Here is a 47096-nt window from a genome sequence, read left to right as displayed (position 1 = left end):
GGGGACCTTATCGCGCTGGCGGGCGCCCGCCGGCGCACCCTGCGCCGCGCGGCCGCCGCCCTGGACGCCGCGTTCGCGGCCCTGCCCGGTGATCTCGCCTCCGACGATCTCACCGCCCTGGCCCAGCTGATGGCACACCGCGATCACTAGGCCGCCGGGAGCGTCAACCCGAAGTCACCGGGGGCGCCGGCGGTGCTGTCGGAGGTCCCCAACCATTGGAGCGGCGGCCGGGTTCCGGCCCCGCCCGTTCGGCCTGTCGCGAACGGATGCGCCGATGCCAGGACTGATCCGTACCCTCTGACGGATGAGCACACCCTCGGCGACCTCACCGTGGACACCCCTGCGCATCAATACTTTTCGCGCCCTGTGGATCGCCTCGATCGCCTCCAATGTCGGATCCTGGATGCACCTGGTGAGCGCCTCCTGGCTGATGACCACGCTGACCGGATCGGCCGCGCTGGTGGCATTGCTGTCCACCGCCAATGCCCTGCCCAGTTTCGTGCTGGCCCTGCCCGCGGGCGCGCTGGCCGACATCCTCGACCGCCGCCGCCTGATCCTGTTCACCCAGGCATGGCAGCTGGTGGTGGCGGCGCTGCTCGGCGCACTCACGCTGTCGCACAGCGTGAATCCGGCCCTGCTGCTGACTGCGACGCTGCTGCTGGGCACCGGCGCGACCCTCGGCATGCCGGCCTTCAGCTCGATCACCCCCGAGCTGGTGCCCGCCGCACAGTTGCCCGCCGCGATCAGCCTCAACTCGGTGGCGATGACGGCGTCCCAGGCGATCGGACCGGCCATCGGCGGCGTGCTGGTGGCCGCGGTCGGCTCCGGCGGCGTCTTCCTGCTCAATGCCGCGTCGTTCCTGGGAGTGCTTGCGGTGGTGTATGTCTGGCGCCGCCGGCCCACCGCGACGGCACTGCCGCCCGAGCATCTCACCACCGCCATCCGCACCGGCCTGCGCTACGTGGCCAATGCGCCCGAACTGCGCGCGGTGCTGGTTCGCGCCGCCGCCTTCGTGCTCTGCTACGGCGCCCTGCCGTCCCTGCTGGCCGTGGTGACCCGCGTGCGTCTGCATCAGACGGCGACCACCTACGGTCTGCTGCTCGGTGTACTCGGGGTCGGTGGCGTGTGCGGCGCACTGGTGCTGCCGCGCATCCGGCACCGCTATTCCCCCGATCGGATCGCACTGGCCTGCAGTCTGCTCTACGCCGCCTGCCTGCTGACGGTCGCGCAGCTCACCGCCTTTCCGCCCGCGCTGCCGGTGCTGTTCCTCGCCGGCATGGCGGGCATGGGTGTGATGTCGACGCTCAATATCGCGGCACAATCGGTGCTGCCCAGCTGGATTCGCGGTCGCGGACTGGCGGTGTTCCAGCTGGTGTTCCAGCTCGGCTTCGCGGTGAGCGCGGCCGGCTGGGGTGCGGTGGCCGGCACCGCGGGACTGCCCACGGCACTCACCGCGGCCGGGGTGGCGCTGGCGGCGCAGACGGTGCTGGGCCTGTGGTTCCGGCTCGCGGCCGCCGAGCAGATCGATGTCCAGGCCGCGCACGTGCTGGAACCCTACGTGCCGCTGTCGCTGGCCCCCGATGACGGCCCGATCATGCTCACCGTCGAGTACCGCATCCCCGCCGAGCACCTGGCCGACTTCCACGCCGCCATTCCGGACCTGCGGCGTTCCCGCCGCCGTGACGGGGCCATGCATTGGGCGATGTACTCCGATCCGGTCGACCCGGACCGTCACGTCGAGACCTTCATGAGCCCGTCGTGGGTGGAGCACGAGCGCCTGAGCCAGCGTGTCACCGGGACGGATGCGCTTGCGGTGCAACGGATTCGGTCATTGCATGTGGGCGAGGAGGATCCGGCGCTGCGGGCGCTGGTGAGCGACCGGGTACATCGGGGCTGAAGGCAACGGCTGGACTGAAAAGCAAAGTACGTGTAACCCCGGGTTGCACGTACTTTGTTTTTTCGGAAGAATTATTGATGAGGTAGGCGGACTGTATCAGAGCCTCCGGATGCGTGCCATCCAAGCCGCAACATCCACCAGGCCCGCAGGGGACACCTCGAGGCACACCGCCTGATCGGCGACGGTGGCGGTGACCCGGCCGCGGTAGCGGGTCGGTTCCAGGCTCTCCAGTTCCCAGCCCGCGCCGAAGGATTCCCGGATCACGGCGTCGCTGATGCGGGGACCGAAGCCGGGTTCGGCGTCGGAGAGCGCCAGGAGGTGGACCACGCCGCCGGGCTTGCAGACGGCGTGCAGGCTGCGGACGTAGGCGGCGCGGGCTTCGGGTTCGGTGCCGAAGACGTGGAACAGGGCGCTGTCGACCACAGTGTCGAAGGCGGGCGCCGAACCCGGAGGATCACCCGCGAAGTCGGCCTTGCCGCCGAGGGCCAGGGCATCGGCGACCTCGAAGCGGACGGCCGGGACGCCCTGGGCGGCGGCATTCGCGCGGGCGTATTCGATTGCGCTGGGGGAGAAGTCGACGCCCAGGACGTCGTAGCCGAGGCGAGTGAGCAGGATGGTGTGCTCGCCCGCACCGCAGCCCGGCTCGAGGACGCGGCCGCGGATCTCACCGGCGCGTTCCAGTGCCACGATGGCGGGTTGCGGTTCGCCGATCACCCAGGGCGCGGTGTCCTCGTCGTAGACGGTGTTCCAGATTTCTACCGGTCGAGTCATGGTTCCACCCTGCAACCTCGAGCGCACTCGAGGTCAATCCCCGCATAGCTCCCAACTAGAGCGGACCGACCGCCCACAATGTGGACATGCCCAAGTCTTGCCTGCTGCTGCAGCTGCGACCCGAGCAAGCGGCCTCAGACCAGGAGTACGAAGCGATCCTCGACGCGGGCGGGCTCGCCGCCGCGGACGTGGTGCGGGTCGAGATGAATCGCGGGATGCCCGATCTCGAGCTCGAGGACCACTGGGCGGTGATCGTCGGCGGCGGGCCGAGCAACCTGAGCTACCCCGAGGCCAAGAAGTACGACTATCAGCGGGTCTTCGAACCGGAGCTGAAGAAGCTGCTCATCGAGATCGTGCGCCGCGACATCCCGTACCTGGGTGCGTGCTACGGGTTGAGCATCCTCGCCGACGTGCTCGGCGGGCCCGTCGGCACCGAGCGCTACGGCGAGACCCCCGGCGCGACCACCATCGAACTCACCGAGAACGCGGCGAAAGACCCGCTGCTGCACGAACTTCCGGATACGTTCCGGGCCTTCGTCGGACACAAGGAGTCCTGCCAGGATGTTCCGCCGGGTGCGGTGCTACTCGCGAGTTCGGCCGTCTGCCCGGTACAGGCGGTGCGAGTCGGCGAGAACGTCTACGCCACCCAGTTCCACCCCGAACTCGACGGCCGGGGCCTGGCGCTGCGCATCGAAATCTATCGGCACGAAGGCTATTTCGACCCGAGCGAGGCCGACTCCCTGACCGAACTCGGGCACCGCGAGCACATCACGGTGCCACAGGAGATTCTGCGGCGCTTCGTCGCCCGGTACCGGGTGTGAGGACAGGGCGAACCGGCGCGGAACCACGCCGTGTCAGCACGGCGGTGGCGGCGAAGAGGGCGAGCGTGAGCCAGAGGTAGGCGTTGTGGTCCAGGACGGCGAAGGGGCCGCGGCTCGGGAGGTCGAAAACGCTGCCGTAGTGCAGGTCCAGCAGCTCGAAAACGCCGCCCGAGCAGACGAGGAAGACGGCGAGCAGGCCCGCCACGGTCGGCAGGGAGCGGTGGCGCAGGGCGAGGTCGGCCAGGTAGATGAGCAGAGGAGCCAGCCAGACCCAGTGGTGGATCCAGCTGTACGGCGAGACGACCGTGCTGGTCAGGCCACACAGGACCACGGCGGGAAGTTCACGGCCGGTGACCGAGAGCCGGCGGGCCAGGATCAGGCAGACCACCGCGATGGCGAGAGCGACTGCGGCCCACAGCAATTGGATGCTGCCGGCCGCGCCCAGGGTACGCGCGAGCATGCCCCGCAGGGATTCGTTCTGAGGGTTCTCGGGGACACCGACCCGGGCCGGGTCGGCGAAGGCGCCGCTCCAGAACGTCAGCGAATCCTTCGGCAGCACGGCCAGGCCGATCACCATGGTGGCGACCAGCGCGCCGGTGGCGGTCGCGGCCGCCCGGAATCGACGAGTCACCAGTAGGTAGACGATGAAGAACGCCGGGGTCAGCTTGATACCGGCCGCGATACCGGTCAGCACGCCTTTGCAGCGGGAGGAATCGGGCAGCGCCATATCGGCCAGCACCAGGAGCAGCAGCAGGATATTGACCTGCCCGAACGCCTCGGTCTCCCGGATCGGCTCACACCACAGCAGCAGCGAGGCAGCGGCAGGGCCCACGATCAGCATGCGGCGGTCGCGCCGATAACCGAGCACCGACAGTGCCGCCCAAACGGATCCGGTGAGCATCGCGAAATTCGCGAGTCCCCCGGTCCAGGTGAAGACCGACCCGTGCAACCACGCCAGCGGCACGAACATCAGCGCCGCGAACGGGGTGTACACGAACTCCCACACCCCGCGCGTGTGCCCCCGCAACGGGGTGTCGTACACCGAAACATCGTGCACCACACGGTCTGCCGCGATCTGATACACGCCGAGATCGACCAGGTGCAGCATCGCTCGCGGCGCGGCCAACACCTGACCGAGGTAGTACCACCCGGCCAGTCCACCCAGCACCGCTACCAGCCACACCACGACCAGCGGAATCGAGCGCCGCTGCGGCGCACCCTGATTCGTGGCCATCACCTGTTCGGCCGTCGACAACGGCATCCACACACCCCCGCTTCCGGGCTTCCGATTGCCCGCCCCACCGTAGTGACGGGCCCACCCGATCGCCAGCCGGCCCCCGCGCGTGTTGACCGTCCGGGAGTGTCGAAATTGCCGGTTACAACCGGTCGGTGCACGGCTATGGGCCGTGCCGATCGGCGGCTGACCTTGGCCGAGGCGCACCGATCACACCCTGGCCAACCGCTCGATGGCGTCGCGGGCCATCGTCTCCGACGCGCCATTGTCTCCCGCCCGACGAGGCGTGACGAACATCGTCGTTGCGGCGGGCGGTGAAGCGCCCGGCCCGGGTGTTCAGCGCCGCCCGCAGCTTGTCCTCGAATGCGTGCAGTGGGGCCGTCGAAATCGGGCGGGCGGTTTGTGCGCCGGCGCGGGGTCAGCGCCCGCGACCGCTCCTGACGGAGTGGAGGGATCGGCTCAGGCGCGGAGGAGGACCTTCAGGGAGCGACGGTCGTCCATGGCACGGTAGGCGTCGGGGGCGTCATCGAGGGGGAGTTCGGTATCGAAGACCCTGCCGGGGTCGACGGTGCCGTCGAGGACCGCCGGGAGCAGGGTTTCGATGTAGGCGCGGGCGGGTGCGGGGCCGCCGGTGAGAGTGATGTTGGGGCCGAAGAGGTCCCAGCCGACCGGGGCGTTGTTGTATTGCGGAAGGCCCACGCGGCTGATCACGCCGCCCGGGCGGACCACGCCCAGGGCCTGTTCGTAGGCGGGCATGTGGCCGACCGCTTCGATGACGACGTGGGTGCCGTCGCCCCGGGTCAATTCGCGCACCGCGGCGACGCCCTCGGCGCCCCGCTCGGCGACCACGTCGGTGGCGCCGAATTCGCGCCCCAGATCGGTGCGCTCCTTGTGGCGGCCCATGAGGATGATCCGGGGCGCACCCAGCTGCCGCGCGGAAAGGACGCCCAAGAGGCCGACCGCGCCGTCACCGATCACGGTGACCGTGGTGTCCGCAGTGACCCGGGCCTTCACGGCCGCGTGGTAGCCGGTGCCGTACACGTCCGACAGTGTCAGCAGCGACGGGACCAGCGGCGACTTCTCTTCGACCGGTACCGGAACGAGGGTGCCGTCGGCGAGCGGCACGCGCACGGCCTCGGCCTGGCCACCGCGCACATCGCCTGCGTTCCAGAAACCGCCATGGCGGCACGAGGTTTGCAGTCCCTCACGGCAGAAGTCGCACGTGCCGTCCGACCAGGCGAAGGGGGCGATCACGAAATCACCCTTCCCGACCGTGCGGACCTCGCTTCCGACGTCCTCGACGACGCCGACGAACTCGTGCCCCATCGATTCGCCCTGCTCCGACACGGGCATGTTGTGGTACGGGTGCAGATCGGAACCGCATACGCAGCTGCGGACGACGCGGACCAGGGCGTCGGTGGGGTGTTGAACCACGGGATCGGGAACGTCGATGACGCGGACGTCACCGGCACCGTACATGTAGGTCGCTCGCATGAGACTCCTTCGCTCGGTACCGCTGCTGGTCAGGGTGGCGGGAAGTGCGCGGCAGCAGTCCGGCCCTTCCCTGTGGGCTGGTTGTTCAGGCGTTCCATGCGCTCTCCTTCGGCCGAAGGGGACGTCATAGCCAATTATTTGCCACCTGCCGATTCCGCTGCCGGCCGACCCGGTCTATCACGATGGTCCGCGTGTCAGGGCCGTTCGTAGCGGCCGGTGAGTTTGCCGCGGGCGATCACATGCCCGGCGACGGCTGCCAGCATGGTGGGCAACGTTGCGCCATCGGCCAATCCGCTCGGCTGGTCCAGCGCCAGGAACTGGAAGACGTAGCGGTGGGGTCCGTGACCGGGGACGGGGCGTGGACCGGCGTAGCCCCGGCGGCCGAAGCTCCCGGTGCCCACCCTGATGCTGCTGCTCGTCTCATCGTGATTCGAGCCGAGCGCTCCCTCCTGAACGCCGGTGATGCGCGTATCGATTCCGGTGAACACGCCGTGCACAACCGGACGACGCAGAGGCGCGTCGGGGTCCTCGATGATCAGGACCAGCTCGACGGCCTCGGCCGGCACACCCGACCAGTGCAATGGTGGGGATACGTTGTATCCCACGCCTGTTCCCGCGTGCAGACGCGGAATGTCCCCGCCGTCAGCGAAGGCGGCACTGCCCACCGTCAGGGTTTCGGGTGCATGCCGGACGGCCGGATCGAACCACGCGGTGCGGCCGATTCCGGCTCGCACCGGACGCAGAAGTCTCCCGATCACACGAATTGCCATGGCTGGTCCGATGCTGTGGGGTCGGTTGCGGTCACGACAGGAAGCCCTGCTCGGCCAGGCGTGCGAGAATCCCTCCGCTACTGATGATTTCCAGCAGCAACGGCGGCAGGGGACGGCCCAGGCCACTGATACCGGTGGACTCGTTTCTGTACGTGCCCGTCGCGAGATCGAAAGTGCCGGTCTGACCGTCCTGGAAGTGCTCGGTGATTCCGGGCGCGGTGATCGCGGGCAGTCCCGCATTCACGGCGTTGCGGAAGAACAGCGAGTTGAAACTCTCCGCGACCACGGCGGCGACGCTCAGCTGTTGGAAGAGGGCGGCGACCGGGCGCGAGGAGCCGACGCCGAAATTCGTTCCGGCGATAACGATATCGCCGGGGGCGGCCAGATCGGTCCAGCCCGGGCGTACCTGGTAGAAGATGTGCCGGGCGGCCTCGGACAACTCGAGCTTCATGGCGAAGGCCGGATACATCGCGTCGGTGTCGAGGGAGTCGCCGAAGACCCAGACGCGGCCGGTGATGGTGGTGCTCATGCGGTGACACTCCGGGGGTCGGTGATGTAGCCGGTGATGGCGGAGGCCGCGACGGTGGCGGGTGCGGCCATGTAGATCTCGGCCTCGGTGCTGCCCATGCGGCCGGTGAAGTTGCGGGTGCTCGAGGTCAGGCAGACCTCGCCGGGTCCGACCACACCCATGTGGTAGCCGAAGCAGGCGCCGCAGGTCGAATTGGTCACCACCCCACCGGCATCGGCGATGTCCTGCAGGTATCCCAGTCGCATGGCGTCCCGGTAGACCTGCTGGGAGGCGGGCGTGACCAGCAGCCGGACGCCGGGGGCGACGGTGCGGCCGCGCAGGATCTGCGCCGCGATCCGGAGATCTTCGAGCTGGCCGTTGGCGCAGGACCCGATGAACGCCTGGTCGATGCGCCGGGGCTCGACCTGCGAGACCGGAACCCCGTTGCGGCTCAACGTGCCCGGGCGGGCGACGTATGGTTCGAGGCCCGACAGGTCGATGGTACGGATGGCGGCGTATTCGGCGTCCGAATCCGCGTCGGCGGCAACGAAATCCGTCACCCCGCACGCGGCGAGAAACTCGTGCAGCAGGTCGTCGACACCGAAAGTGGCGAAGTCGGCCGAGATTTCGGCGGCCTGGGTGGCGATCGTGCGCCGGTCGTTGAGCGGGACGGTCGGCAGGCCCGGCCCGCCGAATTCGAGATTCTGGTTGGTGGCGTCACCGTAGGTGTCGGCGAGATAGAGGAAGACGTCCTTGCCGCTGACCTCCGGCGGGAGCGCGCCGGTGAGTTCGTAACGCACCGTGGGGGCGAGTTCGAACCAGGTGGCGCCGGTGCACAGGATGGAGTACACCTCGGCCGGGCCGAGCCCGCGGGCAGCGGTGTTGTACGCGCCGCCCGCGCAGGTGTGCGAGTCGGTGCAGGCGAGTACCTCGCCGGGACGGGCCAGCCCGTTCTCGGCGATGACCTGGTGGCAGATGCCGTGCCGGCCGACATCGTAGAAGTGCTCGATCCCGAAGTCCGCCACGAACTTCCGCGCTTTCGGACCGCCCGCGGCATCCTTGAGCGACGGCGCCGGTACGGCGTGGTCCATCACGACCGCGACCTTGCGGGGGTCATGGATGCGGCGGGGCTGCTGCCACAGCGTGGCGAACTGCAGATCGATCAGGACGCACATGTCGACGTCGACGGTCACGATGTCCCCGGGCCGGACCCGCGGCACCCCGGCCTTGCGGGCCAGCAGATTCTCGATCATGGTCATGCCCATGGGTCAGGCTCCTTCACGGTAGCGTTCGCCCAGCTCCGACCATTCGGCCAGACCGACGAGGTTGAAGAACTCGGCAGGTTTCGCGGGCAGCAGCGGCCCGGGATCGCGGCCGGCGAGGTCGGCCAGGCCGGTGAGCATCGCGTACGCCGCGGCGCCCAGCGGGAGCGAGGGGTGGATGGCGATCGAATAGCCCAGTTCCCGCAGGCGCGTGGCGGATTCGATCGGGGTGAGGCCGCCCAGGACGAGATTGATGAGCAGGGGCGCGGACACCTCCCGCGCTATGCGCTCGATCTCGGCGGTGCCCTGCGGTGCCTCGACGAAGATCACGTCGGCGCCCGCCGCCGCGTAGGCGTTGGCCCGGTCGATGGCGGCGTCGATACCGAGCGGGCCGCGCGCGTCGGTGCGGGCGATGACGACCAGGTCCGGATCCGTGCGCGCCTCCAGTGCGGCGGCGAGTTTGGTGACGAACTGCCCGGCCTCGATCAGTTCCTTGTCGGGCAGGTGCCCGCACTTCTTGGGGAAGGCCTGGTCTTCGAGCTGGATCGCGGCGACGCCGGCGGCCTCGTATTCGCATACGGTGCGAACGACATTGAGCGCGGTGCCGTATCCGGTGTCGGCGTCGGCGAGCAGCGGGATGTCGCCGAGGACGCGCACCAGCATCCGGGCGCGCTCGACCATTTCGGTCTGGGTCACCAGCCCGATGTCGGGGAGTCCGAAACCGCTGGCGGCCACGCCCGCGCCGGTCAGGTAGGCGGCGGGGAAGTCCAGCCGGCGGACCAGGGAGGCGGACAGGCCGTCGAATACGCCGGGGGCGACGATGATTTCGGCACGGTCGGCGAGGGCGGCGCGTAGTCGCGCCCGCGATGGGGAGGTCATCGGTGGTGATCCTGTTCCAGGTTGTCGAGGGCGCCCGCGACGGGCGCGGCGAGCAGGTCGGCCAGCTCGCGCAGGTCGGCGAGTTCGTCGATGCCGAGCACTGCCCGCTGGATGGCGTCGAGCCGCTCTGGCGAGACCAAGGGACCGACGAGGGAGCGGTACTTGGCGACGAGTTCGTCGTCGGTGACCGGGTCGGCGGGGCCGCCGTGCGGTTGGACGATCCGCTGTGCGAGCACCGTGCCATCGGTGAGGGTGATCGCCAGTTCGGTGGCGAAACGTTCGTGGACAGGGCCGTTCTGGATGTTCTCGTCCAGTTTCACCTCGACCTTGCCGAGCAGCTCCCAGACATCGTCGGCGTCCAGCCGGGCCGGGGTGAACTGCGGCGGCAGCACCTGGCCGTCCAGCAGCGCGACCGCCGCGGCGTAGCCGAGATTCATCTGCGCGCCGATGGCCGTCAACGGCCGTTCCGGCTCCCACCAGCCGTGGTGGTAGACGGTGTGGCCGACGCGTATCTCGATGTGCGCGACCGACTTCGGGTCGATGTGGTGGCGAGCGCGCAGTTCCAGCGCCGCCTGGACGGTGCCGTGCAGCCCGCCCTGGGCCGCGTACGACTTCACCATGATGAGCTCGGTGTGCCAGCCCTCGCCCAGACCGGCGATCACCTGGGCGGGGTCCGGGTCGTGGCCCTCGCCGAAGACCGACAGGTAGCCGCCGTAGGGCCGATCGAAGACCTGCTTGATCCCGGTGTACCCGGCAGCGGCCAGACCGGCCGCGTAATAGCCGTTGCGCGCGGCGAATCCGTGCTGCATGCGCTTGGACATCGCCTCGTACTGGGCGGCCATCAGTCCGGCGGACTGGGTGCCCGCCATGCCGAGCGCGTCCTCGAGCCGGGCGGCATCGAGCGCCCGCAGCTTTCCGGCAACCATTGCGGCGGTGTGGGTTCCGAAGACCGGGCCGCTGTGCCAGCCGCGGGAGAGCATCTCCGAGCCGTGCAGCGCCAATCCGACGCGCGGACCGACCTCGAACCCGGCGATCGCGGCGGTCAGGGCCGCGACGCCGGAGACCCCGCCGAGCTGCTGGGCGGTTGCGAGCAGGACCGGCAGGATCAGGGAGGTGCTGTGCAGGGGCGCGAGCGGATGGAAATCGTCGAGCTCGAAGCCTTGGATGAAGGTGCTGTTCAGCAGAACCGCTGCGGGCCCGCTGGTGGTGGCCCCGGTTCCGATCACGGTCGCCGCGCCCGTGCCTTCCAGGTCCAGCACCGCCGAGGTGGCGACCCGGGACCAGGGCAGCTGCGCACCCACCAGACCGCAGGCCACACCGTCGAGCAGCAGGTGCCTGGCGCGGGTCCGCACCCGCTCGGGGATCTGCTCGGGCGTCAACTGCTCGACCCACCGGGCCAGCGGTACCGTGACACCCGTCGCCGTCGATTCGCTCATGTCCTCAGTGAACGGCAGGCCATCGGTCTGTCCCCGAAATTGCGGGGGAGTCGCACAATGGGTGCATCCAGTGCGGGAAATCGACGGAACGGATCTGAGTCGTGCGGGAGAGCAACCTCGACGAGGTCGACCTGATGCTGCTCGACGCGTTGCACGCCAACCCCCGGGTCAGCTTCGAACGGCTGGGCCCGGCGCTCGGGATTTCGGCGGCAACCGCCGCCCGCCGGTGGCAGCGACTGTCGGAGTCCGGGCGGGCGTGGGTGTCGTCGGTACCCGGGCCACAGGTGGCGCTGGTCGGCGCGGTGTGCGAGGTACGGGCGCGGCCGGGCCGGGCGGTGGCCGTTGCCGCCGGGCTCGCGTCGATCCCGCAGGTCATGAGTGTCTACGGCACCGACGGCGATTTCGACCTGCACACCCTGGTGTTGGCCGACAGCCCGGCGGCCTTGAGCACGCTGCTGCTCGACCGGCTGCCCGCGGTGCCGGGCATCGCGCGGGTGCGCTCCACCGTGGCGCTGCAATGGCACAGCGGCGTGCACTGGCGGCTCGGCGCGATCGACAGCGATCAGCAACGGTCGGTCGCCGAAGAGGGGAGTGGCGAGTCGCGAAAAGCGGTGCGCTACCGCACTTTCGAACCCGGCGACCGGGACCTGTTCCTCGCCCTCCAGCACGACGGCCGGGCCCGGTACCGGGATCTGGCCCGCGAGCTCAACACCTCCGAGCATCTCGTGCGCCGGCAGCTCGATGCGCTGGTCCGTCGCGGAATGCTGGCCTTCCGAACCGATTTCGCGCGCGGCGCGGGCGGCTGGCCGACCGAGTACGTGCTCTGGCTGTCGGTTCCGCACCGGGACCTGGACGCGGCCGGAACGGAGATCGCCTCCTGGCCGGAAACCCGGATCTGCCTGTCCACGGTCGGGCGGGCGAACATCATGGTGATGGCCCAGGTGCATCGCATCGCGGACCTGAGCGCCATCCTCGGCCGGATCGGCACCACGCTGACCGATGCGGTCGTCATCGACCAGCGTCTCGTGCTCCGGGCATTCAAGTCGTGGGGGCGGCTGCTCGATGGTTCGGGGCATGCGGTCGGCGTGGTGCCGGTCAACCCGTGGGCGGCGGTGGCGGACGCCTGAGGCGTGTGGATCGAGAGCCGTTGCCGTGCAGCGGCTCTCGATCGCTCAGCCGTCGTGGACTGCGATCAGGCCCGGGATCACACCGAGATAGGCGGTGCTGTCCGGTCCGATGGCGATTCCGGCGTAGTTGTTGTTGAACCCGGGGCCGGTGCCGGTGAGCTGCTTCCACACCGTCGCCCCGGTGCGGAAATCCAGGGCCGTGAAGTACCAGGGATCGCTGGCCTCGGTGCCCTTGGTGTAGGTGTAGATCAGGCCGGTGGCGAGCGACAGCTTGGGCACGACGGTCGGTGCGGCCTCGGTCGTGTTGGCCCACACCTGGTGGCAGCCATTGCCGTCGGGGTCGATGTCGATGCGGGCGAAGCCGGGGGTGGTGGTCTTGCCCAGCAAGGCGGCCTCGGGACCGGTATAGCCGTAATTGTTTTCGACGATCAGCGCGTTTCCCGCGCTGATCAACGAGTTCTCGGTATCACTGGCGCCCGCCTCGAACACCGGCACGGCACACACCTGCCGCTGCGCCGCCCCGGGCGCGGTGCGGTAGACCACGACGTTCATCGGGTCGGCGTTGTCGGTGATGGCAACGTAGCCGCCGGACAGGAGGGTGGGTGTGGTGCCGGTGCCGTCGTCGACCTGGCCGGGCTTGTGCTGTCCACTGTTGGCGTAGGTGACCCGCCAGGTGACGGCAGGTTCGCCGCCGGGCCCGGCATCGAAACGCAGCAGCTCGCGGTTGGTGGCGATGTACACGTCGCCGTCGTTGCCGACAGCGAAGGAGTTCTCGATCTCGCCCTCGGCTCCGTCGCCGAGCCGGATCACCTGTGCCGCACCGGTGTTCAGGTCGAGGGTGCCGACCACGCCGTCGGTCCGGGTGACGAACCACAGCAACCCGTTGCTGTCGGGCAGCGCCGAGTTGAAGGTCTCCCCGGGCCGCAGCACACCGGTCAGGTCGTAGTCGCGCGCGAGAGTGAAACCGTCGCCGCCGGCGTTCTCGGCGAACACCCGGATGTGGCCGTCGCGGGAGGCGATCACCGCGCGATCTTCGTTGTCCAGATAGAAGTAGGCGCCGCCGGTGAAATTGCCGAAGGCACCGGGCCGCAGGAACGCGCCCGGATCACCGGGTAACGCGCTGCGGCCCAGCACATTCAAGGTGACCGGGTCCAGCAGGTACAGCGCCGGGGACGGGCCGATGCAGGTGGTGACGATGCGCCCGGCACGGTCGAAGGTGATCGACCCGCACTCCCCGCCGATCACCGCCGACACCACGCTAGGGTCGTGCCCGAGCGGTCCCGGGCGGGTGCTGGTGTTGCTCATCCACCCGTCGTCGTGGATACCGGAGCTGCCGTTGGGCGCGAGATAGGGATGTTGCGGCACCGGCGGTACATCGGTGACCGGCTGTGCCACAGCCGGATTGCCGATGAATCCGGGCGGCGACCCCGGTACCGCGGGAATCGGGACGGCGGCCGCGGTACCGGCCACGGTGGCGAGCAACCCGGCGGCGGCGCCGGTGACGAGGTTGCCCCGCACGCTATTTCGCACCGATACCGTCCCGCAGGAAGTCGAAGAGCTGCTCCCCGAAGGGTTTCGCGGTCTGGGTGTTGTAATCGTTCCATCCGTCCTGCTGGGCCTGCTGCAGGTAGGAGGGTAGCGGCTGGTGCAGTTCGGTGCCGACGGCTTCGTCGTGCAACCGGCTCATGGTGTCGCGCAGGTCGCCGCCGACGGCCGCGACATTGTCCAGCTCGAGCTGCCCGTCGCGGGTCGAGTAGTCGTAGAGCTCGTATTCCTCCTGCTCGGCCGGGTCGATCTGCGCGGAGCCCGGCACCCAGTGCGAATAGCGGACGAACTTGGCGTCCGCAGTCCGCAGTGCGATCACGTGGCCGGGTGCGTCGTCGTTGAACCGGACGGCCGCCTCCTCGATGGAATGCTCGTCGGTGGTGTGCAGGATCCACGGCCGTCCGGGTGCGCCCGGATCGGCGGCCACGGCGGCGATATCGTGCCGCCCGGCCAGGTGCGCGTAGCGGTCGTCGGCCCGCCACCCGTTGCCGCCGGTGCCGATGGTCAGCAGCAGCGCGGCCAGGTCGACGCTGGAGGTCAGCTGATCGCGGGTGCCGGGTGCGGGGGTGAGCCGACCGCGTGGATCGTGGATGAACAGGGGTACGCGAATGGCCTCGTCGTAGGCGCCGCCGCCCTTGCCGTGCAGGCCGTGCGAACCGGCGTAGTCACCGTGGTCGGAGGTGAACACCACCACGGTGTTGGCGGCGACCTCCGGCTGGGTCGCCAATTCGGTGAGCACGCGCCCGATCTGGGTATCGACCTGCTGCTGGAACCAGAGATAGAGATTGCGCATGTCGATCCACTCCTGATCGGCCCCGGGCGTGCCGTAGGGCGCCAGCCCGAAGGTCACCGCCGAGACCTCCACCAGGGCCTTCTGCAGCCGTGGCTTGCGCGACAGCTGTTCGAGGCTCTCGAAATTGCCCGGCAGATCGTTGATCCAGCGCGGAATGTTGTTGAACGCCAGCGTGCGTCGCGTCCACCGCGGCCACCACTGGATGTCGTGCGGGTTGACCAGTGACACCGTCGTGCACCAGGGGCCCTGTCCCGCATCGGTATTGAACCAGTCGACGAACTGGTCGACTATGCGTCCGTCCATCTGCAGGCCCTGTTCGGGCGCGCCGTTGGGCGAGGGGTAGGTGCCGCCGTCGAATCCGTAGCGGTCCAGGCCGCCCGGGGTGGTGTCGGCGTAGTGGCCCAGATGCCATTTGCCCCACCAGGTGCTGCGGTAGCCCTGCTCGCGCAACATGGACCCCCAGGTCGGGAAGCCCGCCGCCAGCTCCGACTGCGAGGTGGACAGGCAGCCGGTCTGATGCGAGTACAGGCCTGTCACCAGCGCGCCGCGCGAGGGCGTGCAGTCGTTGGCGGCCGTGTAGTGCTGCTCGAAGGAGACCGACTTGTTCCGCAGCGCCGCGATATTCGGCAGGATGGTGTCGAGCACCGACTGCTCGGGGAACCACACGGGGGTGCGCATCTCGTCGACCAGGACCACCAGGATATTGGGCCGGTCCGGATGGTTGTCCATGCGTCGCGGGGTCGCGGCGGCCGGGCCGGTGGCCGCGACCGCCGCGGCGCTGGCACCGGCCATGGCGCCGGTGCCGAAAAATCCTCGCCTGCTGATCATTTCGTGGATCCTCCGGTGGTGTCGGGAGCCGGGTTGGCGGCGATGAACTCGGCCACCACCGTCGCGAGCTGCGGGCCGCGGTCCTCCTGCAGGAAGTGACCGGCGCCGGTGATCGTGATGTGCGGCTGACCGGCCGCGCCGGGCACCCGCTCCTGGAAGGCGCGATAGCCGCCCGCGGTGATCGGATCACCGTCGGAGAAGGCGGTGAGCATCGGTTTCCCGAAGTGCTCCAACTGTTCCCACGCGCGCTGGTTGGCGGGGCCGGCCGGGTCGTCGGGGCGGGTGGGGACCAGCATCGGGAAGGCGCGCGCGCCCGCCTTGTAGGTCTCGTCGGGGAACGGGGCGTCGTATCCGGCCACCACCGCGGGCGACAGCTCGGTGCGGCAGCCGCCCGCGATGATGCCGCCGACAGGGAATTGGGGCGTCTCCTGGGAGAACCGCTGCCAGGCGGCGAAGGCATCGGTCAGTTTCCCCTCACCCGTGGGCAGGCCGGTATTGGCGACCACCACCCGGGCGAAGCGGTCGGGATGCTCGGCGACCAGCCGCAGGCCGATCAGCCCGCCCCAGTCCTGGCAGACCAGGGTGATGCCCGAGAGATCCAGGTGATCGAACAGCGCCTCGCGCACCCATTCGACGTGGCGGGCATAGGTGTAGTCGGCACGGTCGGCGGGCTTGTCGCTGCGGCCGAAACCGATCAGATCCGGTGCGACACAACGCTTCCCGGCCGCAGCCAGCACCGGGATCATGTGGCGGTACAGGAAGCTCCAGGACGGTTCGCCGTGCAGCAGCAGCACGATCTCGCCGTCGCGCGGGCCCTCGTCGAGGTAGTGCAACCGCAGCCGGGAATCACTGCCGTCGCCCGCCTCGATCTCGAGGTAGCAGGGTTCGAAAGGATAGTCGGGCAGGGCGGCGAACCGCTCGTCCGGTGTCCGCAATGCGTGCATGAGGGCGACGATAATCTTGTTGCATGCGGCGTGCAACTACCCTTCCGCGTGTGTAGGGTTGCCAATGATGGACGGACGGACCGCACGTGGAGCCAAGAACCGTCAGGCGGTGCTCGACGCCGCGCTGGCGCTGATGGAGGAGGGCAATCTGCAGCCCACCGCGCAGGCGGTGGCCGAACGCGCGGGAGTCGCGACCCGCTCGGTATATCACCACTTCCGCGACCTGGAGACGCTGTATCTCGATGCCGCGCAGACACAGATCGCCCGGCACTGGGTACTGCTGATGGAACCTGTCACCGGCGACCTGGACGAGCGCATCGATCGCGTGGTCGCACTGCGGGCCGAACTGTTCGAGCGTGTCACGGGCACCCGCCGCGCCGCCCTGCTGCGTGAACACGAATCCGTCGTCCTGTCCGAGCGACTGGACGAGAGCCGCGCCGCGCTGCGCGCCCACCTGCGCACCCACCTGCCCGAGCTCGCCGATCTCGACCCCCCGGCCCGTGAGTCCGCCTACGCCCTCTGCGCCTGGGAAACCTGGGACGTCCTACGCCGCCATCAGTCCCTGTCCGTCACCGCCGCCCGCGCCGCGGTGACCACAGTCCTCACCCGCCTGCTCACCGGCTGAGCGGGCCGTCGAAAGAAGGGCCACCCTCATGTCGATCACGCCCGACCCCGATCAGTTCACTCGCTTCACCGCCGCCACGGACGAGGGCCCCGTCGTCATGCTGAACCTCATCACCTTCCAGGACCGCACCGAATACGCGGCCTACGGCGCCGCCGTCCTCGCCCTGGTCGCACAGCAGGGCGGCCGCCTGCTGTGGCACGGCGAACCGCAGCAGACCCTGATCGGCGACGCCGACTGGGACTACGTCGCCCTCGTCGAATACCCCAGCCGCCGGGCATTTCTCGACATGGTGACCGCCCCCGAATACCAGCGCATCCACCAGCACCGCGAGTCGGGCATCGCCCGCACCGAGCTCATCGCCTGCCACCCTCTCGCCACCCACTGACCGCCAACGGGCAAGATCCGTGGAATATTCTCGACCCTGTCCCTCGGCGGCCCCCGGAGGAAGGACATTCCTATGGAATCCGACGACTACACCCGCACTCGCCGCAGTCTCCACGGTGTGGCCGAACTGCTGATGGCCGGCCCGCAGTACCGCGCCCACGGCACGATCAAGCTGCGCCCAGCCCCGGGCGGATTCAGCACGATCCATCCCCCACTGGTCGCTGTGGACGGCGACCTGCTGCGGGTCGACGGTTCGGTGGCCGGAAAGCTCAGCGGCACAACCTTCGCCGAACTGGCCTCCCACGCCGGCATCGATGCCGGCGCCCCCGCCGACCTCTACTCCGACAGTTCCGGCTGCACCCTCACCGACACCATCCACGTCGACCTCGACCACGCCCAGACCATCGCCCGAGCCTTCGACTGGGGTGACCGGGCCCTCCGCCGCCTGAACCCCACCGAACCCCCCGTCCTCTGGCCCGAGCACTTCGACCTCGGCATCACCGCAGACCGCATCAACTTCGGCGTCTCCCCCGGCGACCCCCACATCCCCGAGCCCTACGCCTACGTCGGCCCCTGGGACCCCCACACCGGCCCCTTCTGGAACGAATCCTTCGGCGCAGCACACACCCTCACCGCCCTGGGCACCGCGGAAGCCCTGTTCACCTTCTTCAGCGAGGGCTACCACCTCGCCACCGATTCCTGACCACCCGCGAGCGGGCCGATGTGGTGCTGCGCCCGGCACCGGCGGTTCCGCGACGATCGGAACCGGGTTGCTCAGGGGCCGTCCTGCGCCAGGGCCGTGGCCGCATCGCCGCCACCACCCGAACGCATTCTGGCCGCCAGTTGCGCAGCCGCCGATTCAGCAATGGCCAGGTCATCGGTCTTCGATGGCGCGTACGGCGGTGTCGATGATCGAGTGGATCTGGTTGTGGTCGAGGGCGGAGTCGGGGAAGAAGACCTGCCGGTGGGTGAGGCCGTCGATGAGGACGATGAGTAGTTCGGCGTCGGCGGTGGATACCGGGTGGTCGGCAGCGGCGGCGCGGTCGCGAATGAAATGCACGAATGCGTTGCGGTGCTCGTCGAATTTCTCGCGCGGTGGCCGATTGGTACGTGCTTCGCCGAGCAGGTGATGGCGGGCTACGACGCGGTCGGCCGCCTCGGGCGTGGTCATGGCCGCGATGTGCACGAGTTCCGCCTCACCCCCGACGGGCACGCCCTGGTCACCTCCTACCCGGAGGTCGACGCCGATCTCACCGCCATCGGCGGGCCCGCGAACGCGAGAATGTGTGCCCCGGTAGCGCTGGTCGTCGACGTCGCAATCGGGAAGGAATTGTCCCGACGCATCTCCGAATTCACCCCGACCGGCGAGCTACTCTACGACGCGGTCCTGCCCTTCGGCACCTACCGCGCCTACCTCGACACCTGGCCACTCCAGTGAAAGATCAACGGGCCGAGGTCATCCCGGCCCTGAGTTTTCCGCCCGAGCAACCAGCCTCCAGCCTTGGACGATCCGGCGGACCCCAAACCGCCACTGACGGCGGACACCCGCGGGGGTCGATTCGGTCAGAAAACGACCCGCCAAATATGTTGCAGTACCGCGCATTTGGCGGGTCATTGTGTCCCGAGGTTCGATGCCTAGACAGCCGGGACCGGTTGGTTCGCAAACAAATCGATCAAGGCCCGGCAGGGAAGTCGGGACACTCGTTGCCCGACAGCTATTGCTGTGCAACGGATTCAAGATCGCCAGAAGAGTGGCCCATCTTTCAATGTCACGAATCTGATACTCGCACAGCACATCCGGCGGCCATGCTCATGCCAGGCAGAGACGCCCGCACTCAGTGAAGCACTGATTCTGTTGGGGCACAGTCGATTGCGGATATCTGACAGTTTCGGACGCGTGACCAGAAATTAACGATATTTCGGTCATGAATCCCGCAGGTTCGGCGTAGCGTGCCTTGAACATTCACCGAGGTTCCCGGTCTGAGAGTCTCGGGAGGCAAGCAGGCAAGTACCGCCGATTCCTGGTCGGTCGGTGCCATGAATATGATGGCGGACAATGTGATCGATGATTCGGCATCGGCCCCGACGGCACCGGACACGCAGCCGGCCCATGGTGCGCGGCTGGCCCTGAACGGCGGTGATCCGGTACGGCGCATACCCTGGCCGACCTATGACCGGGGCGCGGTGTGCGTCCATCCCGAGGACGAGGAAGCGGCGCTGCGCGCGATTCGCAGCCATCTCTATTTCCGATACGACCATCGCCCTCCGCATGAGACCGAGTGCGCACGATTCGAGGCGGAACTGTGCCGCTACTTCGGGACCGCACACGCGCTGGCCACCTCGAGCGGTACCACCGCGCTGGCGCTGGCGATCATGGCCTCCGGAGTCGAACCGGGAGACCTGATCGCCTGTCCCGGTTTCACTTTCGCCGCCACACCCAGCGCCATCCTGCTCGCCGGATGCACGCCGTTCCTGGTCGACGCCGACGAGAACCTCCACCTCGACGTGGACGATCTGCGCCGGCGGTGGACACCACGAATCCGGGCGATCGTGGTGGTGCACATGCGTGGCTTCGCCGGGGATATGAGTGCGTTGCTCCGATTCGCGGATGAGCAGGGCGTTCCGGTGTTCGAGGATGCTGTCCCGGCGCTCGGCGCGCAGTTGAACGGACGCAAACTCGGCACCTTCGGCCTGGCGGGCGCATTCAGCACCCAGTCGGACAAGTCGCTCAACAGCGGAGAGGGCGGCTTCCTCATTACCGATGACAGCACCCTGTTCGCCCGCGCCACCGTGCTTTCCGGCGCATACGAGGGCCGGCTGCGGCGGCATTTCGCCGAGGGTCGGTCGCCGCTGGCCACCGATCTGGAGCTGCCGCTGTACAGCTTCCGCATGGACGAGATCCGGGCCGCGCTGCTGCGATCCGAATTGGATCGGCTGCCGAACCGGCTGGCCGCCTTCCGCGAGAATTACGACTATGTCGCCGCGGAGCTGGCCGACCTCGACGGCATTCGAATCCGGCAGCCGGTGGCGCCGGGCGCGTATCTGGGCGAGGCCTTCATCTTCCAGGTCGCCGAGGGTCGCGCGCAGTGGTTCGCGCGTGCGCTGTGCCAGGAGGGTATCGAGGCGCGCAACCTCGGCTCGGACTCCGATCACAATATTCGCGCCTTCTGGAATTGGCGATTCCTGTTCCGCGGCAAGGACACCGCCGCCGTGCAGGCATCCCTGCCCAATGCGACCCGCTACCTGCAACGGGCCGTGGACATTCCGCTGTCCTCGACGCTGTCGCGGGCGGATTGCGATGATCTCGTCGCCGCGGTACGGAAGGTCGCGGCCGCGCTGACCACGACGGAGGTCGACGCGAATTCCTCGTGGGCAGGGCGGCCATGACGGCCTCACCCGACACCGGAACGCTGCCGCGGCTCGCGCTCGCCGAGGTGTTCGGCGGATTGTTCTGCGGCTATCTCGGCTTGTCCGCGGCCATTCCGGCGCTGCCCGACCATGTTCGTGACCGGTTCGGCGCGGGCGATCTGAGCGTGGGGCTCGTGGTGACGGCCACCGCCCTGACCGCGCTGCTCACCCGGCCCGTGTTCGGCGGGCTGGCCGACCGGCACGGCTATCGGCAGGTCATGCGGTTCGGCGCGCTCGCCATCGCGGTCGGCGGGCTGCTGTACTTTCTGCCGCTCGGCCTGTCCGGGCTGATCGGGGTGCGGCTGCTGGTAGGTGTCGGCGAGGCCGCGCTGTTCGTGGCGGGTGCGGCCTGGACCGTCACGCTCGCGCCACACAATCGGCGCGGCCAGCTCATCGGGCTCTACGGGGTAGCCATGTGGGGCGGCATCTCGGCGGGGACGGCGCTCGGTGCGACCCTGCGGCACTTCGGGATCGGGGCGGTGTGGGCGCTGTGCGCGGTCGCGCCGCTCGCCGGACTCGCCCTGATCAGCAGTGCCGGGCCCGAGCCGGAGGTCGCGCGGTCGAGCAGCGGTCGCGGGCTGATGCTGAAGCCCGCGGCGCTGCCCGGTCTGGCCCTGGCCCTCGCCGCGGCGGGCTACGTGGGGCTGGCCGCTTTCATCATCCGCGACCTGCAAGTGCGCGGAATCGGTTCCGGCGCCGTCGTTTTGGCTGTCTTCAGCGCGGTGTACGCGGGTACGCGGCTGGTCATCGGAAAGCTGCCGGACCAGCTCGGACCGCGGCGCGTGGGCACCTGGTCCGGTATCGGCGAGGCGGCCGGGCTGCTGATCGTCGCGTGGTCGCCGAACCTGCCGGTGGCGGTGCTGGGCGTCATCATCATGGGTGTCGGCTTCTCACTGCTGCACCCTTCGCTGGCGTTGATGGTCATGAACAAGGCCGAGAGCTCGAAACAGGGTGCGGCACTGGGGGCTTACACCTCGTTCTGGGATCTGGGGCTGTTCGTCTGGGGCCCGGCGACCGGTGCCATCGCAAGCGGGCTCGGCTATCCCGCCGTGTATCTGGTCGGCGCGGGCTGCGCGTTCACCGCCGCGGTCATGGCCTACACGATTCGGCAACCGGTCACCAACGAGTGAGAGAGGAGGCGGCAGATGAGCAGCGCGCCCCCGGTCAAGGTCCTGTGCGTCACCGGATGGTGCCGCAACGGCAGCACCATCCTCGGCAATATCCTCAATGAGATTCCGGGCGTATTCCACGTCGGGGAACTGCATTTCCTGTGGAAAAATGCCGCCGGGCGCGGCGTCAATGAGCTGTGCGGCTGCGGGCACAAGCTCGTCGACTGCCCGTTCTGGTCCGCCATCCTGCCGGTCGGCAGGCCCGACGGGGCCACTCTGGAAGGCCACGCGGACACGGTGATTCGGCACCAACTCGGCTACGTCCGCACCAGGCACACGTGGCAGGTGCTCGAGCGGGGCCTGCGCAATGAGCCGATTCGCGCGCATGCGGACCTGCTGACCCAGGTCTACCACGCCATTGCCGAACGCAGCCGGTCGCGGTTGATCGTCGACACCTCGAAGATGCCGGGGGAGGCGGCACTGCTGTCGTACCTCGACGGGATCACCCCGTACTACCTGCACCTGGTGCGCGATCCCCGGGCCGTCGCCCAATCATGGAGCAAGCCGAAGGAATACGTGTACGCCATGTCGGCGGGCAAGAGCACCGGTTACTGGAGCGGCTTCAACCTCGCGTCACACGCGATCGGCCGCCGGTATCCGCGGCGGTCACTGTTCCTCCGATATGAGGACTTCATCGCCGATCCGGCGGGGACGGTCGACACGGTGCTGCGACTGTGCGAGATCGATCCGGCGGCCAACCCGATGACCGACCGGACGATCGAGCTGCACGCCAATCACACGGTCACCGGGAACCCGGACCGGTTCAACACCGGCACCACCGTCATCCGACCGACCGACGACTCGTGGCGCCGCGCGCTGCCGAACTCGGGCAAGGCAACGGTGACGGCGCTGTCCTGGCCGCTGGCGATCCGGTACGGGTATCTGATCCCCGGTCGACATGGGAGAGGTTGAGCGACAGTGGATCTGGGGCTGACGGACAAGGTCGCACTCGTCGCGGGCGGATCGAGCGGCATCGGGCTGGCGATCGCCGAGGAGCTGGCCGCCGAGGGCGCGCATGTCGCCATCGGAGCCCGCGACCCGGGACGACTGGCCGCCGCCGAACGCGCGATCACAGCGATGGCACGTGGGCGAGTCCACGCAACACGCGTGGACGTCACCGACCCTGAAGCGGCTCTCCGCTGGGTCGACGAGGTCGCCGCGGAGTTCGGTGGACTCCACATCGTCGCCGTCAGCGGCGGCACACCGCCCACCGGGAACGCGACGGCCTTCGAGGCATCCGCATACCGGGAGGCGGTCGACACGGTCCTGATGCCCGCGGTCCAGCTGGCGTTGGCGGCCTTGCCGCACCTGCGGAATGCGCGGTGGGGCCGCGTACTTCTGGTGGCATCGGAGACCGCGGTGGTCCCCATCGGCGGACTGGCCCTGTCCGGAGTGAGCCGGGCGGCGATCGTGCGGTTCGCGCAGGCCCTCGCCGCGGACGTCGGGCGCGACGGCGTGACCGTCAATGTGCTCGCGCCGAGCGCGACCCGCACTCCGCTGCTGGAACGGGTCCTGGCGCAGGGCTCCGCGGACCGGCTGATCGAGGCGGAGTTGGCCGCCGTCGGCAGCAAGACCGCGGTGGGCCGCATCGCCCAGCCCGACGAAATCGCTGCCCTGGCAGCGTTTTTGGCCAGCGAACGGGCCGGCTACATCACCGGCACCGTCCAGTTGATCGACGGCGGCTCGAGCGTGCTCGGCGCGTCCTCATCGCATTACACCGTTTCCCAGGAGGGGACATGCTGAAGGCAGATTCGATCAAACAGACCCTGGCGCAGGTGGTCGCGGACCGCGAACACGAGCTGTCGCCGGGCCGGATGTTCGTCGAGGCATGCGGGCAGCACGGGCTGGACGCGGCGGTCGAATACGACGTGACAATCACCGATTCCCTGACCAGCTCGCGGCGCAAACCCCGCAATCCGGCCCGCAACATGCTCAAGACCATCGACCTGTCGCGCGATCCACGTCAGTTCTATTGGCACGAGAGCGCACCCGCTCCGGGCGACACCTCCATCGTGGGCGCGGACGTCCGGCGCGAGCTGGCCAGCAGATTCCACAAGTCGCCGATTCCGGAGCTGCTCACCACCACGGCGTGGGTACAGGTCCCGCCGGATTTGTGGAAGGACCCCGACACCTTCGAGAATTTCCTCAACTACCGCCTGATCGTGCGCTTGTGCACCGCCGAGAACCACACCATTATCAGCGGCGCGGGCGGGCTGCTGGGCATGCCCGAGATCGAGCGGATGACCGAGCGGGGACCCTTCACCTCGACAATCCTGCGCGCCTGCAACGAGATCGAGCAGATGGGCGGCACCGCCGACGGCATGATCATCAACCCGGTCGACTACTACCGTGCCATGGGCAGCGGTCGGCTGATGGACGACCTCGAACACAACGGTGTGTTCATCGTCCGCACCAGGCTGGTCGAACCGGGGACCGCCATCGTCGGCGACTTCGGCCACGGCGCACAGCTTTTCGACGCGGGACGTTCGGTGATCCGATTCGCCGAGCCACCCGCGGGCACCTTCACCGAGCCGGGGATCGCGCTGAAGGCCGAGATCTACGAGCGGGTCGTGGTCAATCTGCCGACGAACTTCTTCGTCGTCAGCGTCTAGGTCGCGCTCATGACGCTCGAGGAGGGAACCCCCGTGCGCGAGGACCCGGATGTGGTGGTCATCGGCGGGGGAGTCGTCGGCCTGTTCTGTGCGCAGCAGTTGCGTCGGCGCGGGGCGACTGTCACGGTGCTCGAGCGCGGTGCGCTGGGCGGACCGCAATCGTGCTCGGCCGGTAACACGGGATTCGTCGGCACCCACGGTGCCGCCCCCCTGGCCGAACCCGGCATGCTCGCTACCGCCGTTCCGGGTGCGACGGATCCGGACGCGCCCTGGTACATCGAGCCGCGCCCGGACGCCGAATTGTCGCACTGGCTGCGGCATTTCCGGCGCGCCTGCTCGGCCGAGGCCGCGGCGAACGGATTCCGGGTGCTGATCGGGATGAAGACGCGCAGTCTCGCGATCCTGCTCGAGCTGTGCGCTTCGGAGAACATGGCGGCTCTGTTCGAATCACCGGGCATCGTGTTGGCTTTCAAGACCCCGGCGGGCTTCGACGAGGCGAGCCGGACCGTGGCGCGCACTGTTGCCGGTGGTGTCCCGCTGCGGGTCCTCGGATCCGGTGAGCTCGACGAGCTCGCGCCGAAGACAGCGTTCGATATTCACGGCGCACTGTACAACCCCGAGGGTGCATATCTGCGCGTCCCGGAATTCCTCGTCGAATTCGGCCGGGTTCTGCGCGGTTCGGGCGTAGAGATCCGCGACCACACCGAGGTCACCGGTTTCGGCATCCGGGACCGGAATATCGTGCGGCTCCACACCACTCGCGGGGAGCTACGCCCCGGCAATGTGGTCATCGCGGCGGGCGCATGGAGCGCCGAGTGCGCCCGCATGGCGGGAATGGATCTGCTGCTGCAACCGATCCGAGGCCATAGCCTCACCGTGGCCATGCCGCCCAGCGCGCCCGGCCTGCCGGTGCTGCTGAGCGAGGCCAGAGTGGCGATGGTCCCGCTCGGCGACCGGCTGCGGATCGGCGGACAGCTCGAGCTGACCGGGATGAGCTGCGCGGTCTCCGAACACCGGCTACGGGCGCTGCGGCGCGCCGTGCGCGAATTCCTGCCCGACTTGGAGGAGACATCGATCCTGCAGAGCTGGAGTGGATTGCGGCCGTGCACCCCGGACAGCCTGCCCCTGATCGGTCCCGCCGGTGATCTCCGCAACCTGCTCGTCGCCGCCGGACACGGCCATATCGGCATGGGGCTCGCGCCCGCCGGCGGTGAACTCGTCGGTCAGCTCCTGGCGGGTGAGCAGCCGTTCACCGACCCGATCCCGTTGCGGCCGAATCGTTTCGGCGCACCCACCTGAAACGGCGACGGCATGGCAGACAGAATGGACGTGCGGATCGGTGTCCTGTGTCTCGACACAGCGTTCACCAAGCTCCCCGGCCACATCCGCAATCCGGCGACCTTCGACTTCCCGGTCGTCTACCAGGTCGTCGCCGGTGCGACCCCGCGCCGGGTGGTGAGCGAGGCGGATCCGACCCTGCTCGAGCCGTTCATCGACGCCGCCCGCAAGCTCGAATCCGAAGGCGTGGACGCGATCACCGCCGCCTGCGGATTCCTGGTCCTGTTCCAGCAGCGGCTGGCCGATTCCGTCCGAGTCCCGCTCTACAGCTCGAGCCTCATCCAATTGCCCATGGTCCACCGCATGTTCGCCACCGATCGGACCGTGGGCCTGCTCGTCGCCGACGAACAGGCCCTCACCCGCCGCCACCTGGAAGCCATCGGTGGCGAGTCCGTTCCGATCTGTGTCACCGGAATGGCCAGGCACCCGGAATTTCGCGAGGTCATCCTCGAAGGCCGCCGCGACAACCTCGACGCAGACCGCCTCGGTGCGGAAGTCCTCGAAGAAGTGTCCCAACTGGCCGCCAACAACCCCGACATGGGTGCGCTGGTCATCGAATGCACCGACCTCGTGCCGTACGGTCACGCCATCCAGCAGCTACTGCACATCCCGGTCTTCGACATCGTGACCCTCACCAACATGGTCCACCACACCCTGTCCCACATGCCCTTCCGCATCGGGGAGCGCGGCAACGGTTAGGACGGTGTCACGGCCGCAGCGGCGACGATACCGGCCGACACGAACGTCGTGTTCAGGCTCGCTCGACCAGAGTTCCGGCTGCCGTCGAAACTATCGGGAGGACATTGGATTTCGTCATCTACCCGTCCGGTCAGCGCCATCGTGAGTCGCGGCTCGCGGTTGGCGGTGAACAGACGGCACCAACAAATGGTCGACGAATGAGGAAGAGCGAGTTCCCTTGTCAAGTCTGGGAACTCGCTCTCTCGTTGTGTCCGGAGGGGGACTTGAACCCCCACGCCCTAATACGGGCACTAGCACCTCAAGCTAGCGCGTCTGCCATTCCGCCACCCGGACCGGTGATGCTGCACAAGATTAGCGGAGAGGCTGGCGGAAACGGAAATCGGGGCTGGGCCAGGCGAAATGAGGTGCGCGGGGGGAGGTTTGGGGACTAGCGGAGGATGCCTGCCAGGTTGGCGTTCTTGATGGGGGTGTCCTTGTTGGCCTGGACCTGGCAGAGGCCCTGGACGGCGGCCATGGACAGGTCGACCTGGGTGCCGGCGGGCTCGTGGTCGTTGCCGGTCTGCTGCTTGATGAACTTGGTGATGGTGACGCGCTGGGTGTCCGCGTTCTGGGCAAGGTAGTCGCTGCACTTGGTGTCGCCGCCCTTGTTGAGGGCCTTCTCGACATCCGAGCAGCCCGAGAGCAGGGCTACGGCCAGTGCGGCGGCCGCCACGGCCGTCCATCGCGCGGTGTTCATCATGCGTTCCTCGTCGGTCGTGCGCGGCGGTATCGGCCGCGCGATCGACCGCCACTGTAGATGGGTGCGACCGTTCGGCAATCGGGGTCGGACCCGGAGATTCGATCCGAATCGCTGTGATTTGCATCACATTTCCCCGCACATCGAGGGGGGGAGACCTGGCATGGTAGGGACATGTCCCTGGCCTCCACCGAAACAATTCGGATCCTCGGCGCCCGCGAGCACAATCTGCGCAACGTCTCCATCGACATTCCCAAGAACAAGATCACCGTGTTCACCGGAGTCTCCGGATCCGGCAAGTCCTCCATTGTTTTCGACACCATCGCCATCGAATCCCAGCGGCAGCTCTACGCCACCTTCCCGGCCTTCGTCCTGAACTTCCTGCCGCGCTACGAACGCCCGCACGCCGAGGCCATCGAGAACCTCACCGCGCCGGTCATCATCGATCAGAAGGCGGTCGGTGGCGGGCCGCGGTCCACGGTCGGCACCATGACCGACATCTACGCCCTGATCCGAGCCCTGTTCGCGCGCTTCGGTTCTCCGTCCACGGGATTGGTCTACGACTACTCCTTCAACACCCCGCAGGGCATGTGCACCGAGTGCGACGGACTCGGTGTGGCCATCACCGCCGACCCGGGCAAACTCGTGGACCGCGCCAAATCGCTCAACGAGGGCGCACTACTGGTGCCGGGCTACACCGTCGGCAGCGGCGATTGGCAGCTGTATGCCAACTCCGGCCGATTCGACCCGGACAAGAAACTCGCCGACTACGACGACGCGGAATGGCACGATCTGCTACACGGCGCCGGCGGCAGAGTGGAATTGTCTTTCGCGAAAGGCACGTGGAAAGCCAATTACGAAGGCCTGGTCGACAAATTCACCCGCACCCGGCTCAAGCGCGACACCTCGGGGCTGTCGGAGAAGACCCGCGAGCAGATCCAGCGCTTCCTCACCGAGGGCGTCTGCCCGGCCTGCGACGGGGCGCGACTGAATCCGAAGGCCTTGGCCACCGCCATCCATGGACGCAATATCGCCGACTGGGCGCGGCTGCAGATCACCGATCTCATCGAGGTCCTCGGTGAGATCGACGACCCGGCCGCCGTCCCGCTGGCCGCGGCCACCCGGGTCGCGCTCGAACGCGTCGCCGCCATCGGGCTGGGCTACCTGAGCCTGGACCGCGCCACCTCGACCCTGTCCGGCGGCGAGGGCCAGCGCCTGAAGATGATCAAGCACCTGGGCAGCACGCTCGTCGGGATGACCTACATCTTCGACGAACCCAGCGTCGGCCTGCACCCGCGCGATGTCGGCCGGCTCAACCACATGCTGGAGGCGCTGCGGGACAAGGGCAATACCGTGCTGGTCGTCGAGCACGATCCGGATGTCATCCAGATCGCCGACCACATCGTGGATGTCGGTCCGCGCGCGGGCGTCCACGGCGGCGAGGTCGTCTTCACCGGCAGTTTCGCCGAGTTGCGGCAGGCCGATACCCCCACCGGTTCGGGATTGCGCCGCGCCTTCCGGGTCAAGGAGAACTTCCGGTCCGCGACGGGCGTACTGACGGTGGCGAATGCCAACGCGCACAACCTGAAAGATGTCACCGTCGCCATTCCGACCGGCATCCTGACCGCCATCACCGGTGTCGCCGGCTCGGGCAAGAGCAGCCTCATACGCGACGAGTTCCTGGTCCGTTACCCGGAATCGGTCTTCGTGGACCAGTCCGCCATCGCCGCGTCCTCCCGGTCCACGCCCGCCACCTACCTCGGGCTCATGGATCCGATCCGCAAGCTGTTCGCCAAGGCGACCGGCGAACCGGCCGGTCTGTTCAGCTTCAACTCCGACGGCGCCTGCACCGAATGCGGCGGCCGCGGCGTCATCATCACCGAGATCGCCTACATGGACCCGGTCACCACCCACTGTGAATCCTGTGACGGGCGGCGGTTTTCCGATCGGGTCCTCGCACTCACCCTGCGCGGCAAGTCGATTGCCGACGTCCTCGAGCTCTCCGCCGAGGCGGCCGGGCAGTTCTTCCCCGAGAGGACACTGAATGCCAAGTTGCGCACCATGAACGAGGTCGGCCTGGACTACCTGAGCCTGGGCCAGGCCATGAGCACCCTCTCCGGCGGCGAACGCCAGCGCATCAAACTCGCGACGCAGCTGCAGAACACCGGCACGGTCTACGTCCTCGACGAGCCCACGACCGGCCTGCACATGTCCGATGTCGACACCCTGCTCACGCTCATGGACAACCTGGTCGAGCGCGGGAACACGGTCGTGGTCATCGAGCACAACCTGGACGTGGTCGCACACGCGGACTGGGTCATCGACCTCGGACCCGACGGCGGCAAGAACGGCGGCGAGGTCGTATTCACCGGTACTCCTGCCGAACTGCTCAGCGACCCGGTCTCGCTGACGGGGGAGTACCTGCGCCGCTACAAGTCCGCCTGACGAAGAGCGTCACGGGTACCGATCGTCCGCGGTACTGGCCGCCCGCCACGCCCTGGCTTCATAGGGATTGCCGCGGCGATTGAGGAGTTCGGCGAGACCGGCCATGGCCCGGGGGTCGCCCTGGGCCGCGGCGGCGCGCCACCAGTGCTCGGCCTCGGTGAAATCGCCCCGGCGATAACGGAAGACGCCGAGGTCGTAGGCGGCGCCCGGATGACCGAATTCGGCTGCCTGCGTCCATAGTTGGCAGGCCTGCTCCTCGTCGCCGCGACGCTGCATGGCCACGCCCAGCTCGTAGAGCGCGTTCTGGAAGCGGCTGGCATCGGTGGGCGGAGCCGGGAGCGGCGGGGTGGAACTGATGGTGAGCTCCACGACCAGTTCGCCGAAGTCGGGCGCGCCGACGCCGGTGCTGCAGTGCAGGACCGTCACGGCGGGCTCGCGGGCGATGAGGATGCCGTAGTTACCCGTCCAGGAGACGGTGGACTCGGTGTCGTCCACCCAGACGGGGGTGAGGGTGAGGGCGGCATCGGTCTCGGCAGGGCACACCTGTAGCTCGATGCCGCCCGACATGGCATCACTCCAGACGTCAACCCCCCTGAGCCGGCGGCCTTCCAGCAACACATGTCCGCCCTCCACGGCGAGTCCGATGCCCAGGCTGCGCACGCCGGGGCGTGGGGCGGCGCTGCGCAGGGTCAGCCGGACCGTGGTGGGGGAGCCGCCGAGACCCTCCGAGTGCAGGGGGTAGACCTGCGCGCCGTTCCAGGTCACGGGGTCTGCGCTGACGTATCGGTCCGCCAGTGTTGGTTCGGTCGTGCCCGGCTCGGCGTACGAATACGACCCCTTCATCTGCCCCGCCTTCCGCCGGTGCCCGGTGATATTCGGGGCTACGGTAGTACCGATGCCACCTTCTGCGTCCCGGATTTGCCAGCTCCACGATCCAGCAAACTCCTGGTCGCATGACCGGCATCTTTCCGGGCGTCGACCGGTGCCCGGTGTACTGATTTCGCCGGTCGATCGACGTGGCGGCCACGTCCACGCGGTGTGTCGTACTTGCGGAGGGCCCGGTGTCATGTTGAATCGTCGGCGACGTACCAGCGAACGAGTGAAAGGTAAGGACATATGGCTCTGCCCACCATGACCCCCGAACAACGCTCCGAGGCGCTGGCGAAGGCCGCGGCGGTTCGTAAGGCCCGCTCGGAACTCATCGCGCAGGTCAAGAAGGGGTCGGTCAGCCTCGCCGAGGTGCTCAAGCGCGCGGACAAGGAGGACCTGGTCAAGAAGACGAAGGTGGCGGCGGTCATCAAGGCGCTCCCGGGCATCGGCCCGGTCAAGGCGGCCAAGCTGATGGACGAGGCCGAGATCCCCGCGGACCGCCGAATCGGCGGCCTGGGTTCCCGGCAGCGTGCCGCGCTGCTGGAGGCGCTGAAGGCTTGAGATCGGGGGGTGGCCTGCCGGGTCGCGAACCGGCCCGGCGGCGACCACTCCCACCGCCTCCGAATCCTCGGTGAACTCGCAGGACATCGACCGATTTGGTCCAGGCGGTCCGATCCGATAACCTTGCTGAGCACCACCGGTCCGGGTGGCGGAATGGCAGACGCGCTAGCTTGAGGTGCTAGTGCCCGTATTAGGGCGTGGGGGTTCAAGTCCCCCTCCGGACACAGTCAGTAGGCCTACGGGCGGTTTTGGAGCAGTATCCACCAAAACCGCCCTTTTTCATGGCTACAGCCCGCCGAGGCATCGGCCATCTGCCGGATCTTCTCCCGGCTCATCCTGTGTTCCGCAACAGATCTCGCCTCGATCGCGGTGATTTGGGCTGGTACCCAGGTCCGGCCTCCGCACCGCGATCGAACCCCGAACTGAAACGCCTCTCACAAAGTGGCGAATTCCGTACTGCGCCTGCCGAGTTCGGTGATCACCGTATCGGACTCGGGTCATCCGGGCGTGCGTGGCGTCGGCGAGATGGAACACGTGTTGACAGCGCGATCGCGAGCCTCATAAACTCGATATAGATTCGAATTCGAGAAAGACTGGCCTGGTTAGGGCCCGGATTCATCGCCGAGGTCACCGGAACGAAGTTGGCGTCCACGGCGGCGGAGATATGTCGACCACCGGCCCGTTGAGGGCGTGGCGGGTAGTTGTGCGCCGCAGGCAGTTCACAAACACCACGACACCGGGGTGGTCAAACCAATCGAGACTCAGGAGTTGATATGACTGCGCACGAAGAGACCGCAGAGGTAGTTGTCGTCGGCGCCGGGATGGCGGGATTGATGGCAGCGACCACGCTGGCGCCGAGGACCGATGTGGTTGTCCTCGAGTCCACCGATCGCACGGGCGGACGAGTCGACACCGTCCGTAAGGGCGACTACTGGATCAATGTCGGCACTCAGTTCACCGAAGGCACCGGCACACTGATCGATGCCCTGAACAAGCACGGCATCGAGATGGGTTCGCTCGCAGGCAAAAGCGTCGCGCTGTACCTCAATGGCGGGCTGGTCGACACCGCGAATCCCCTCGCGCTCATGTTCCGCACGAAGATGACGATGATGGACCGTCTCGGCATGGCCATCGTCGGTGCGCGCATTCTCGCCGTCATGCCGTTCCTGGAGTCGCAGAGCCGAATCGCGCAACGGGTTCGCGCCAAGCTCGACACCAAGCTGGCCTCGTATCTACTCCAGGGCGTCCGCTCCGAGCTGGCCGGCGAGGTCGTCCGGTCGTGGTCGGCGCAATGGATGGGATGCGAGGCGGAGGAAACGGCCGCGACCCAGTTCGTCACGTCCGTCGCTATCGCGTTGGCCGACCCGGAGAAAATTCCGAACTTCTCGCTGCCGGTCGGTGGCAACCAGACCTTGACCGACGTACTGACCGAAGACCTCGGCAGTCGGATCCGGTTGAACTCGGTCGTGCGATCGGTACGCCAGGACGGCGACGGTGTCGTCGTCGACTACCTCGATGGTGACCGGCCGGCGAGGATTCGGGCCGAGCGGGCGATCGTGACCGCGCCCGGCGACATTGCCGAGCGGATCATTCCAGACCTCCCGCAGCGGTACCGCGTCGCTTTCAACGACATCACCTACGGCCGTTACGTAGTGGTCGGCTTCTTCACCGAGGAAATGGGGCCGCAGCGCTGGGACGATTTCTTCGGTGTCTCGACGCCGCAGTTGTCGTTCCAAGCGATGTTCAACCACGCCGCGGCGATGCGCAAAGGTGGCGATCGAAAGCCAGGCGGAGCACTGGCCTGTTTCGCCGGCGGGGCTCAGGCCGACGCACTGCTGGACCTGCCCGACGAGGAAATCCTGTCGCGATTCACGAAGGACCTGCTCACCGTATTCCCCGAGCTGGACGGGAAGCTGGGCGACGGCGTTGTGCGGAAGCACCATCGGGTCGTCCCGTTCTGGGCGCCCGGCCGGAGGAACTCGCTTCCGACGTTGCGGGATCCGTTCGGATCGATCTACCTCGCGGGCGATTATCAGCTCGATCTGCCGTCGCTCGCCGACGCGGCCGCGTCGGGTGAGCGAGCGGGGAAGGCCGTACTGGCGAGCCTGAGCCGGCGACGATAGCCGAGGCCGCGATCGAGAGAACACTGGGACATTCCGGACGCTACCGCGGCCATACCGCACTCGTCGGTCACCCGCCGGCCGGCCGGGTTCCCAACCTCTCGGGTCGGTACACCTAGGTCGTCACGGCTGTCACCGCCGCCAGCGCGGCGGCGGTGAACACCCGGTACCCGCGGCCGGGGTCGAGGCCGTGGATCTCCTTGGTGTCCAGGGCGTCCATGAAGTCGAGGATGTCCGTGCTGAATTCCTGACCGGGGACCAGCACCGGGAATCCCGGCGGATACGGGGTGACGAAGGTGGCCGATACCACCGGCTGCCCGGCGCCGAGCCGTTCGCGGACCTGGTCGGCGGGCAGATACTCGCATCGGTCGTCGTCGTAGGCCAGGTAGAACGCGGTGCGCATGTCCCCGTCCGGCGCTGCCCCGCCGGGGTCGGTCCGGAAGGCGTCGTGGAATCGGGAGAAGTTCGGCAGCGGCGGATGTTCGTGGGTGAGCGCGTGCACGCGGCGTTCGAATTCCTGCCCGGCCGCCGGGCCCCGCTGGCTCGCCTCGTCCTCCAGCCCCTCCGCGATACCCACCAGGGCGCGCAGCAGATACGCGACGGATGTTCTGGTGGTGCCGATGTTCGTCATGGCCAGCACGGTGTTGCGGGTCGTCTTGTTGACCTGGACACCCCAGCGATCCATCAGCTGGTCGTGTTTGAAAGTGTCCCCGTCGATCCCGGTCGCCCCGATCTCGAGGGTGAGCCGGCACGGGTCGAGCACGAATTCGTCGGTGTGCCAAGCCTCGTCCATCGCCACCGGGCCGGCGTGCAGCGGGCAGCCGCGGCTGCGCCGGTACCGGTCCGGGATCAGGTTCTCGCTGCCCAGCACACGGAAGTACTTCGACAGCAGCGGATGTTCGGCGATGCGGTCCCGCAGGGTCATCGCCAGCTCCACCTGCCGCGCGACCAGCTCGAAGCCCTCGAGTTCGACCTGCCGGCGCCCCACGTCCAGCGACGCCAGGATCTGGTAGTTCGGTGAGGTCGAGGTGTGCGTCATGTACGCCTCGCGGAAGGCGCCCTCGGCGCGCCCGGCGAAGTCGTGGTCGAACACGTGGATCATCGACCCCTGCCGCAACGCGGTCAGCGTCTTGTGGGTGGACTGGGTGGCGTAGACGCGAATGCGCACGCGGTCGGGGTCCGGCAGCAGTGGTTCGTGCACCAGATCGTCGTGCGAGCGGCCGGCGAGTTCGGCACTGCGGCTGTCGAATTCGGCCCGGTACTCCGGGGTCCGGAAGCGCTGCGCGAGCTTGGCCGCGACGTTCATCGCCGTCCGCCGCCGGTACACCGGATGGAATCGGGCGAACGCGAACCAGGCCTCGTCCCAGAGGAAGACCAGATCCGGCTTGATGGCCAGGCATTCGGTCATGACCCGTTCGACGTCGTAGACCACGCCGTCGAACGTGCAGTTGGTCAGGGAGATCATCCGCACCTGATCGAGGCGGCCCGCGGCGCGGTACGTCAGCAGGGTCCGCTTGATGTCGGCCAGCGGAATCGCGCCGTACATGGAGTACCGGTCGAGTGTGTAGCTGTCCAGGTAGGCCACCCGGGACCCGGCCAGCACCTGGGCGTAGTGGTGCGATTTGTGGCAGTTGCGGTCGACCAGCACCACATCCCCGGGCGCCACCAGGGCCTGGGTGACGATCTTGTTGGCGGTCGAGGTGCCGTTGGTGACGAAGTAGGTCCGGCGCGCCCCGAACGCCCGCGCCGCCAGTTCCTGCGCCTCCCGGATCGGGCCGTGCGGTTCCAGCAGCGAATCGAGACCACCGGCGGTGGACGAGGTCTCGGCCAGGAAGATGTTCAGCCCGTAGAACTCGCCCATATCCCGGATCCACCGCGAGTTCACCACCGAGTTGCCGCGCGAGATCGGCATGGCATGGAAGACGCCGGTCGGTTTTCGCGCGTAGGCGGTCAGCGCGGAGAAGAACGGGGTCCGCCGGCGCCGCGCCACCCCGCGCAGGATCGTCAGATGCAGATCCAGCACATCCTCCTGCAGCAGGAACACCGAGTCGAAGTGCTGCCCGAGCTGCGCGGCCAGCAGTTCGATCGATGCGTTGTCGACCAGGTAGAGGTCGAGTTCCGGTCGCAGGGAACGCAATTCGCGCGCGACCGACGAGACCCGGGCCGCGGTGTCGAGCCGGTCGAAACCCGCGAGCTGGACCGGTGAGACGAGGCGGTCCAGCAGGGAGCGATCGCGCATCGACCGGGTCCGGAAGTCGGAGCGGACGACGACGGCTTGGATCCCCGGATTCACCAGGGCCGCCACCACCGCGTCCTCCACGCTGGGCGCGACCACGACGTCGTAGACGGCCTCGTCCTCCGGCCGGCGGATGGCTCGGATCTCTTCGCGCAGCCGCTGATCCTCGCTGTCGGACAGATCGGCGACCACCAGAATGTCGAAGTGCGGCCGGGGGTCGGTGGCCGCCGCCCCCTCGCCCAGCACGGCGGGCGGCCGGTCGCCGACGTTCGCCGCGGCCGCGAGCGACGCGCCGCCGACGAGCCCCCGGCCGATGGTCTCGGCCAGCCGGGTCAGTTCGGCGTACGCCCCCGTGCCGGCCAGCTCGTGCGCCCGCGCCACCAGCCGGCCGCCGGGGTAACTGTGGTACGGCTCGAGCAGGTCGGTGTCGGCGAGGTAGCGCTCCAGTTCCGCCACCTCGGTACCCGCATCCGGGCCGAGCGCCGCCAGCCGCCGCGCGGTATCGGCGATGTGCCACCAGATGTCGTTCCGCAACTGCGCGACACTGTTGTACGCCGACAGCTCCCGCCCGGAATCGCTGTCGGCGCGGTCGGCCTCCGTGCTCACCACCGCGCCCGATGGGCGGATCCGGGTGCAGACCCCGCCCGGCGGGCGTGACGCTCAACCGCATTCCGCATCCGATCGCCACGCCCGGTGCCCGGGCAGGCGCTGGGAGGCATTGTCATCAGCGTTTCCTTCCGCTGCGGCATCGGCCGGCACCGCCTGCCGCTATTTCCGGTTCAGCTGCCAATCCGGTGGCAGCCCCTGGACTTTCGCGTCGGTGCCGCACGCCTCGATGGATACGGTCGCCGGACCCAGGCGGAGATCCGTGAGCCGGATGATGCCCGCCCGCTCGGGCAGGCGCGGCGCGATGGTGAGGGTGCGCCCGGGGACGTCGGGCATCAGCCCGAGGAACGATCGCATGAGCAGCAGGGGCGCCGCGCTCGCCCACGCCTGCGGCGAGCACGAGGTGGGATACGGCACCGGGGAACTGAAATCGGAGCGGGCGAAGCCGCAGAACAGTTCGGGCGGCCGGGCCCCGAATTCCAGGATGGCCTCGAGCAGTCCGCTCGCGAGTTTCACACTCAGGTCCAGTGCGCCGGGGATGTGGCCGTAGCGCATCAGACCGGCCACCGCGATGGCCGTATCGTGCGGCCACACCGAACCGGTGTGATAACCCATGGGATTGAAGTGGCGGGCGGTGGAAGACAGTGTGCGCAAACCGAATCCGCTGTTCAGGTCCGCCGCGCCCAGCCGCTCGATCAGTTCGGCCGCGCGTTCGTCGGGCACGATGCCGGTCCACAGGCAGTGGCCGGGATTGCTCGATCCGACATCGACCGGCTGCTTCGAGCCGTCCAGCGCCAGGGCATAGCAGCTGCTCTTCGGCATCCAGAAGGCCTCGTCGAAACGGGCTTTGAGGTCGGCGGCCTGCGTGCGCAGCCGCTCGGCGAGGGCGTGGTCGCCGAGCTCCTCGGCCAGTTCGGCGCGGCCGATCCGGGCCGCGTAGACGTAGCCCTGCACCTCGCACAGGGCGATCGGCGGGTCGGCGAGGCGGCCGTCGGCGAATCCGATCGCGTCCCAGCTGTCCTTCCACCCCTGGTTGGCGAGGCCGCGGTCGGTCTTGCGGCGGTACTCGACGAAGCCGTCGCCGTCGAGGTCGGCGTCGGTGTCGATCCAGGCCAGCGCGGCATCGGCGGCCGGCAGCAACTCCTGTACGGCCGCGGCGCCGATACCCCAGCGGCGGCATTCGGCGAGCAGCATCACGAACAGGGGGGTCGCGTCGGCCGTGCCGTAGTAGACGGTGCCGCCGAGCACCCGATCAGTGCCGGGACCGTAACGCCGCTCGTGCATGATGCGGCCGGGTTCCTCCTCGGTGAGCGGATTCGACTCGGTGCCTTGAAGTTTCGCCAGCTGGCGCAGTGTTCCGAGGGCCAGGTCCGAATCCAGCAGCAGCGCCATCCACGAGGTGAGCAGACTGTCGCGGCCGAACAGGGCCATGAACCAGGGCGCGCCGGCGGCCACATAGGAGGTGCCGTCGGCGGGATCGTCCAGCCGCAGCGCGCCGAGGTCGGTCTCGGTGCGCTGCAGGATGAGGTTGAGGCCGGCGCCGCTCGCGGTGAGGGTGGTGGTCGAGGCACGCCAGCGGCGGATCTTGTCCGCCGGGCTGTGTTCGTCGTCGTCGAAGTTCATCGGGACGGCCCGATGGTCGTTGATCGGCTGGCAGTGCACCACCGTCTGCCAGCTGCCGTGTGCGGGGACCAGCACCTGCCAGGTCAGCGATCCGGGCTGAACCTCGGGGTCCTCGCCGGCGGTGATGATGATGCCACGCCCCTGCTGACTGCGGTCGGTGAAGCGCAGCGCCTGCTCGGTGGCGGCCGACTCGCCGCCGCCACCGCCTGCGCGGCCCTCCTTGACCGCGAACAGGTCCGCGAAGTCCGCCTCGGCATCGAGAACCACCGTCAGGGCGGTGTCCTCGTCGCCGAGATTGAGCACGCTGATGATCTCCTGCATTCCCTCACCCACGACGCGACGGCGCTGGACCAGCACCGTCGCGTCGGCGACACCGTGCGGTGGCGGCTTCCGGGCCACGAATCGCGCCCGGAAGGGTTCGCGCACCACCACCGAAAGCTGTTCCGGCGGAAGACCGTCCACGCGCAGCTCCCATCGGGTCAGGATGCGCGCGTCCCGGTAGTACAAACCGTGGGCGGTGCCGGGGTGAATGTCCCCGAGTCGGTCGGACAGGCAGAAGGTTCCGGCCTCGACGAGGGTGATCACGCCGGCGCCACCCTCGATGAGAACGGGTGGGCCGGCATTGAATACGCTCACGGGCGACCGCCTGGCGCCTGGCTGCTGAGGATCGGGGTCCCCGCGGGTACCCGCACCCGGACGGCGGTTCGCGACGTCCGTTGCGCCGCCATCTCGATCGCCCGGTGATAGGCCGCCTCGTAGCCCTGCGCGAACAGGTCCGTGGCGAACAGCCTTTCGACCCGCTCCCGGCAGGCGTAGGGGTCGATCTCATCGGCGCGGGCGATGTATCCGGGTAGTTCGTCGGGATCGTCGCAGATCCATCCGGTCACGCCGTGCTCGACGACCTCTTCCACCGCACCGCCGCGCAGCGCGATCACCGGTGTGCCACAGACCATGGCCTCGATCATGACAATGCCGAAGGGTTCTTCCCACCGAATCGGGAACAAAAGGCAGCGCGCGCCGGCGAGCAGATGGCGTTTCGCGGTCGCGTCGGCCTCGCCGAACACATCGTCGCTCTCGGTGAGCAGCGGCTCGATGTAGTTGTCGAAGAACTCGTGCTCGGGCGGCTCGTTGAGCTTGCCCGCCAGGACCAGCCGCACACCGGCGGAGTGAGCGGCCCGGAGCGCCAGGTGGGGTCCCTTGTAGGGCGCGTAGCGGCCCAGGAACAGGGCGTAGTCGAGCTTTTCGGTGCGGAATGGCCATTCCGAGGGGCGGATCGCGTTGTGCACGCGGCCGATCCAATTCAGATCCGGCGCGAGCGCGCGCTGCCGGTCGCTGATCGCCACGAGCCGCACACTGTGATCGAGCGATTGGTAGTAGTCGTGCATCTCGGGGTCGACCGGACCGTGCACGGTGACGACGGTGGGAATCCCGAGCCCCCGGTAGGCGGCCGCGTTGGCCGGGCCGGCGAAGGTGTGATCGTGTACGACGTCCACCGGGTCCTCGGCATGCAGTGCCTCGATGATCTGCCAGGTCTTCATGGCATTGACGATCTCCGGGTACGGCTCGCCGAGCCGCTTGGACTGGATATCCTCCCAGACCCGGACGAATCGGGCCTTGGTACCGGCGTGGCCGGCGCCGAGCAGCGTGACGCGGTGACCCTGATCGACCAGCTCATCGGCCAGCGTGGCGACAACAGCCTCGATACCGCCGTAGCCGACCGGTGGGATGTCGAAATACGGTGGAGCGGCGAGAACGATATGCAGCGACCGCTTCCGGGAATTTACCGCGCCGAACACAGCGGAATTTTCGGGCTGTAGCTGCAGAAAGTCGAAGGCGTTCTCGAGTGAGGCATCGCACGTAAGTTCGCTACTCATTTCGAAACTCCTCGTCGTGAGTTGAACTGAGCCAAACCCTCGTATACGGTGCCACGAACGACGCTGGTCGGCAAGGGGCTGTTTGCCCGGTTTGCGCGGTCGCAATTCAAAAGTTATGTCGATGGTTTATCGGCTCGAATTACGGGTATCCCTATCCACCCATCGGGCATGAAATGTATTTGCACCGTGAGGGATTCGCGAATCTCGGCAGTAGCGCTCAGCGAGAACCCTTTTCCACCGACTCACTCCGCAAGCACCTCGGGGAACCCGAACAATGCGACCAGCGCCGGGTCGTGGAATGAGATGACACCGCGGACACCGGTGGTGGTCGGAGCCAGGACCACGATGCCGTGGCCGCGGAGCACGCCATCGGTGTCCCGGTGATACTCGATGGCGGCGGGCCGGCCGTTGGCCGTAGTGGGTAGCATCCGCCAGTCGCCGGGCCGGCCCATCACGTAGGCGTCGAGCATGCGGATGCAATTCACCCGGCCCGCCTGCCAATCGCGGAACGGGGTCGCCTCCAGTGTCGCGTCGGCGCGCAGCACCTGTTCCAGGAGAGCGGCATCGGCGTGTTCGAAGGCGGCGATGTAGCCGTCGAGCAGCGCCCGCGCGCGGCGGTCGGATGGTTCGAGCAATTCCTCTGGGCCCGAGGGCAATTCGTTCAGGCGAGTGCGGGCCCGCTGCAGGCCGCTCTTGACCGCCGCGGTTGTGGTGCCGAGGATTTCGGCGGTCTCGGCGGCGGAGAAGGACAGGACCTCGCGCAGGATGAGGATGGCGCGCTGGCGGGCGGGGAGATGCTGGAGGCTCGCGATGAGGGCCAGGCGGAGTGACTCGCGGGCGACCACCGCGGCGGCCGGATCGTCCGCGACCTGGGCGATCCAGCCGCCGGGGCATGGTTCGAGCCACGAAACCTCGCCCGGCGCAACACGACTCGGCGCTTCCTCGGACCCGTCCGCGGGACCGCCCAGGCCCGAGGGCAGGACTCGGATGCGGCGCGGCTCGAGCGCCGACAGGCAGACATTGGTGGCGATCTTGTACAACCACGTCCGCATCGAAGCGCGGCCCTCGAAAGCGGCGTAGGAGCGCCAGGCACGCAGGTATGTCTCCTGGACCAGGTCTTCGGCGTCGTGGGCCGAGCCGACCATGCGGTAGCAGTGCGCCAGCAGTTCCCGGCGGAATCGCTCGGTTTCGGCGGCGAAGCGGCTCCGATCGGCCGCCTCCGCCAGGTGCGCCGTCATGCGGCGAGTTTAGGCTGCCGCCGGGCTGCAGAATAGCTGCTTGTCATGGGCTGCTCTCTTTCCGGATCGTGTGCCCGCTGATCGGGTCCATCGCCCATTACGACCGGGCAGCCGGTCCGAAGGAATCGAAACCCAGGTCAGCGGGTATCCGGAATGGTCAGGGCAGCAGGGCCAATTTGCCGATGGTGGCGCGGGATTCCATTTCCGCGAGGACCTTCGGCCCGTCGGCGAGATCATGGGCGGCGGGTCTGGTGGGGGCGAGGACACCTGCTGCGATGAGCGCGAACATTTCGGCCATGACCTCGCCGAAAACGTGGGGAGCGGCCTGGATCAGCACGCCGATATTGAGGCCGATGAGGTGAATCTGGTGCTTGTACACCAACTCCCAGTTGGTGATGGCGGTGTCGCCCCCTGCCATGCCGTAGACGACGACCCGTCCGGTGACCCGTTTGGCGGCGGCGAGGCTCGCGGTGAAGGTCGCGCCACCGGCGGATTCGAGCACCAGGTCGGCCCCGGCGCCGCCGGTCAGTTCCAGCACGTCGGCGGGGAGGTGCTCGGACCGTGAGTCCAGCATGTGGTCGGCACCGAGCCCCCGCACGATCTCGTGTTTGCCCGGCGAGGCGGTGGCGATGACGGTCGCACCGTAATGCTTGGCCATAGTGACCGCGACTTGTCCGGTCGCGCCCGCTGCGGCGTGGATCAGCACCGTCTCACCAGTGGCTATGCGGCCCAACGGTTTCAATGCGGCGAGCGCAGTAGGCCAGTTCACGACCAGCCCCAGTGCCTGCTCGGCAGTCCATCCGGCCGGGATCGGCATGGCCGAGGCCGCGGGCAGCACCGCGTATTCGGCGAATGCTCCGGCCCCCACGCCGACGACGCGGGCCCCCGAAAGCGATTCGGCCACTTCGTCTCCCGCCGCGACGACCTCACCGGCGGCCTCGAACCCCGCCGTGTACGGTGGCCGCGGTCCGCCCAGGAAGGTGCCGTGGGCCTGGGAGATGTCGGCGAAATTGACTCCGGCGGCGGCGACTCGGATCAGGACCTCGCCCGGACCGGGAACCGGTACCGGCGCGTCGGTGATCAGACGCAGGTCCTGCGGGCCCCGCAGCGAGGTTTGCCGCAGGGCCCGCATGGTGGTGGGAATGGTCATGGCGATCAGCACTCCTTCTCGGTTTGTCACCAGGTAGACCGTCGCCACCGGAGAAAGGAATCGGCCGCCGGAACCGGTCAGCCGATCTTCGTGACCGCGGGCATGGTGAAGCCGCCCGACAGGATGTCGGGGCCGGGGACGTAGGAGCGGGCGAAGAGGATGAACGGGTGGCCGTCGGCCGGGGCGGGCAGCCAGTTCGCCTGACGGTCGGGCTGCGGGGTCTGCGGTTGGATCCAAATGTCGATACTGCCGTCGGGGTTGGTGACGACTCCTGGTGTGTTACCCGCGATTTCGTAGCGGTTGATCGGGTTGGGGGTCAGGAACTGGCCCGCTAGACGATCGCGGTTCCGTGGCCACCCCAACCGATTCGAGCGAGTCCCCCTGATCACGCGTGACCTACCGCTCGATGCCGGATCACATTGCCCGACGTGGTGTCGAATGGACCGCCTGAACGTTGTACACGACGTCGTAGCGCAATGTGGGCTACCGCCCGCAGACTTGACCTGATCACTCCCCACAAGGATGGACAGAAGCATGGCGAGTCGTGTGCTCGAGAACTTCATCGACGGCAGGTTCGTGGCCTCGGAATCGACGGACACACTCGAGCTGGTGAATCCGGTCGACGAGACGGTCACCGGTCACGTGCCGGTGTCGACCGAGGCCGAGGTCGATTCAGCGGTCACGGCCGCCGCACAGGCTTTCCGAGCGTGGGGCAGAACTACGCCGCGGGACCGCCAGAACGCTCTGCTCGAGCTGGCTGATTCCATCGAGGCGCACAGCACCGAACTGGTTGAGGCGCAGTGCCGCAACACCGGTCAGCCTAAGGCGGTGATCGACGCTGAGGAGATCGCGGCGGGGGCCGACCAGCTGAGGTTCTTCGCCGGCGCGGCCCGTCTGCTGGAGGGTAGGTCCGCCGGAGAATATGTCGACGGATTCACCTCGTACGTGCGTCGCGAGCCGATCGGCGTGGTCGCGCAGATCACGCCGTGGAACTACCCGTTTCTCATGGCCATGTGGAAGATCGGTCCGGCGCTCGCCGCCGGGAACACCGTGGTACTGAAGCCGAGCGACACGACGCCGGAGAGCACGCTGGTGCTGGCGGGACTGACCCCAAGCCTGTTGCCGGACGGGGTTTTCAACGTGATCCTCGGCGACGCGAGGACAGGTGCGGCGCTGGTGGCGCATCCGGAGCCGGGTTTGGCCTCGATCACCGGATCGGTGCGGGCCGGGATCGCGGTCGCGGAATCGGCTGCGCGCGGGCTCAAACGAGCTCATCTCGAACTGGGCGGTAAGGCTCCGGCAGTAGTGTTCGCCGATGCCGATCCCGAGTCCACCGCGGCCGGCATCGTGCAGGCGGCATTCTTCAATGCCGGCCAGGATTGCACGGCCGTCACCCGCGTACTCGTGCACGAATCCATCCACGCGGATCTGGTGGAAGCACTGGTGAAGAGTGCCCAGCGTCTGCGACCGGGGCAGCCCGACCATCCGGACAGCTTCTGCGGACCGCTCAACAATGGCCGCCACTTCGACTCCGTACTGGGCAAACTGGCCGCACTGCCTTCCCACGCGACCGTCGTGACAGGTGGCAAGCGGTTGGGCGAGAAGGGTTTCTTCGTCGAGCCGACGATCATCACCGGGGTACGACAGAGTGATCCGATCGTGCAGGAGGAGACCTTCGGCCCCGTGCTGACGGTGCAGTCGTTCACCGACGAGGCCCAGGCCGTCGCTTACGCCAACGATGTGCCCTATGCGCTGGCGTCCAGCGTCTGGACCCGCGACCACGGCACGGTCGAACGAATGGCGCGCGCGCTGAATTTCGGTGCGGTATGGGTGAATTGCCACATGGTGCTGACCGCGGAGATGCCACACGGCGGATTCAAGCAATCCGGCTACGGAAAGGACCTGTCGATCTACAGCGTGGAGGAATACACCCGTATCAAGCACGTCATGAGCGCTCACCACTGACCGGTGCGGCGAGCGTGTCCCGAACTTGCAAGGCGAGCCACAACTCGTGCCGTGTGGCTGCGGGATCCAATGACCGCGCCAGCAGTTTCTCGATCTTGGAGATCCGGTTGCGGACCGTGTGACGGTGCACGCCGAGCCGCTCGGCGGTGACATCCCAGGTTCCGTTGGCGTCGAGCCAGGCTCGGAGTGTACTGACCAGCTCACCGGTCTGATCGGCGAGATCGATCGAGGCAAGAGTGTTGTCGGCGAACGCCGCGAGCACATCGGGGGAAGCAATCGACAGCAGCAGGCTGCTGGTGCTGTCTTGCCGCGAGGTCGCCGGGCGCCCGAGCCGAGCGCTCACGGGAATCAGCGAACGTGCTTGCTGTACCGACAATGCCGCCATTTCGGGCGCGACAGTGTCGCCGATGCCCACCGGGTGATCGGCGGCGAAGCGTCGCAGCAGCAGCGGCAGATCCGTACCGTCGATCACCATCGCCTCCACGCCATCGCCCACGGTGCGAACAAGACCGCCGGGTAATGCATACGCCAGATCTGCGGCGAGCTCTTCGATGCGCTCCGGCAAGGGCTGGATGGCCAGTCCGACGACCGAGCCGGTGCGAATGCCGAACTGGTCGAACATGTCTCGGATAGCGGACGCGCTCGCGCCGGGGGCGAGGACCCGATCGAATGTCGCCGCCCGAGCACGCCGCTCGGCGTCACCCGCCAGATACCGTTGCTCGAGTTCGAGGGTGACCAATGAGGTCAACGCCGACTTCATGAGCCGGATTTCGCGGGCTTCCGATTCGACCAGCACGGCGTATCCTCGCACTCGCCTCGCGCCGACCGGCTGCACGCTGAGGGTCCGTCCGTCGATATCGGTCACCGAGCTGCCGCGCAGCCCGTGGGGTGCCACTTCGTCGATGAGCTCGCGTGCGGCATCCAGCAGCCGGTTCGTCCCGTGGCCCACGGTGGCGATTTCCCGGCCCAGCGGATCGGTGATCAGCGCGGGCAGTTTGGTCGAGTCGAACCACACGCCGATCAATCCATCCAGGCCGCGGCCCGATGCGGCTGCGACCGTCAATTTTCGTTGCACGGTCAGCGTGCGTTCGAGTCGCTGCCGTTCTTCGGCGGCATGCGCCGCGAAAACCGCCTTGGTGACGGCGATGAACGGAGTCTCGTCCGGCACCAGCAGCAGCGGAATCCCTTCGGCCTCAGCGGCTTCGATCAGGGCGGCCGGCGCTTGCCGATAGGGCAGGCCGTGCCCCAGCCCCAACGCCAGCGCGCTCGCGCCGCCGCCGACGACGTCACGCACGAAGTCGCGACATTGTGTCTCGTCCGCGGACAGCTGGAGTCCTGCGGTCATCAGCAGTTCGCCGCCCTGGAGCCAATTGCCGGGGCGCAACAACTCGGTGACATGAGCGGCATCGATCGCGCGGTGGATGGCTTCTTGTCCAGCGATCAGCTCGAGTCGCAATTGTGGCTGTTCGAGCAGGTCCGCGACGGTCAAAGGCATGGACGCAGTGTCCAACAAATTCGCGGATATTTCTACACCGCGTCGATGTGTGGTGGGCGCGGTGCGCATCTAGCCTCTTGCCATGTCTTCCCAGCAATCCCTCGGCTCGATCGATGCGAGCCGAGTTCCCCGGTACTGCGGCCCGGCCACCTTCGCCCGGCTGCCGGGTATCGACGAGGTCGGCAGGGCCGACGTCGCGATCGTCGGAGTTCCCTTCGACACCGGGGTCAGCTACCGCCCCGGAGCGCGCTTCGGCCCGGGACATGTCCGCGCGGCCAGCAAGCTGCTGCGGCCGTACAACCCCGCGCTGGATATCCATCCGTTCGCGGTCCACCAGGTTGCCGATGCAGGGGACATCGCGGTCAATCCGTTCGACATCGACGAGGCTGTGGCGACCATCGAGAGCGAGGCTCGGGGCTGGCTGGCGAAGGGGACCCGCCTGCTGACCATCGGCGGTGATCACACCATCGCGCTACCGCTGCTGCGTGCGGTCGCCGCCCAGCACGGCCCTGTCGCCGTTGTACATTTCGACGCGCACCTCGACACCTGGGACACCTACTTCGGTGCGCGCTTCACCCACGGCACCCCATTCCGGCGCGCCGCGGAGGAGGGTTTGCTGGATCCGCGGCGTTGCCTGCACGTCGGCGTACGCGGCCCGCTGTACAGCTCCGATGATCTGCGATCCGACGAGTGCCTGGGCTTCCAGGTGGTGCACGCCGACGACTATCAGTACGAGGGCGTAGTGCAGGTCGTGGAGCGCATGCGCCGACGACTCGGCACGGGTCCCGTGTACGTGTCGGTAGACATCGACGTGCTCGACCCCGCCTTCGCCCCCGGCACGGGCACTCCGGAATCGGGCGGTCTGTCCAGCCGTGAGCTGCTGGCCACCCTGCGCGGGCTGGTCGGGCTCGACATCGTGGGCGCGGACATCGTGGAGGTCAGCCCGGCCTACGACCATGCCGAGATCACCGGAATCGCCGCCGCGCACACGGCCTATGAACTGCTGTCGGTGCTGGCATGCAACCGAGCAGCCGCCGCCGGGCATGCCTCGCCGCGCGCGGAGCAGGTACGCCCGTGAACGTCGCTGAATCTGGTGCGCCGCAAGAGTCTTCCACCGAGCTCGGATCCGGCGTGATCGGCTCCGCCCATCTTGTGTTCTTCGTTTTGTCCGCCGCCGCACCGCTGACGGTCATGGCCGGTTTCGCCGCGCTCGGATTCATGGTCGCCGGCCAGGTCGCGCCCGCTGGATACCTGATCGCGGGAATCGTCTACGCGGTGTTCGCGGTCGGCTTCACGGCCATGAGTAAGCACGTGCACAACAGCGGCGCGTTCTATGCCTACATCAGCCGGGGTATCGGACCCACGGTGGGGGCCGGCGCGGCCATGGTCGCCTATCTCTCCTACGCCCTCGGTCAAATCGGATTCCTCGCTGCCACAGGCATTTTCGGATCAGCAGCGATTTCGATGATCACCGGAGTCTCCGTGCCGTGGCAGGTGACGGCGGTCGCACTCGGGCTGATCGTCGCGCTGCTGTCGTATCTCAAGGTCGACATCGGTGCGAAGGTGCTCGCGGTCTTGTTGGTGACCGAGGTGGGGATTCTGTTCGTACTGGCCGTCGCCGTGTTGATTCGCG

General features: G+C 68.0%; 41 protein-coding genes and 2 tRNA genes (1 of these 43 cut by a window edge). 21 read left to right on the top strand and 22 right to left on the bottom strand.

Annotation, left to right across the window (positions count from 1 at the left end; translation table 11 throughout):
* The first annotated feature begins 304 nt into the window (after window positions 1-304).
* A complete protein-coding gene (locus ACWEKS_RS32425) occupies window positions 305-1897 on the top strand; it encodes an MFS transporter (protein WP_452343611.1) in 1593 nt (530 codons plus the stop codon).
* Window positions 1898-1993: 96 nt separating this feature from the next.
* Here the strand turns inward: ACWEKS_RS32425 and ACWEKS_RS32420 are convergent, their stop codons facing one another.
* On the bottom strand, window positions 1994-2668 hold the full coding sequence (locus tag ACWEKS_RS32420) for a class I SAM-dependent methyltransferase (RefSeq protein WP_452343610.1): 675 nt from the start codon (window positions 2666-2668) through the stop codon (window positions 1994-1996).
* A gap of 86 nt (window positions 2669-2754) precedes the next feature.
* Between ACWEKS_RS32420 and ACWEKS_RS32415 the strand changes: the two genes are divergently transcribed.
* Entirely contained in the window at window positions 2755-3489 is a 735-nt protein-coding gene (locus ACWEKS_RS32415) for a glutamine amidotransferase (RefSeq protein WP_452343609.1), read from the top strand.
* Here ACWEKS_RS32415 and ACWEKS_RS32410 read toward each other — a convergent pair.
* From ACWEKS_RS32410 to ACWEKS_RS32380, 7 genes are all read right to left on the bottom strand, one after another.
* Window positions 3437-4750 carry a glycosyltransferase 87 family protein gene (locus ACWEKS_RS32410; protein WP_452343608.1) on the bottom strand — a complete coding sequence of 438 codons (1314 nt, stop codon included), beginning with the start codon at window positions 4748-4750 and terminating at the stop codon, window positions 3437-3439. The genes ACWEKS_RS32415 and ACWEKS_RS32410 overlap by 53 nt on opposite strands.
* A 432-nt stretch (window positions 4751-5182) precedes the next feature.
* On the bottom strand, window positions 5183-6217 hold the full coding sequence (locus tag ACWEKS_RS32405) for a zinc-dependent alcohol dehydrogenase family protein (RefSeq protein ID WP_379428833.1): 1035 nt from the start codon (window positions 6215-6217) through the stop codon (window positions 5183-5185).
* Window positions 6218-6411: 194 nt separating this feature from the next.
* Window positions 6412-6987: a YbhB/YbcL family Raf kinase inhibitor-like protein gene (locus ACWEKS_RS32400; protein ID WP_452343607.1), complete on the bottom strand. Its 576-nt coding sequence runs from the start codon at window positions 6985-6987 to the stop codon at window positions 6412-6414.
* Window positions 6988-7018: 31 nt separating this feature from the next.
* Window positions 7019-7504, bottom strand: a complete 486-nt coding sequence (locus ACWEKS_RS32395) for a LeuD/DmdB family oxidoreductase small subunit (RefSeq protein WP_452343614.1) — start codon at window positions 7502-7504, stop codon at window positions 7019-7021.
* An 8-nt stretch (window positions 7505-7512) separates the two neighbouring features.
* Window positions 7513-8760, bottom strand: a complete 1248-nt coding sequence (locus ACWEKS_RS32390) for an aconitase/3-isopropylmalate dehydratase large subunit family protein (protein ID WP_452343606.1) — start codon at window positions 8758-8760, stop codon at window positions 7513-7515.
* A 3-nt stretch (window positions 8761-8763) separates the two neighbouring features.
* On the bottom strand, window positions 8764-9636 hold the full coding sequence (locus tag ACWEKS_RS32385) for an isocitrate lyase/PEP mutase family protein (protein WP_452343605.1): 873 nt from the start codon (window positions 9634-9636) through the stop codon (window positions 8764-8766).
* Window positions 9633-11072 carry an MmgE/PrpD family protein gene (locus ACWEKS_RS32380; protein ID WP_452343604.1) on the bottom strand — a complete coding sequence of 480 codons (1440 nt, stop codon included), beginning with the start codon at window positions 11070-11072 and terminating at the stop codon, window positions 9633-9635. The genes ACWEKS_RS32385 and ACWEKS_RS32380 overlap by 4 nt, the downstream gene beginning before the upstream one ends.
* A 101-nt stretch (window positions 11073-11173) precedes the next feature.
* Between ACWEKS_RS32380 and ACWEKS_RS32375 the strand changes: the two genes are divergently transcribed.
* Window positions 11174-12199 carry an Lrp/AsnC family transcriptional regulator gene (locus ACWEKS_RS32375; RefSeq protein WP_452343603.1) on the top strand — a complete coding sequence of 342 codons (1026 nt, stop codon included), beginning with the start codon at window positions 11174-11176 and terminating at the stop codon, window positions 12197-12199.
* A gap of 45 nt (window positions 12200-12244) precedes the next feature.
* Here ACWEKS_RS32375 and ACWEKS_RS32370 read toward each other — a convergent pair whose 3' ends face one another.
* From ACWEKS_RS32370 to ACWEKS_RS32360, 3 genes are read right to left on the bottom strand one after another with little or no spacing between them, the layout of a single operon-like run.
* Entirely contained in the window at window positions 12245-13717 is a 1473-nt protein-coding gene (locus ACWEKS_RS32370; protein ID WP_452343602.1) for a hypothetical protein, read from the bottom strand.
* A 1-nt stretch (window position 13718) separates the two neighbouring features.
* The gene (locus ACWEKS_RS32365; protein ID WP_452343601.1) at window positions 13719-15365 is read right to left on the bottom strand and encodes a sulfatase-like hydrolase/transferase; all 1647 of its coding nucleotides are present in this window, start codon (window positions 15363-15365) and stop codon (window positions 13719-13721) included.
* Window positions 15362-16309, bottom strand: a complete 948-nt coding sequence (locus ACWEKS_RS32360; protein ID WP_452343600.1) for a haloalkane dehalogenase — start codon at window positions 16307-16309, stop codon at window positions 15362-15364. Before ACWEKS_RS32360 ends, ACWEKS_RS32365 begins: the two co-directional genes overlap by 4 nt.
* Before the next feature lie 64 nt (window positions 16310-16373).
* Between ACWEKS_RS32360 and ACWEKS_RS32355 the strand changes: the two genes are divergently transcribed.
* The 3 genes from ACWEKS_RS32355 (at window position 16374) to ACWEKS_RS32345 (ending at window position 18021) form a co-directional block, all read left to right on the top strand.
* Complete coding sequence (locus ACWEKS_RS32355; RefSeq protein WP_452343599.1) at window positions 16374-16934, top strand: TetR/AcrR family transcriptional regulator; 561 nt, start codon at window positions 16374-16376, stop codon at window positions 16932-16934.
* Between the two features lie 28 nt (window positions 16935-16962).
* Window positions 16963-17319, top strand: coding sequence for a DUF1330 domain-containing protein (locus ACWEKS_RS32350; RefSeq protein ID WP_452343598.1), 357 nt, complete (start codon window positions 16963-16965; stop codon window positions 17317-17319).
* Window positions 17320-17391: 72 nt separating this feature from the next.
* Complete coding sequence (locus ACWEKS_RS32345; protein WP_452343597.1) at window positions 17392-18021, top strand: hypothetical protein; 630 nt, start codon at window positions 17392-17394, stop codon at window positions 18019-18021.
* A gap of 171 nt (window positions 18022-18192) precedes the next feature.
* Here the strand turns inward: ACWEKS_RS32345 and ACWEKS_RS32340 are convergent, their stop codons facing one another.
* Window positions 18193-18504, bottom strand: a complete 312-nt coding sequence (locus tag ACWEKS_RS32340; RefSeq protein WP_452343596.1) for a hypothetical protein — start codon at window positions 18502-18504, stop codon at window positions 18193-18195.
* Between ACWEKS_RS32340 and ACWEKS_RS32335 the strand changes: the two genes are divergently transcribed.
* The 8 genes from ACWEKS_RS32335 (at window position 18499) to ACWEKS_RS32300 (ending at window position 26544) form a co-directional block, all read left to right on the top strand.
* Window positions 18499-18756, top strand: a complete 258-nt coding sequence (locus ACWEKS_RS32335; RefSeq protein ID WP_452343595.1) for a hypothetical protein — start codon at window positions 18499-18501, stop codon at window positions 18754-18756. The two genes, ACWEKS_RS32340 and ACWEKS_RS32335, sit on opposite strands and share 6 nt — an antisense overlap.
* Before the next feature lie 599 nt (window positions 18757-19355).
* Window positions 19356-20705 carry a DegT/DnrJ/EryC1/StrS family aminotransferase gene (locus tag ACWEKS_RS32330; protein WP_452343594.1) on the top strand — a complete coding sequence of 450 codons (1350 nt, stop codon included), beginning with the start codon at window positions 19356-19358 and terminating at the stop codon, window positions 20703-20705.
* Complete coding sequence (locus tag ACWEKS_RS32325; RefSeq protein ID WP_452343593.1) at window positions 20702-21856, top strand: MFS transporter; 1155 nt, start codon at window positions 20702-20704, stop codon at window positions 21854-21856. Before ACWEKS_RS32330 ends, ACWEKS_RS32325 begins: the two co-directional genes overlap by 4 nt.
* Window positions 21857-21871: 15 nt before the next feature.
* On the top strand, window positions 21872-22807 hold the full coding sequence (locus ACWEKS_RS32320) for a sulfotransferase (RefSeq protein ID WP_452343592.1): 936 nt from the start codon (window positions 21872-21874) through the stop codon (window positions 22805-22807).
* A 6-nt stretch (window positions 22808-22813) separates the two neighbouring features.
* Entirely contained in the window at window positions 22814-23638 is an 825-nt protein-coding gene (locus tag ACWEKS_RS32315; protein ID WP_452343591.1) for an SDR family NAD(P)-dependent oxidoreductase, read from the top strand.
* On the top strand, window positions 23632-24507 hold the full coding sequence (locus tag ACWEKS_RS32310) for a family 3 encapsulin nanocompartment shell protein (protein WP_452343590.1): 876 nt from the start codon (window positions 23632-23634) through the stop codon (window positions 24505-24507). The genes ACWEKS_RS32315 and ACWEKS_RS32310 overlap by 7 nt, the downstream gene beginning before the upstream one ends.
* 9 nt (window positions 24508-24516) lie before the next feature.
* Entirely contained in the window at window positions 24517-25806 is a 1290-nt protein-coding gene (locus ACWEKS_RS32305) for an NAD(P)/FAD-dependent oxidoreductase (protein ID WP_452343589.1), read from the top strand.
* Window positions 25807-25818: 12 nt separating this feature from the next.
* Window positions 25819-26544, top strand: a complete 726-nt coding sequence (locus tag ACWEKS_RS32300; RefSeq protein ID WP_452343588.1) for an aspartate/glutamate racemase family protein — start codon at window positions 25819-25821, stop codon at window positions 26542-26544.
* A gap of 248 nt (window positions 26545-26792) precedes the next feature.
* Here ACWEKS_RS32300 and ACWEKS_RS32295 read toward each other — a convergent pair.
* Together ACWEKS_RS32295 and ACWEKS_RS32290 are read right to left on the bottom strand one after the other, a co-directional pair.
* A tRNA-Leu gene (locus ACWEKS_RS32295) sits at window positions 26793-26877 on the bottom strand.
* A 94-nt stretch (window positions 26878-26971) separates the two neighbouring features.
* Window positions 26972-27283, bottom strand: a complete 312-nt coding sequence (locus ACWEKS_RS32290; RefSeq protein ID WP_452343587.1) for a hypothetical protein — start codon at window positions 27281-27283, stop codon at window positions 26972-26974.
* A gap of 171 nt (window positions 27284-27454) precedes the next feature.
* Here ACWEKS_RS32290 and ACWEKS_RS32285 point away from each other — a divergent pair, with 171 nt between their 5' ends.
* Entirely contained in the window at window positions 27455-29725 is a 2271-nt protein-coding gene (locus ACWEKS_RS32285; RefSeq protein WP_452343586.1) for an ATP-binding cassette domain-containing protein, read from the top strand.
* 9 nt (window positions 29726-29734) lie between these two features.
* On the opposite strand, the gene ACWEKS_RS32280 is transcribed toward ACWEKS_RS32285, so the two are convergent.
* Window positions 29735-30568 (bottom strand): tetratricopeptide repeat protein, encoded by an 834-nt coding sequence (locus ACWEKS_RS32280; protein WP_452343585.1) that lies wholly within the window; start codon window positions 30566-30568, stop codon window positions 29735-29737.
* A 273-nt stretch (window positions 30569-30841) separates the two neighbouring features.
* On the opposite strand from ACWEKS_RS32280, the gene mihF reads away from it, so the two are divergent.
* The 3 genes from mihF to ACWEKS_RS32265 all read left to right on the top strand — a co-directional run bounded on the left by mihF (window position 30842) and on the right by ACWEKS_RS32265 (window position 33279).
* On the top strand, window positions 30842-31156 hold the full coding sequence (gene mihF / locus ACWEKS_RS32275; RefSeq protein WP_354832585.1) for an integration host factor, actinobacterial type: 315 nt from the start codon (window positions 30842-30844) through the stop codon (window positions 31154-31156).
* A 139-nt stretch (window positions 31157-31295) separates the two neighbouring features.
* Window positions 31296-31380, top strand: a tRNA-Leu gene (locus ACWEKS_RS32270).
* 549 nt (window positions 31381-31929) lie between these two features.
* Window positions 31930-33279 (top strand): flavin monoamine oxidase family protein, encoded by a 1350-nt coding sequence (locus ACWEKS_RS32265; protein WP_452343584.1) that lies wholly within the window; start codon window positions 31930-31932, stop codon window positions 33277-33279.
* A gap of 112 nt (window positions 33280-33391) precedes the next feature.
* Here the strand turns inward: ACWEKS_RS32265 and ACWEKS_RS32260 are convergent, their stop codons facing one another.
* The 6 genes from ACWEKS_RS32260 to ACWEKS_RS32235 form a co-directional block, all read right to left on the bottom strand.
* Window positions 33392-36118, bottom strand: coding sequence for an aminotransferase class I/II-fold pyridoxal phosphate-dependent enzyme (locus tag ACWEKS_RS32260; RefSeq protein WP_452343583.1), 2727 nt, complete (start codon window positions 36116-36118; stop codon window positions 33392-33394).
* A gap of 162 nt (window positions 36119-36280) precedes the next feature.
* The gene (locus ACWEKS_RS32255) at window positions 36281-38377 is read right to left on the bottom strand and encodes an amylo-alpha-1,6-glucosidase (RefSeq protein WP_452343582.1); all 2097 of its coding nucleotides are present in this window, start codon (window positions 38375-38377) and stop codon (window positions 36281-36283) included.
* The gene (locus ACWEKS_RS32250; RefSeq protein ID WP_452343581.1) at window positions 38374-39615 is read right to left on the bottom strand and encodes a glycosyltransferase family 4 protein; all 1242 of its coding nucleotides are present in this window, start codon (window positions 39613-39615) and stop codon (window positions 38374-38376) included. Before ACWEKS_RS32250 ends, ACWEKS_RS32255 begins: the two co-directional genes overlap by 4 nt.
* 242 nt (window positions 39616-39857) lie before the next feature.
* Window positions 39858-40853 carry an RNA polymerase subunit sigma-70 gene (locus ACWEKS_RS32245; protein WP_452343580.1) on the bottom strand — a complete coding sequence of 332 codons (996 nt, stop codon included), beginning with the start codon at window positions 40851-40853 and terminating at the stop codon, window positions 39858-39860.
* Window positions 40854-41010: 157 nt separating this feature from the next.
* On the bottom strand, window positions 41011-42003 hold the full coding sequence (locus ACWEKS_RS32240; protein WP_452343579.1) for an NADPH:quinone oxidoreductase family protein: 993 nt from the start codon (window positions 42001-42003) through the stop codon (window positions 41011-41013).
* Between the two features lie 77 nt (window positions 42004-42080).
* Window positions 42081-42365 (bottom strand): DUF1214 domain-containing protein, encoded by a 285-nt coding sequence (locus ACWEKS_RS32235; protein ID WP_452343578.1) that lies wholly within the window; start codon window positions 42363-42365, stop codon window positions 42081-42083.
* A gap of 172 nt (window positions 42366-42537) precedes the next feature.
* Here ACWEKS_RS32235 and ACWEKS_RS32230 point away from each other — a divergent pair, with 172 nt between their 5' ends.
* Entirely contained in the window at window positions 42538-43968 is a 1431-nt protein-coding gene (locus tag ACWEKS_RS32230; RefSeq protein WP_452343577.1) for a gamma-aminobutyraldehyde dehydrogenase, read from the top strand.
* Here the strand turns inward: ACWEKS_RS32230 and ACWEKS_RS32225 are convergent.
* Window positions 43949-45463, bottom strand: a complete 1515-nt coding sequence (locus tag ACWEKS_RS32225; protein ID WP_452343576.1) for a PucR family transcriptional regulator — start codon at window positions 45461-45463, stop codon at window positions 43949-43951. The two genes, ACWEKS_RS32230 and ACWEKS_RS32225, sit on opposite strands and share 20 nt — an antisense overlap.
* Before the next feature lie 82 nt (window positions 45464-45545).
* On the opposite strand from ACWEKS_RS32225, the gene speB reads away from it, so the two are divergent.
* Both speB and ACWEKS_RS32215 read left to right on the top strand, forming a co-directional pair.
* Entirely contained in the window at window positions 45546-46541 is a 996-nt protein-coding gene (gene speB, locus ACWEKS_RS32220) for an agmatinase (protein ID WP_452343575.1), read from the top strand.
* On the top strand, window positions 46538-47096 hold the start of the coding sequence (locus ACWEKS_RS32215) for an APC family permease (protein WP_452343574.1). 914 nt of this gene lie beyond the right edge of the window; the window shows 559 of its 1473 coding nt (coding positions 1-559); its start codon is at window positions 46538-46540; its stop codon lies off the right edge, out of view. The genes speB and ACWEKS_RS32215 overlap by 4 nt, the downstream gene beginning before the upstream one ends.

The organism is Nocardia sp. NPDC004711, from assembly GCF_053601595.1.
The sequence above is the reverse complement of the archived record's forward strand: the minus strand, read 5'-3'. Positions and strand labels throughout refer to the sequence as shown.

What these genes read in the sequence shown, in the direction of transcription:
- mihF (WP_354832585.1), top strand. Translation starts at nt 30,842, where the DNA reads ATGGCTCTGCCCACCATGACCCCCGAACAACGCTCCGAGGCGCTGGCG.
- ACWEKS_RS32310 (WP_452343590.1), top strand. Translation starts at nt 23,632, where the DNA reads ATGCTGAAGGCAGATTCGATCAAACAGACCCTGGCGCAGGTGGTCGCG.
- ACWEKS_RS32355 (WP_452343599.1), top strand. Translation starts at nt 16,374, where the DNA reads ATGATGGACGGACGGACCGCACGTGGAGCCAAGAACCGTCAGGCGGTG.
- ACWEKS_RS32280 (WP_452343585.1), bottom strand. Translation starts at nt 30,568, where the DNA reads ATGAAGGGGTCGTATTCGTACGCCGAGCCGGGCACGACCGAACCAACA.
- ACWEKS_RS32380 (WP_452343604.1), bottom strand. Translation starts at nt 11,072, where the DNA reads ATGAGCGAATCGACGGCGACGGGTGTCACGGTACCGCTGGCCCGGTGG.
- ACWEKS_RS32285 (WP_452343586.1), top strand. Translation starts at nt 27,455, where the DNA reads ATGTCCCTGGCCTCCACCGAAACAATTCGGATCCTCGGCGCCCGCGAG.
- ACWEKS_RS32300 (WP_452343588.1), top strand. Translation starts at nt 25,819, where the DNA reads ATGGCAGACAGAATGGACGTGCGGATCGGTGTCCTGTGTCTCGACACA.
- ACWEKS_RS32400 (WP_452343607.1), bottom strand. Translation starts at nt 6,987, where the DNA reads ATGGCAATTCGTGTGATCGGGAGACTTCTGCGTCCGGTGCGAGCCGGA.
- ACWEKS_RS32265 (WP_452343584.1), top strand. Translation starts at nt 31,930, where the DNA reads ATGACTGCGCACGAAGAGACCGCAGAGGTAGTTGTCGTCGGCGCCGGG.
- ACWEKS_RS32230 (WP_452343577.1), top strand. Translation starts at nt 42,538, where the DNA reads ATGGCGAGTCGTGTGCTCGAGAACTTCATCGACGGCAGGTTCGTGGCC.
- ACWEKS_RS32385 (WP_452343605.1), bottom strand. Translation starts at nt 9,636, where the DNA reads ATGACCTCCCCATCGCGGGCGCGACTACGCGCCGCCCTCGCCGACCGT.
- ACWEKS_RS32365 (WP_452343601.1), bottom strand. Translation starts at nt 15,365, where the DNA reads ATGATCAGCAGGCGAGGATTTTTCGGCACCGGCGCCATGGCCGGTGCC.
- ACWEKS_RS32415 (WP_452343609.1), top strand. Translation starts at nt 2,755, where the DNA reads ATGCCCAAGTCTTGCCTGCTGCTGCAGCTGCGACCCGAGCAAGCGGCC.
- ACWEKS_RS32225 (WP_452343576.1), bottom strand. Translation starts at nt 45,463, where the DNA reads ATGCCTTTGACCGTCGCGGACCTGCTCGAACAGCCACAATTGCGACTC.
- ACWEKS_RS32410 (WP_452343608.1), bottom strand. Translation starts at nt 4,750, where the DNA reads ATGCCGTTGTCGACGGCCGAACAGGTGATGGCCACGAATCAGGGTGCG.
- ACWEKS_RS32350 (WP_452343598.1), top strand. Translation starts at nt 16,963, where the DNA reads ATGTCGATCACGCCCGACCCCGATCAGTTCACTCGCTTCACCGCCGCC.
- ACWEKS_RS32305 (WP_452343589.1), top strand. Translation starts at nt 24,517, where the DNA reads ATGACGCTCGAGGAGGGAACCCCCGTGCGCGAGGACCCGGATGTGGTG.
- ACWEKS_RS32390 (WP_452343606.1), bottom strand. Translation starts at nt 8,760, where the DNA reads ATGGGCATGACCATGATCGAGAATCTGCTGGCCCGCAAGGCCGGGGTG.
- ACWEKS_RS32360 (WP_452343600.1), bottom strand. Translation starts at nt 16,309, where the DNA reads ATGCACGCATTGCGGACACCGGACGAGCGGTTCGCCGCCCTGCCCGAC.
- ACWEKS_RS32245 (WP_452343580.1), bottom strand. Translation starts at nt 40,853, where the DNA reads ATGACGGCGCACCTGGCGGAGGCGGCCGATCGGAGCCGCTTCGCCGCC.
- ACWEKS_RS32330 (WP_452343594.1), top strand. Translation starts at nt 19,356, where the DNA reads ATGAATATGATGGCGGACAATGTGATCGATGATTCGGCATCGGCCCCG.
- ACWEKS_RS32320 (WP_452343592.1), top strand. Translation starts at nt 21,872, where the DNA reads ATGAGCAGCGCGCCCCCGGTCAAGGTCCTGTGCGTCACCGGATGGTGC.
- ACWEKS_RS32345 (WP_452343597.1), top strand. Translation starts at nt 17,392, where the DNA reads ATGGAATCCGACGACTACACCCGCACTCGCCGCAGTCTCCACGGTGTG.
- ACWEKS_RS32290 (WP_452343587.1), bottom strand. Translation starts at nt 27,283, where the DNA reads ATGATGAACACCGCGCGATGGACGGCCGTGGCGGCCGCCGCACTGGCC.
- ACWEKS_RS32325 (WP_452343593.1), top strand. Translation starts at nt 20,702, where the DNA reads ATGACGGCCTCACCCGACACCGGAACGCTGCCGCGGCTCGCGCTCGCC.
- ACWEKS_RS32405 (WP_379428833.1), bottom strand. Translation starts at nt 6,217, where the DNA reads ATGCGAGCGACCTACATGTACGGTGCCGGTGACGTCCGCGTCATCGAC.
- ACWEKS_RS32425 (WP_452343611.1), top strand. Translation starts at nt 305, where the DNA reads ATGAGCACACCCTCGGCGACCTCACCGTGGACACCCCTGCGCATCAAT.
- ACWEKS_RS32250 (WP_452343581.1), bottom strand. Translation starts at nt 39,615, where the DNA reads ATGAGTAGCGAACTTACGTGCGATGCCTCACTCGAGAACGCCTTCGAC.
- ACWEKS_RS32420 (WP_452343610.1), bottom strand. Translation starts at nt 2,668, where the DNA reads ATGACTCGACCGGTAGAAATCTGGAACACCGTCTACGACGAGGACACC.
- speB (WP_452343575.1), top strand. Translation starts at nt 45,546, where the DNA reads ATGTCTTCCCAGCAATCCCTCGGCTCGATCGATGCGAGCCGAGTTCCC.
- ACWEKS_RS32240 (WP_452343579.1), bottom strand. Translation starts at nt 42,003, where the DNA reads ATGACCATTCCCACCACCATGCGGGCCCTGCGGCAAACCTCGCTGCGG.